We start from the raw sequence: 57,671 nt of genomic DNA, 5'->3' as shown, positions 1-57,671 counted from the left end.
TTGGGAATTGACAAAGTTCTCACAGGACTTGAAAATTTATATTCCGAATATGCCGAAGACCGCTATCGCCCCAGCGTGATGCTGAAGAAAATGGTGAAAGAAGGGAAGAAGAAATTCCATTAGTAACCCCATATTATGGGCATTTAAAGGCTAAGACATACTGGAGAATATATTAAGAAGTCGCTTAACTGCCTCAAAGCAAGAATGCCGAAATGACTAAAGATTATTGACTAATGAAGAAAATAATTTACATACTTATCTATTATTTCCCGAAGGAACTCCTCCTGTTGTTCGGAGCATTATTCATTATTCATTCGTTTTCCTTTTCACAAAACCGGAATATTGATTCTCTCCGGAAAGTGCTTGCTGCCATGCCTCAGGAAGATACTAATAAGGTAAACCTTCTCAACCAGATTTGCTGGAATTACCTGCCTGTGGATATCGGCAAATCAAAAAACTATTGTGAAGAATCAATTCAACTTGCCGAAAAACTCAATTACAAAAAAGGACTTTCGAGAAGTGTGATATTAATGTCAAACATATATTTTAACATGGGCAATTATGAAAAAAGTCTTGAAATGAATCTTCGCGGATTGAAAATCAGAGAAGAGATTGGAGATGAGCACGGAGTGGCGGGCGCTTATGGGAATATCGGTGCTGTTTATGCGATGATGAACCAAATTGATAAAGCCCTTGAATACAATCTCAAATCTCTTGCAAAGTTCAGAGAATTATTTTCCAAAAAGCCGAATGACGATGACAGGTTTGATATTGCACAATGTTTACTTAGCATAGGAGATATTTATAAACCTAAGAAAAAATATAATGAAGCCATCAAATGTTTTCAGGAAGCATTGACTTCTTTTGAAAAACTGGAACACCAGCCGAGTATTGCTGCTTGTCTTTGGGAAATGGGCGATATCTATTATCGTATGAATGATACCAAACAAGCGATTGATTTTAACTTAAAGGCATTGAATATTTATAGTGTAGAGAGCGATAAGCAAGGACTCTCCAATGTATATCTGAACCTTTCAACTATATATATGTCGGCAGGCGAGTATGAAAAAGCAATTGAATATGCGGACAGTAGTTTAGCTGCTGCAAAAGAAATTTCATTTAACGATAATGTTAAGGCAGCTTATGAACTTCTTTCCCGTCTGCATGAAAAGAAAGGAGAATATCAGAAAGCGTATGAATATCATAAATTATATTCCGATACAAAAGACAGTTTGCTCAATGAAGAATCCAGCAAGCAGATCACTGAAATGCAAACCAAGTATGAAACAGAGAAAAAAGAACAGCAGATAACATTGTTGAATAAAGAAGGTGAATTACAGAAATCAGAAGTTAAAAGACAGAAGATAATAATATGGTCAGTGGTCAGTGGTCTGTTGATAGTTGTATTACTTTCTCTGTTCATTATAAAAGAGAGAAGAAAGAGCGAAAAACTTCTTCTGAATATTCTTCCTGCCGAAACCGCGAGAGAACTTAAAGCAAACGGAAAAGCCACAGCAATGCATTACGAAAGCGTCACCGTAATGTTCACTGACTTCAAAGGATTCACAAACATTGCTGAAAAACTTTCTGCAGAAGAGTTAGTCAGTGAGCTGGATTTTCTTTTCAAGAAGTTTGATGAAATAATTTCCAGGTACCCCATCGAGAAAATAAAAACTATCGGAGATGCTTACATGTGCGCTGGAGGATTGCCCACTGCTAATTCAGCCAATGCAATGGATGTTGTGAAAGCAGCGATGGAAATTCAGGAGTGGATGATGAATGGTTATCGGTTATCGGTGAACGGTAATCAGTCAAATACCAGTAACCGATTACCGATTACTGGCAGTTAAGAATCGGCATTCACACCGGTCCCGTTACTGCGGGTGTAGTAGGTGACAAAAAATTCGCTTATGACATTTGGGGGGATACGGTGAACACCGCTTCACGCATGGAATCATCAGGCGAAGCAGGAAAGATTAATATTTCTGAAGCAACCCATAACCTCCTCCTAACCTCCTCCAAAGGAGGAGGAACATCATTAGATTTTATTTATAGAGGAGAAGTTGAGGCAAAGAATAAAGGAAAAATAAAAATGTATTTTGTTGAAAATAAAAATGGTTCTCTCCCCTTTGGGGAGAGTTAGAGAGGGGCTTTCCCCGCCAAGAACAAAGGAGAAATAGAAATGTATTTTGTAGAAAAAATGTGAGCGGCTAATACTTATCCTTTCTGGTCACTACCGCATTGCTTCCCTGAAATTTAAAGCCCCATCCTTCACTTTCAGGAAAAATAATCGGAAGATATCTTTTGTAAAGATTTGTTCGAGCGGTTGCACCTTCATCGGGTTCTCCTTCACGTGCTATGCCCGTAAATTCATATATCATCACTTTTGAATGTTCAGTCATAAATATTCGGATTACCTGCACAAGCGTTGCCATCACTCGGTAAACTTCTCCTTTATTGGTTTCCACATATTCTTCACCTTCATATTCATCGTTGATTACTCCAAAGACAATCGTAGCATGAAGGATGTTGTCTTTTCTTCTTCCGAAACGGACTTCATATTTTACTCCGCTGTCGGTGGTGAAAAAATAAACTCCTGCCGAAGGAATTGCAGGAGAAATAATAGCGAATGATTTTGTCAGACCTTCGTTCATAAAAATCTTCGAAAAACGAATTTATACGAAAGTACGAAAGTAGAAAGAATGGAATCATAGAAGAATGGAAATCCAACATTCCACCTTTTCGTATTTTTCGTAATGTTTCGCGTTTCGAGGATTTCCTACCTTTGACTAAATCTTTAAAACCAAATACTATGAATTGTTCACCAACTATCTGTATTGCCCTTCTGCTGCTGTCACTTTCGGCAGGAATGTGGCTTCTTTACAAAACACAAAAAGAAAACCTCAACACTTTTTTTAAAGTGGTTGCCTGGTTTGTTATTGTTGTATCATTTTGTTCTATGGTCTGCTGTACTATGCGCTGCGTCATGCATTGTGCCATGAAGCAGGAATGCAAGGAAATGGGAATGGGAGAATGTGAAATGGGAATGGGAAAAGGAATGTGCATGATGGGAGGAATGGAGAAACACATGATGATGATGAGAGGAGGCGAATGTGAAATGGGAGGAGGCAAATGCTGCGGCATGTGCAAAGAAGGAAAAGAAGAATGTGAAGAAGGCGAAGGAGAATGCATGGAAGGAAAAGAAGGAAAAATGGACGGTTGCAAGAAAGGAAAAGAGAAATGTGATATGAAGATGATGAAGGATTCTGTTGTTGTGAAGAAATAATTTTCAAGGAACGATAACTTTCAGCGATAGAGGATTAATCTTTATCCTGAGTTCATTGCCCATATTGTATGGCTCTCCGTCAATATGGGCAATTGTTTTTTCCTGGCGGATAGTAACTTCTTTCACTTTAATTATCTCTACAAACTTTGAACGGTGAATGGAATGCGTGAACAGGCGGGCAGCCATCAGCGGGAAATTTCTAAAAGGGAAATCTTTTACCACACATAAATCCAGCAGTCCGTCATCGTTTTCTGCATGAGGAGCAATCACCGCGTTGTTTCCCCACTGTGTTCCGTTGCAGATGTCAATGATGAAAAAGAAGCCCCTCCTATGTCCTCCCCATTGGGGAGGATTTGCAGAACTTATCTCCCCTCCTAATGGGAGGGGTTGGGGGAGGGCATCAATCTCACACATCTGTGATTTATATTTCAAGGAATCGCGCACGGCTATCTTGAGGTAATTTCTGAAGCCGCGCTTTTTGAATTTGGAAAATTCGTGAGCGATGTGCGCGGCAAAACCAATTCCTGCAGCATTAATTACTGTTTCATCATTTACTTTGAAGGTGTCAATGGTTGTAACTTTATGTTGATTGATGACCTGCATGGCTTTCTCCAGGTTCATAGGAATATCTAAATGTCTTGCCGTTCCGTTTCCTGAACCGCAGGGAAGAATAGCAAGCGCTGGTCGGGATTTTAAATCCCGACCGACATCCACTAAACTTCTTCCCACTTCATTCACAGAGCCATCACCGCCTACCGCCACAATGATTTCAAAATTTTCTTCTGCGCCCTGTTTGCTCAGTTCAATAGCATGTTTTGATGCTTTCGTGTAAGCAAGTTCATAATCGAAAATAGTCCTGTTTAGTCTTTCGTCAATCAATCTTTCAACAGTTCTGTGCCTGCCAACACCAGAGATGGGATTAATTATGAAAAGAATTTTTTTCTTCATTTTATTAATACAGATTCAGACGAATAAAAACACAGATGCAAACGGATGCAAACTTATACATCCGTCTGAATCTTTTTTAATCCGTCTGCATCTTCATTCAGTAAGTTTGTTGGCAATCATTGCGTGATGATAGGTCTGTATAATTGCTTTCAGTTTTGCTTCCATTGAAACTTCAAAAGTTTTAAAAACTTTTGAAGTTTGCTCATGAAGGTTATTTTTCAGAAGTGAATCGGTTTTGTAATTGTACAAAGCGATTGTTTTTCTTCCGTCAAACTGCAAAAGATAATCATTCTGAAAAATCTGGTAAACATCATTAATGAAATTTACAGCATAGCCCGTTTGAATTGTATCAAGCGCATTGTTTCCAAATGAAAAAAAGGATGAATTGTAATTCAGGTAATTCAAAATAGTTGGCATGATGTCAATCTGCTGGGTGACTTTGTGATTTATTCCTTTGAAAGAACTGTTGTGTTGGTAAAAGACAATTGGAATTTCAAAACCTCCAGCGCTGTTGCTGTAAACATTATCTTCCGATGGACCTGCATGGTCAGCCGTGATGACAAACAGCGTGCTGTCAAACCATTTTTCTTTTGAAGCGGATTCAAAAAACTTTTTCAGCGAGTAATCAGCGTACTGCACGCTCTTTAAAATCGGAAGTTCACCTCCTGTGAATTGCGTTTGATATTTTTCAGGAATTGTAAACGGATGATGCGAAGTAAGAGAAAACAATGCCGCAAGAAAGGGTTGCTTCATCCGGCTCACATTCTTTTCAGCATATTGCAGGAACGGCTCATCCCAGATTCCCCAATCGCCATCATAATCTTTATCATTGTTGTATTCATATCTGCCATAGTATTTATCAAATCCTGCTGAACCGCAAAAAGCATCAAAGCCCATAGTGCCGTTGGTTCCTCCGTGAAAAAATGCGGACGAATATCCTTTGCTTCTTAATGTGTTTGAAAGAGAGTTGAAGCGATTGCCACAGTAAGTTGAAGTAATAAAGGATTCGTTCATAAGTGCGGGCAGGCTGGCAAGCACAGCCGGAATTCCTTCAATCGATTTTTTCCCATTAGCAAATGCATTGTCAAACACCATGCTTTCATTCATCAAAGAATCGAGAAAAGGAGTGTAACTTTTTTTTCCTCCGAGAGAAGTATATTCTTTGGAAAAACTTTCCATGATGAGGATAAATACATTTGATGATGGTTGATGGCTAATGGTTAATGGTTGATGGATAGGATTAAAATGTTTAAGAAGTTCTTCTTCCGGAAAATATTTCTTATCTTCAAGTTCTTCCAGTCCGTAGCTTTTAATGATAGAGAAAGGAGTATTGATAATGAGCGGAATATTTTTTGCCGAAACATATTCCGATGCGTTGATGGTCATGATGGGGCGCATCTGTAATCCTCCTCTGAAGCCGATAATCATTATCCCGATTAACGCAGAATTCAGAATAATCCAGGAAATCAATCTCGCAATTAGTTGGGAGTTGGGAGTTCGGAGTTGGGAGTTGAATCCAGTATTACTTTCTCCCGAACTCCGAACTCCGAACTTTGTTGTTTTATTATACAGCCATGAAATAAATATAATCAGCGTTGCTGCAATCAATACCACATACCAGAAATCTTTTATGTATTGTGGAAGCAGGGAAGAAATATCAGAGCCAAGCCCAAACAAATCAAAAAAATCTGAGGTAGTCCGCTTGAGTGTGAATTTGTAATATTCAAGGTCAACGCAATCGGCAAGAATGGCGATTCCGTTTACGGTCAGGAAAACAGTTTTTAAAACCAGTTGATACCACTTCTTTTTTGTAAAACCAAATGGAATAATGTGCAGAAGCGTGAACGGAACATTCATCAATACTAAAGCAGAAACATCAAACCTCAATCCGAAAAACAAAATGGATAGAAAATCTCCCACCGATACATCAGAGAAATAATGGTAATTGAAAAGATAGAAAAGTGTTTTGCAGATAGGGTAGGTGAGCAGCGCAATGGAAAGACGAATGAGCAGGAGTTGTATTTCCTTTAGAGTAACCTTCATATCAGGAAATAAAGATACGAACTTGCTGTGCGCTGGATGAAAATAAAAAACCCCCTGTGGTTAGCAGAGGGTTTTTGAAAAAGCATTATAAATAATTAATTAAACCATTCGTAATCATCAGCAGTACCTCCTCCTGTAACATTCACATCTGTAAAATGAAGAGTAAATTTTGTCCCAGTAACAGTGCCAGTTCCTTGGAATGTATGTGTTTCGCTAGCAGAGCCAATACCAGTTGGTGATTGAGAAGGTAATGTAATAGAGCCGCTTGCATCAATGGTAGCAAAAATCCCAGCGTTGTTAGAATAGTTAGCAAACTTGTTAAAATGAATTTTGTTATTAGTTGAATTATCAAATGTAACTGTTTGCGGAAAAGTTGTATTTGGCGGGAGAGCAACAATAGAGTCTTTAACAGTGTAGCTTACTCCGCTTGAAAGATAAGTTCCAGCTAAAGTCATACTAGCTTGATTGTACACAGTAACAGTTCTGGTTGCAGTATTGGAATTTCCAGCTGCGTCTGTGGCAGTATAAGTAATGGTATATACACCGACATAATTGAGATTAGGATTAGTGCTGCTCCAGTCAGAAGATGCAGTGATTGTTCCATCTTCATCGTCTTCTGCAGTAGCGCCAGGGTCAGTAGTTGCTGATTGCAAAGAAACACTCATTGAAGCACTGCCGGTTAATGTAACAACCGGAGGAGTGGTGTCTTCTTTTTTACATCCTGTCATCCAGATAATGCCTGCTGTGAAAAGAACAGCGGCAGCGAGAAATAATTGTTTTTTCATTGTAATTGTTTTTTGGTTTAGGTTATTTTTAAAAAATTCGTTTGCATCTGCGTTCAGCCGACAAAAGTAGAATATTTCCTGAATAGAGAAATAATAAATATTAACATGTGGAGAGGTATAGGGTATAAGGCGAAAAGTCCCAAGTCCAAAATTTCAAATTCCAAGTTACAAGGAACAGCTGATGCTGGCTGCTTGTTGTGACTTAATACTTGGTACTTGTCCGAAGGACTCCTTCGGAGGGACTTGAGACTTGAGGATTTGCTTTTCCTTATACCCCTTACCTTATACCCAACACCTAAATATTTTTTCAAAAACCCTTGCGCATATCAAAATAAATATACTTTTGCATCGGTTAACCAAAAACAAAACAATTAATAGTACTATGAAAAAACTACTCACACTCGTTATTGCTGCTGGAATGTTTACATTCTACGCTTGCGGACCTAGCAAAGCTGAACTTGAAGCAAAAGAAAAAGCCAAGCAGGATTCAATTCACATGGCTGATTCTGTTGCTGCTGCTGAAGCTGCTGCCAAAGCCGCTGCTGAAGCTGCTGCTGCTGCTGAAGCTGAAGCAAAAGCAAAAGCTGCTGCTGATTCAACTCGCGTAGCTGATTCTACAGCTGCTGCCGCTAAGAAAGGTGGAAAGCCAAAGACCATCGAGCAGAAAAAGAAAGAAGAAGCTAAAAAAGCTACAGGAGGTAGAGGCTAATTCATCAGCAAATGAAAAAAGAAAAGGGATGCAAATGCGTCCCTTTTTTATTGCAAAAAACTATGGAATGGCTTAAATAATGACAAATCTGCTCAGCAATAACCCATACCTGCTTACGAATAACCCAAGAACTGGTCTGAATAAACCCTACCTGATTACGAATAAACCTCACCTGCTCAGCAAACAACCTCACCTGCTCAGCAAACAACCTCACCTGCTCAGCAAACAACCTCACCTGCTCAGCAAACAACCTTACCTGCTTAGCAAACAACCTTACCTTAGTGTAAAGCCATGCTTGTTTTGTTATGAGTTATGATGTAAATAAAAAAAGCCACCCGATAAATCGGGAAGCTTTTAGTGAGTTTAAAAAATAAATATTATTTCTTCCCTTTCTTCTCGTAGCGAGTGCGGAACTTATCCACACGCCCTGCAGTGTCAATCAATTTCATTTTGCCGGTGAAGTAGGGGTGAGAAGTATTTGATATCTCAAGTTTCACTAAGGGATAGGTATTTCCGTCTTCCCATTTAATGGTATCTTTTGTTTCAGCGGTGGAGCGGGTAAGGAATGCGTAGTCATTAGAAACATCTTTAAATACTACGAAACGGTAACTGTCGGGGTGAATGCCTTTTTTCATTTTGATTCAGATTACACCGATGTGTTTTTGATTACACCGATTTTGGAGCGCAAAGATAATAGAAACTTCTATATTCAGGAATAAAATTTTTATGCAATTACTCCGTTCCATCTGCCTGTATATCTTTGTCGCGCCATGCTAATATACAGCCCATACTAATGAAACGAATCAAACCGCCATTGCAATCATTCGTATTATTTGTTTCATTAGTATTCATTAGTATATTCGCATTATATTCTTGCAAGAAGGATAAATTGATTACAGACCCAACTGCCAAACTGGAGTTCTCCTCCTCTTCCATATTATATGACACTGTTTTTACAACGGTTGGTTCAGTAACCAAGACATTCATTGTTTACAACAGGAACTCTCAGCCGATAAAGATTTCTTCCATCCGCTTAGGAAGAGGAACTGCGTCCAACTTCAGAATAAATGTGGATGGCACAAAAGGCGTTTCTTTCAGCGATGTGGAGATTGAAGGAAAGGACAGTATGTTTGTTTTTGCCGAAGTAACCGTTGACCCGAACAATGCCAGCAGTCCGCTCATCATCCGCGATTCGGTGGTGTTTGAAACCAACGGCAACATGCAGGATGTTGATTTGGAAGCATGGGGGCAGGATGCTTATTTCTACACGCCCACTATTTTTCCTGCTGATGGTTTCCCTGGTTATTCGGTTATTAATTGCAATGCCGTTTGGACGAATGATAAACCCCATGTTATTTATGCCTATGCATTGATTGCTCCGGGTTGCACGCTTACCATTAAGGATGGAGCGCGGGTTTACATGCATCCTAATGCAGTGTTCTATGTTGATAGCGGTGCTACGCTGATAATAAACGGAAGCATTTCTCAGCCGGTAACCTTTCAGGGCGATAGATTGGAACCACAATATGCCGAAGCCGCTGGGCAGTGGAACTTTATTCAACTTGCTAAAGGAAGTAAAAATAATTCGATTGACTGGGCAATTATAAAGAACGGATATTTTGGAGTTATTTCCGATTCCGTTAATACTTGGTCTAATCCAACTCTAAAAATTTCGAATACGATTATAAAAAATATGAGCGTTGCTGCGCTTTATGGAAGAGGCACTTTTATACACGGTTCGAACTGCGTGTTTGCCAATTGCGGACAGTATGTTGCCGCGCTAACGATAGGAGGGAAGTATAATTTTTATCACTGCACTTTTGCCAATTACTGGAGCGGAGGCACACGGCAACTTCCAACTCTCCTGCTCAGTAACTACTATAAGGATGTAAATGAAATCATACACCCGCGCGCGCTCGACAGCGCTTTCTTTTATAATTGCATTGTGTATGGAGATTTAAGTTCGGGCGATGAACTGAAATTGGATGAAAGCGCCAGCGCAGCTTTCAATTACAAGTTTCATAACTGCCTGCTGAAAACAACTCTCAGCACTTCAGCCAGCCAATATGAAAATGTGATAGTGAATTTAAATCCTTATTTCAATAATGTAGGGAATAATGATTACCGGATAAAAAACCCGCTTGCCTTTCCTGCAGTGATTGATAAAGGCGACCCTGCCATCAGCGCAATCTATCCTGATGACCTGCTCATGCATTCCCGTTTGCCGAATCCACCTGGAGATATTGGCGCGTATGAGTATGAGCCGTAAGTAAAATTCCAAGCCCCAAGTCCCAAATTCCAAGTTTCAAGGAACAGCCGAAAAAAATGCAATGGTTGTTTTCTTGGGCTGTTCCTTGGGACTTGGGGCTTGATGCTTTGGACTTTGGACTTTTATTTCACCCTCGTGTAAGTGTAATTTTCAAACTTCATAATGCCCACGCCTTTGTTTTCATAGCCGCTGTTGAAATCGGACTGAAAGAAACTGAACTCGGTTTGAATTCCTTTGTGTTTTAGTTCAGGAAGTTTGCGCTGCATGGCGCTTCCGTATTTTTTCAATCCGCTCAAGTAAAAACATCCCACATCAAATCCTGAAAAAACATATTGAGTGGGTTCTGTCTTGAATTCATCTCTGTATTTGAGAATGAAATTTTTTGTCTGCGGATGAGTGTAGTCAACAAAATTGTAAGAAGAAACCATGGTATGAAGCGCGTTGAGATAACCATAATCCAAACTTTCCATATCCTGAAAATTACTCAGTCCGAAGACAATGATACTGTCCTTGTTTTCCTGCTCATCAAGAAATAGTTTATTCACCGCTTCAATAACAAAAGGCTGGCTGGTGCTCGGAATCACAATGATGTTCGGTTTGGTTTTACTTATGAAATTTTTCAGCGTGGAAAATGTTACTTCTTTCACCGTGTCGGAATTTGATTTCTGAAGGATGGCGTTTGCAGTTTTCTTGAACGTGTTCAGATAAGGTTTGTCCTTTGGATTTGCGCTGTTAAACACAATGATATTTTGCCCCGCATAGTTGCCCGCCACATATTTTGCCAGCTCATCTGCCTGCGTGGCGTAGGAAGGAGTAACCTTGCTCACGTTCGGATTTCCCATCAGCATATTATTGCCTTGTAATGTTGGAGAAACAATATTAATGTTGTATTCTTTAGCAAACTTCAGCACTGTTTCAAACCGTTTTCCATAGAGCGGACCAATGAGCAAATCCATTTCCTTCAATTCGGGCTTCTTCATCAGTTTAACGAATCCTGTTGAATCAAGATTGGAATCATACACATGAAGGTGCCCTTTGAATCCTGTTTTTTTCAGGGAATCAAACGCCATTTTCATTCCCTCATAAAACTCAATGCCAATTTTTGTTTCCTCCGGAATTTTTTCATCGCCCTGCGCAATTTTCCAAACATCTATATTATTAATCATTGCCAGCGAGAGCGGGAGAAAAAGAGCAACCTGTATGTTCTCATCAACAATTAAACTATCTGAAGTAAGTGAGTCCCGAAGGGACAGAAACCTGGAAGTATCTTTCTTTTGAACGGGAACAGAAATTTCTTTGAAACTTTTCGGGTCAAGTATGGCGGTTCTTTTCTGTGTTGTATCCAGTGGAGTTTTTGTTTGAGCAGAAGTGATTTCCTTTTTTTCAATCTCTTTTTTAATTGCTTCAGTGTTTCCTATGAAAGGGATTTTTAGTTTGTCTCCTGCCTTGAGTCCGTCAATTGCATCCTGATTATTGGAGAGAACAATATCCACGGTTGTTCCGTAAGTTTTTGCAATGGAGTAAAGGGTTTGTCCTTTTTCTACAGAATGTATATAGAATTTTTTCCCTTCTATCGTTTCAATCTTATCTGATTTTTTTATTGTAGGGGACTGAGCCCACCCCAGCCCTCCCAAAGGGAGGGAGAAAATAAGAAGCATTACTCTAACTCCTAACTTCACAGAAGCGAAATTAAAAGTCCTTCCCTTGGGGAAGGATTCCCGTCTGCCGGACGGGCAGGTAGGATGGGCTTCTTCTTTCATTCCCATTCAATTGTTGCGGGCGGTTTTGAACTGATGTCATATACCACACGATTCACTCCTTTCACTTTATTAATTATTTCATTGGAGACTTTTGAGAGAAATTCATACGGCAGATGGCACCAGTCGGCAGTCATTCCATCGGTAGAAGTTACTGCGCGAAGAGCGATAACATTTTCATACGTACGTTCATCGCCCATTACGCCCACCGATTGTATCGGCAAGAAAATTGCTCCAGCCTGCCAAACCTGATTATAAAGTCCTGCGCTTTTCAATTCTTCGATGTAAATATGGTCAACCTCTTGCAAGATTCGTACCTTTTCTTCTGTTATGTCTCCAAGAATTCTTATCCCTAAACCCGGTCCGGGGAACGGATGCCTTCCTAAAATGTTTTCAGTAACACCTAATTTTCTGCCCACTCTTCTCACTTCATCTTTAAAGAGCGAGTTAAGCGGTTCCACCACTTTCATTTTCATTTTCGCTGGAAGCCCGCCCACATTATGATGTGATTTGATGGTGGCAGAAGGACCTTTCACTGAAATGCTTTCTATCACATCCGGGTAAATAGTCCCTTGCCCCAGCCATTTAATCTGGTTCTGAGTTCGGAGTCGGGAGTTCGAAGATTTTTTCCTTTTCACTCCTAACTCCGAACTCATAGCTCCTAACTTCTTCGCTTCTTTATCAAACACTTCGATGAAGGTTTTGCCAATGGCTTTTCGTTTTGCTTCGGGCTCTTTCTTTCCTTTCAAGGCTTTGTAGAAAAACTTTTTCGCATCAACTCCTTTCACGTTCAAGCCCATGTCTTTATACGAATGCAGCACGTTTTTGAATTCATCTTTGCGAAGCAAACCATTATCCACGAAAATGCAAAAGAGGTTTTTCCCTATGGCTTTGTGCAGCAATGTTGCCGCAACGGTTGAATCTACTCCTCCGGAAAGCGCCATCACTACTTTGTCGTTCCCTAATTTGTGCTGGAGTTCAGCAATAGTTGTTTCGATGAAAGAAGAAGGAGTCCACGATTGAGAGCATTTGCAAATATCCACTACAAAGTTTTTCAGAAGAGTTAGTCCTTCGGTGGTGTGATACACTTCAGGATGAAATTGAATGCCAAATGTTTTTTCTCCCTTCAGCCCGTTGGATTCACCCCGTAGGTCGTCTGACCTACGGGGCAAGTTTCCTACGGGCTTAATGTGAAAGCCGGCATACTTAACATCAGAAGTATTCGCGATAATCTCAAAATTATCAGGAGCCGATGCAATTGTATCACTGTGGCTCATCCACACCTGCGAGTTAAGAGAAATGTTTTTGAAAAGAAGCGAATCATTATTCACAAAAGAAAGATTTGCTCTTCCGTATTCTCTATGTTTCGATGGCTGAACTTCTCCGCCACATTGATGTGCGAGCAGTTGTGCACCATAACACACACCAAGCAGAGGAATCTTTCCTCTTATACTGCTCAAATCGGGTTGCGGAGAATTTTTCTGCCGAACCGAAAACGGACTTCCTGAAAGAATCACTCCTTTTAGTTGGGAGTTGGGAGTCAGGAGTTCGGAGAGGGATTTTCCCCCAACTCCATTCTCCAAACTCCGAACTATTGTGTACGGATGAATCTCGCAGTAAACATTCAACTCGCGCACTTTACGGGCAATCAACTGCGTGTATTGCGAACCGAAATCAAGAATAAGAATGGTTTCCTGCATGTTGCGTACAAAGATAGGAATTGTCCGTTGTCTCATTGTTCTATTGCTCTATAGGTCTTTCGCAGGAAAATGGGTTGACCCCGAAGGGGTCATATATTTATAGCAAAAAACGATGTCTATAAACATCCGACACCTTCGGGGTCGTAATCCCACTATCCATTATCCGTTCAACCCGTTGGTCCCGATGCTATCGGAAGATTTCAACGAAATAATAAGGGCATTCGTCAACAAAAAGCTTTTGTTGGTCTAAATCTTAATAAGATATGCAACCTGCCCTCGTTGAATTCAAAAAAAGGAATTCTCCATAAAAAATCATACAAGCAATATGCCCGTCACCAAATCTCTTCAATGCCATGTCGCCAAAAGAGAAAAAAGAATTGGTCGGCTATCTGAAAAAAGAAACTGACCGCCTCGACAGAGCCATCAGCAAAGCGCAGAGCACCGGACGCTTTGGAAGAGTGGCGAATTACGAGCAAATGCGCGATGCCCTTGCAAGCACTCTCAATAAACTTATCACCGAAAATAAAAACCCGCTTCTGATTATAGTTGCGCTCCTGCTGTTGCTTTTTCCACCCGCTGGCGGGCAAATCACAGCGCCCAAACAAAAGCCCGACAAAATACTTTCCGGAAAAACATTCGTCATTGAACCCACCGAAAAGTGGAAGCCAGCCACCGCAGCGCCCTTGATGAATGAACTCAGTTTTATGGATGATCAACTGCATTCCAATTTAATAAATACGCCAGGTAAAAATGACTCTCTTCCTTCAGGATTTTCCTCAGGCAGTTATACACGAATGGTAGATTCTTCTGAAGCGGAAGTGACGATTCTGTTTGCAGCACTCAGTAAAAAAAAGAATGGCGAAACCATATTGTGGCTGGGAAGTGTGACGGGCGATACGATACAAGGAACAGCGCATTGGTCAAAGCGGGGGAAAGCAAACAAGGTATTTTATTTTACAGGAATTAAAAAATACAAGGGCAAAAGCAAAGGAAATGCAGGTAATCGGTAATCAGTAATCAGCAATCGATGATAATAACCGTAACATACAGCGTTGAATTGAACGATGAGGATATCAAAAGGATACAAAAGCGGCTGAACACAAGCCCTTCGCTCACTCCTTTTATTTCGATGAAAGATTATTTGTGGGAGAGGATGAAAGGCGCAGCGATATTGGAATTGGACCGGGATTACGAAGAGAACTTAACCATCAAATGCTCTCAGAAATATTTTCAGATTCATATACGTTAAAAATAATATATATGGCAAACAAACAAGAAGAACTGAAAAACAAATTTTATGAAATGGAAAACAAGTTTCATAAAATGGAAAACATATTTTATGAACTGGAACGGAAAATTCATGAGCCGCAGGCTGGTTTTCAGAGTTCAGACGGAATGTTCATGGCATTAAAAAACCTCTTCACCCGAATGGAAATCATGTTTGAAAATACAGAAACCATGTTTCAGCAGTTTGAGAAAATGAAAAATGAATCAAAAGATATTAAATGAGAAAACTCAGCGCAAAGCAAGAACAGGAAATCATCAAATACTATACACAAGGCGTGAAAAAAACTCTCATCAAACGCTGGTATAAAATTAAAGATGCCCAACTCGCAAGCATTGTGAAAGCAGCGCTGGCAAAGGAAGATAATAAAGAAAATAAAAAATAAAAAAATAAACGCCAACCTTACAGAGGGCAAACTAAAACCAAAACAACAAACCAAAATGAAAAACAAAAATCTAAAAGAACACGGAACACAGAATTCAGCATTCAGAAAAAATACAAAATACAGCGCCCGGCTGTTATTCTGTATTCTGTATTCTGTATTCTGCCTTCTCCCTTCAGGGGGGGGGCTTTCTCTTGCCCAATCTTCTCAGCAAACAACAGAGGCGCAGCAAATCCAAACCCTGCGGGGACAGTTGGATCGCTTGAAAAAAGACAACAAAGAAAACATAGAATACATGGAGCGCGAAATAGATGGCATGAATCTATCCGTTCAGGACCTGAACAAATTACTCGAAACGCATGACATCCGCATCATGACAAACAAACTACTCATGCAAGGCATCATTGAAGGAACGCTGGCGCAAATAAGGGCAAGGGAAGAAGAAACCTACGAGGGCTATTCCCGAACCCGAAAAATTGTTTGGGCTGCCCTGGCTGCCGGAGCTGTTGCCTTTATGTGCTTCATTTTTTTGCTCACGCTGTTCCACCGCAGGAACAGAAAGGAATTTTATCTGTACAACCTATCGCTCACCCACCTTAAAACCGAAATGAATCATTTAGAGCAGGCACAGGAAAAAGATGCCGCCTTGCTGAAAGAGGATCTCAATGAACTCAGGCACGGGCTCGATATTTCAGATGACCGGCATCAGCAAGCCATGCTGCAAACACAGCTCCGCATAGCAAACATAGAAACCACTGCCAAGGCGCTTCATAAAGAAGCCGATGAAAGAGCCTCTTCGCTGGCACATTTTCAGCAGGAGACAGAAGACAGCATTGATAAAACAAAACAATATATGCTGGGCGCTGAAACCATCCTGAAAAAAGAAATGCGCGATATGGAGCATCGGCTTGCCGAATTGATAAAACAATCCATCGTAAAAGAAACTAAAAAATAATGGCTAATCACTCAGTAGTTAGTGGTCAGTGGTCAGTAGTCAGTAGTATTCAAAACAACTATCCACTATCCACTATCCACTGACAAATGCAAAATTGCCTGCGGGAACTGTGGCGGAGAGGAGGATTAAAAATTTGGGAAATCCAATCCGCCTCTTCCCAAGGGTAGAAAACAAAAATAAATTAATATGTATATAGGAAGAAATCACAGCAACCGCTCCACGCACGCGCTCATCGTAGCGTATGTGGCGCTTGCCATTGCGGCTTTCACATTGGTCTATGTTCTTTATTTAGCCAGATGAAAAATGAAAAAAGAAAAAGCGGAGCAGCTTTTAAAATGGCTTTATGAAGAACTGGAGAGAACCTCTGCAGAAATAAAAGGCGCTCGCGAGCGCAAAGCATTCACCAGCGAAGCCCGCAACGAAGGCATGGCAGATGCCCTTCTGCGCATTATCAAAAAATTGAAAGCGATTGAATACATCTAAAGTTATCTGCGAATACGAAGTTTTACGGATGTGCGAATAATATGAAGGATTTTTTTTTCATTCGTGAATTCGTTTTTGATTCGTATTCGTAGATGAAACAAACTGTCGGAAACCTGACTACCGATGGTATAGAACCCTGTTGCATAATCAGGTAATTGCTGAACATAGATGATTTTTATCAATAAATTCATCGAGATTCCTATACACTTCATCTATTCAAACCTTCATTTTGGCGAAAAAGTGAAGTTTTATGATGTTGTTTAAAACTATGCTGATATTTTTACCTTATAATGTAGAAACAATTTTCTGGAATGAACGTAAAAAACTGCAAAACCCTATTGATTGTTTATGCCAAAAGAAAGAAGTTTTCATAATTTTTTTTTTGTGAACAGAAGTGTAACTATTTTATGTTGTGTTCTTCTTTTTTCTTTTCCTAAAAATTCATTACAAGCCGCCACACTCACTTCCATAGCCACCGGCAACTGGAGCAATCCTGCCACATGGAATCTGGGCTACGTGCCCCTCGCCACCGATAATGCAGTGATCAACGGAGCATTTACAGTAACCGTTGACGGAAACTACACCTGCAACAATCTCACGGTAGGCAATGGCGCGACAAACTCCACGCTGCAAATCACCTCTGCCGCCAACAGTTTGACCATCACGGGCGATTTGTTGATTAATGCCGGCAACAACGGAAATACATATACGCTCGATGCAGGACCCGGAACCATAAACGTGAACGGAACATTTTCCACATGGGGAACAAACGGAACCAATAACATTCAGCTTTCTACCGGCACCATCACATTTGCTCCGTTGATAAATCTCAATAATGCAAACAAGTTCATTACATTTACCGGTGCAGGAATAATAAATTTTAATGCCGGTTTCTCCTGCACACGAAGCCAGGCAAATTTTATTACCGTTGCCGGATGCACCGTAAATTTTCTTGGCACTTACACGCAAACAACCAATAACATTACATGGAATGCAACGTCCACCGCTGTGTTTATTGGCGCTGTTACTATTAATAATTCATCAAGATTATATTTAGGTCATGTTATTATTTATGATAATGCCGTGGTAACCACCGCTGGGGCAGGGCAAATGGACATAGTAAGTAATTTGACATTAAACACTAATGCCACATTTACAACTGTAAAAGATATTCCCGGCAATGTGAGCACAGTACGTAGCATAGATAATATAACGCTCAATGCCGGCTCCATTTTTAATTTAAATGCACCCGGAACTTATATTCAGCTTACAGGCAACTGGATAAATAACGGGGGAACTCTGAATGGCGGAACCTATACTGTAAGATTTGAAGGAATAGGAAACAGTATTGGCGGAACATCCACCACCATTTTTCCTGATTTGCAACTAGGGAATACACTCAATGATGTGAATTACACATTAAGCCAAAGCATTACCTGCAATAATTTAATTTTTGATGCTGATAACAGTTCACGAACTCTCACGTATGATGCAACAAATCCTTCTTTGACTGTAACCGGAAATGTTACCATGAACCAGCCCACTGCAAATGCAAAAACCAATTTATGGGATATTGCAGGTGGCAGTTCAACCATTAGTGGTAATTTAATTTATGTTGGCACTGACAATACCGTTGACCGTGTTTGTAAAGTAAATGTAGGCAGCGGAACTCTTTCGCTAAGCGGAAATATAACATGGATGGCAAATGCAGTAGAATCTACCGAAGAAATTTCGCTTAGCGGAGCCGGATTCATCACCTTTGCTAATTCTCTAAATATGCCTCAGCAATCCGGTACATTTAATGTCACTGGAAGTGGCACAGTAAATTTTAATAGCGTTGCTGCCCCTTCTTTTTATTTAAATCAACCCAATGGCGGAGCCCCCGATGCTGTATTTAATACTGCCTTTGGTTCCACCATTAATTTCAAAAATGGTTTTAGAAATGCCAGTGTTCCAGTTATCCTTGCTGATGGAAGCACTGCCGTATTTACTGGAAATGGAACTGTTACACCTACTGCTGCTATAACATTCGGCAATGTGCAGATAAATGCTGGTGTAACTGCAAGTCTTGCAGGAAATATTTCTGTTACCACTAACTGGACAAACCTTGGCGGAACATTTACGCCCGGAACAAACACAGTTACCTTTAACGGAACCGCTGCTCAAACCATCACCAAAGGAGGAGGAGAAACATTTTATAGCCTCACATCAAATGCAACCGGACCCATTACACTTGCGAACAATGTTACTATAACGAATATACTTACAATGACTGCCGGCAATTACAATCTGAATGGTAATACACTTACACTTGGTAATGCTGCTGCATCCACGCTTTCACGAACTGCAGGCATTATGTATGGCGGATTTTTTAAACGATGGTGGCTTGTCGGCACACCGGTTACAAGCGGCAGCGGAAATTATTACGGATTATTTCCTGTCGGAAGTTCTACTGATTACAGACCTGTTGCAATTAACTCAACAGCAAATCCTACCACAGCAGGATATGTTTCTGCCAAACATGTGGATGCAATCACAGTTACAGATATTGCTTATGTAGACAATGAAGGCACTGCTATTCAGCGCAAGCACGATATGTATGATGCAATGAACATCTCAGGGCTTGTAGGCGGAACTTATGGTATAGATGTTTCATTTACCTCCCTATCAACCGTTGGCGTACTCACAGACATGAAACTGATCACTTATACTGGCGGTGCGCCAGGTTCGGTGGGAGTAAGCGCTGCAACTACAGGAACAGTTTCTTCTCCAACAATAAAACGAACAGGTTTAACTGCTGCACAGTTACAAAACGATTGGGTAATAGGGAGTAAAAATAAAGCTGCAACACCATTGCGTCCACCTTATTATTCACGAAGAAACGGAAACTGGAACGATGCAACTCCCGGAAATGCCACATGGTCACGCACTCCTGGTGGAGCAGGACCAAGTTGCGACTGCACTCCAACAGCCGATGCGCTGGTTTTTATTTCTTCTACTCAAACAGTAACGGTAACAGCTGCTGCAAGTTGCGATTATTTAATCATTGAAGATGCCGCCACATTGAACGGAACAGCAAACTTTACAGTGAATATTGATCTTTCAACCAATAATACTGGAAATTTTTCTCCCACTTCCGGAACATGGCTGGTAAGCCGCAATGCAACGCTCGGCAGCACAAGCGCATCGTCAACTTCTTCAAGTCTAATGACTATTACGGGTAACTTGACCATTCCTTCAAGCGCTTCATTGACCTTAGTTTCCGGATTAACCTTGGGCGGCAATTTATCAAATGACGGAACTCTTGCAGGAGGAGCCAGTAACATGGCTTTTAACGGCAGCCTAAAAACTATCAGTGGTCTTGGAACAATAACAGGAAGCGGAATCATAACAGTAACAAACAACAAAACAATTCTTGCCGGCACTAACCTTACTATTGCTCCTGCGCTGGCTCTTGCTGCCGCCACAACCGTTACAAACAACGGCACAATAACTTTGAGCTTATCAACTTCAAATTTAACTGGCGCAAATGCCCTCACTTCTATATGGACGAATGCTGCCAACTCTGTTCTAAATGCAGCAGGTGCTGTTTTAGCCACAGGAGTATTAAATGCATCAGCATCTCCTAATACAGTTAATTACAATAGTGGTGGGGCGCAATCAGTAAAAAGACCTTCAGGTGCGGGAAACCCATATTATAATCTTACTATTTCAAATGCAAGTACAAAAACTCTTACTGTCGGAAGCATTACCGTAACTAATATGCTGACAATTCAGAACGCAGCTATTTTTAACGATGCCGGGTTTGCTGTAACGGGTGTGGCAGGTCTTACGATGAGCGGAACATCAAGCTATGTAATTCTCAATAATACAAATCCTGTTCCTTCTTTATCCGGTGTAGGCGCCTACAACATTACAGGAGGAACTATTGTATTTAGCCGTGGTGGAGGTCAAAGTATCAGGGGATTAAATGTTATTCCTGTGGCTTATTATAATGTTGATTTTTCAGGTTCCGGCACTAAAACTCTTCAGGGAAATATTACAGTTCAAAAAGATTTGACAATATCCGGCACTACTACAGTTCTTGATGTGAATTTAGTGGCTGGAAATAATTATAATATTACTCTTGCAGGTAATTGGTCGGTAACAGCAACAACAAATGGAGACCATTTAAACGAGCGTGCGGCTAATGGAACAGTAATTTTTAACGGAACTAATCAGCAAACTATTAATTGGGGTGCTTTTGACAACACAAGAACTTTTAATAATCTGCTAATAAATAATTCTACTCCTGCGTCAGCAATCCTTATGGCATCTCCAACTACTGTTTCAAAACAATTAGATCTTACAGATGGTCATATTGTTAATGGCTCAAACGTGCTAGCAATGGGCACGGGCGGATCTGTTGCTCTTAGTGCCTCTCCGCAAGACAGCAGTTTTGTGAAAGGGCAAATGGCATATAGTATCAATACTGCTGTAACACGAACATATCCGATAGGAAAAGACAATGATTATCGCAGAGTTGATTTAAATGTGACTCAATCATCTACTGCCACCTATACCATTGAAATGATAAATAGTTCAGCCCAAGCATTAGGATATTCAGCCGGAATATTAGGATGGGTTTCGGATATCCGTTATTTTAATGTAACGCAATCATCTAATACAGGTTTTACAAATGCACAGTTCAGAACTTATTATCAATGTACTGAAAAGAATGATGTAGTGCAGGATTTACCAAATTTAAAAATCGCGCAGGATAACGGGTTGGGAACATGGCAGGATAGAGGAGGTGCTGCTGCTGGCGCTCTTTGCGATGGCGCAAATTATGCAGGTGATATTTTATCTGCAAGTTTCACTCCATTTCATGCAGGTGTCAATAAATTCGCTTTGGCAAATTCTTCCGGTGGATCAAATCCTCTGCCCGTTGACCTGCTTTCATTTGATGCAAATCCAAATGGAAATATTGTGGATGTAACATGGACAACCGCTTCTGAATTAAATAGCGATTTCTTTATGGTTCAGCGCTCAAAAGATGGAACTACTTTTGAAAATATTGAGAAAGTGAATGGCGCAGGTAACAGTTCATCTGAAAAAAATTATTCCACTTCAGATTATGAACCCTACAGCGGTATTTCCTATTACCGTCTGAAACAAGTGGATAATGACGGAAAAACTACTTTCAGCAATATGGTAGCTGTTAAATTTCAAAGCGAAATGGGAATCTCTGTTTATCCCAATCCCACTATCGGTCCGTTTAATGTAAGTGTGCAGGCAAAGGCAGGAGATGAGGTGCTGATTGTTGTAAGAGATTTAAATGGCAGGGAATTTTATTCTAAGATTGTGATATTGCATAATGATAAAGAAGTATTTGCAATTGATCCTTCCGGAAAACTAGCAGCAGGGGTTTATATTGTAGTTGCAACTTCCAATGATACTATCTACGAAAAGAAAATTGTGATTAAGTGACGCTTTGCGTCATTTCGAACGAAGAGAGAAATCTCCTGATTATATTATGAAATTCAATTGGCAGATTCTTCAAAAGTGCTCTCACACCGTCACATCATACTCCCTCAGCGCATTGTTCAGAGAAGTTTTCAAATCAGTGCTTTCTTTTCTTTTTCCGATGATAAGCGCGCACTGCACGTTGTAATCTCCCGCAGGAAATTTTTTCGTGTATGTTCCAGAAATAACTACCGAGCGCGGAGGAACAACTCCTTTGTATTCTTTGGGTGAACTTCCGCTTACATCAATAATTTTTGTGCTCATGGTGAGTACTACATTTGCGCCCAGCACCGCTTCTTTTTCTATACGAACGCCTTCAACCACTATGCATCGTGAGCCGATGAAACATCCGTCCTCAATAATCACTGGCGCTGCCTGAACGGGTTCCAGCACACCGCCAATTCCAACGCCACCGCTGAGGTGAACATTTTTTCCTATCTGCGCGCAGGAACCCACAGTTGCCCATGTGTCCACCATCGTTCCGATGTCAACATAAGCGCCAATGTTCACGTAGGAAGGCATCATGATAACTCCCGAAGCCAGATACGCGCCATAGCGTGCCACCGCATGCGGAACCACGCGCACTCCCAATTTTTCATAATTTGTTTTCAGTTTCATCTTATCATGAAACTCAAGCGGACCGGCATTCATCGTTTCCATTTTCTGAATCGGGAAATAAAGTATCACGGCTTTTTTTATCCACTCGTTTACTATCCATCCATTTGAAGATGGCTCAGCCACACGGATTTTTCCTTTGTCCAGTTGTTCTATCACTTCACGGATTGCATCCTGCGTTTTAACTTCCTTCAGCAGTTCGCGGTTTGTCCATGCCGATTCAATAATTTCTTTCATGGTAAAAAATATTTCAAGCCCACCCTAAAACCCTCCCGAAGGGAGGGAACATCAGTTTGCTTTTCTCGGCAAATATAGTTTATTGTTTTTCTCCCTTCCCTTTGGGAAGGGAAGGGGATGGGCTCTTTATTTTTACTTTTGCATATGCCGAGAATTATTGCTATAGATTTTGGAAATAAGCGGACAGGGCTGGCTGTTACGGATAATTTAAAAATCATAGCAACCCCTTTAACCACCCTTCACCCAAAAGAAGTAATTATTTTTTTGAAAGAGTATTTGAAAAAAGAAGAAGTTGAATGCATTGTAATAGGAAAATCCAATAATCTTGACAACACGGAAAACGAAATTGAAAAAGACATTCAGTCATTTATTGTAGATTTGAAAAATATTTTTCCGGCAATGAAGATTGACCGCATGGATGAACGCTTTACTTCTAAAATGGCACAACGCACGATCATTGAAGCAGGAATAAAAAAAATGGAACGCAGAAATAAATCGCTGGTTGATAAAGTCAGCGCAACAATAATTTTACAAAGCTATCTGGAACAAAAATGATTCTTTCCATTCTGGCATACGGTGACCCTGTTCTTCGCAAAGCAGGAGCGGAAATTGATAAAAATTATCCCGACCTGCAAAAATTAATTGCCGATATGTTTGAAACCATGGCGAATGCAAAAGGCGTTGGGCTTGCCGCACCGCAGGTAGGAAAATCAATCCGCTTGTTTATTGTGGATGGAAGCCTGTTTGCAGAAGAGGATGAGCACCCTGAATTAAAATATTTCAGAAAGATTTTCATCAACGCGAGAATTGTTGAAGAGAAAGGAGAGGAATGGAGCTACAATGAAGGCTGTTTGAGTATTCCGAAAATCCGTGAGAATGTAAACCGCCTTCCTGCCATTCGTATAAAATATTTTGATGAAAATTTTGTTGAACATGAAGATGGGTTTACAGGAATTCCTGCCCGGATCATCCAGCACGAACACGACCATATTGAAGGAAAATTATTTGTTGACAGAATAAAACCGTTGAGAAGAACATTGCTGAAGAGCCGGTTGAATGACATTTCCAGAGGAAATGTTGAAGTAAATTATAAAATGAAGTTTCCATTAAAGAAATAAACACTATGAAAAAATCACTTATCTGCTTTTTGCCGCTCGCGGTTTACTGTTTTTCCTCCTGCTCATCGGGCGATACAGAGAAAAAACAACGACTCATTTCCCAAATAGATTCACTTCAAAAGAAAATGGTGAATCCTCAAAGTTTGGAGCTGGATAAAAACCTTGCTCAGCAGGGAATGGCAGCTTATGAGGATTTTGCTAATAAATATCCTGATGACACGCTCAGCCCTGAATATCTTTTCCGTGTTTCAGATTTGGCAAGAGGAGTAGGGGATAACACAAAAGCCATGGAGAGTTTGAAACAGATTTGTAAGAAATATCCCAACTACAAAAAGATTCCTGAATGTTTGTTTCTTCAGGGATATTACTATCAGGAGTTTTTTAATGATACCGTTTCAGCGAAAGGATTTTATCAGGAACTCATTTCAAAATATCCAAACCATGCTTTTGCCGATGATGCGAAAGCGCTCATGGGCATGTTCGGAAAATCGGAAGCGGACATTATTAAAGGCTTTGAACAAAAAGAAAATTCTCAAGCAAAGAAGTAGCATTAATTTCACCCTTTAGGGTTGTGGCAAAATATTCTTCGCTGCCACCCATGCCGTGCTCCATGCGTTCTGAAAGTTGAAGCCGCCTGTTATTCCATCCACATCAATTACTTCGCCTGCAAAAAATAAACCTGGAACTAATTTGCTTTGCATGGTGGTGAAATCAATTTCCTTCAGGCTGATTCCTCCGCAGGTGACAAACTCTTCCTTGAAAGTTGTTTTTCCCTGAACGCTGTATTCATCGTTTAAAAGAATTTTTATAAGAGAATTGCTCTGTTGCTTGCTCTGATCTGCCCAGCGTGTGGTTGGTTTTATTCCTGCTTTGTTTGTAAAATATTCCCAAAGCCGTTTTGGTAATTCAAACGGGCAATCATTCAGAATAATTTTTGCAGAGTTTCCTTTTTTGTGATCAGTAAATTCTTCACGAAGTTTTTTTTCTGAATAATTCGGTAGCCAGTTAATGAGTGCTGTAAAATCATAATGCAGTTCATTCAGTTGCCTTGCACCCCATGCCGATGCTTTCAGAATGGCAGGACCGCTCATTCCCCAATGCGTAATGAGCAATGCTCCTTGTGTTTCCAGTTTTGTTCCTGCAACGCGTACTCCCGCATGAGGAACAGAAACTCCCATGAGTTTTGTTATGGAATTGCCCGGCATATTGAAAGTGAACAGCGATGGAACAGGTTTAACAATTGAATGCCCAAGTTTCTTTAACCATTCGTAAGCAGACTCTTTTGCATTCCCTCCAGTAGCGATTATTAATTTGTCACAGATAAAACTTCCTCCGCCATTTACATTCAGTGTAAATGTTCCGTCAGCATTCTTATTAATTTCAGTAATGTCAACTCCGAGTTTTATTTTCACTCCTGATTTTTCTGATTCGTTAACGAGACAATTGATAATAGTTTCAGAATTATCTGTTGAGGGGAACATTCTTCCGTCTTTTTCTGTTTTCAGTTTCACACCTCGTTCTTCAAACCATTTGATAGTATCGCTCGTAGTGAACCGGCTGAAAACATTTTGCAATTCTTTGCCTCCACGCGGATAGTTTTTGACAAGCAAACTATTATCAAAACAGGCATGAGTGACATTACATCTTCCTCCACCTGAAACTTTAACTTTAGTAAGAAGTTTATTGGTTTTCTCAAGTAAGGTAACTAAACAATCAGTATAAATCTGTGCGCAATTGATTGCTGAAAAAAACCCTGCAGCGCCTCCGCCAATAATTATGGCATTTGTTTTTGGCATATTGAATTATTATGCCATCTCGGACTCAATTCTCTGTTTCAATTTCTCTGGGCTTATTCCATTCTCAAGAAAACCACCTTTTGCAAAAGAAATTTCTCCGGTTTGTTCGGAGACGATGATTGCGAGCGCATCAGAATTTTCGGTGATGCCTGCGGCAGCGCGATGGCGCATGCCGAGGTTGGATGGAAAATCTTCGCGTTCGGTAATTGGCAGAACGCATCTTGCTGCGCGTATCTTTCCTCCCGAAATTATCACAGCGCCATCATGAAGAGGAGAGTTTTTGTAAAAAATGCTTTCCAGCGTGTTAGCGGAAATTTTTGCATCCATTTGTTCGCCCGTCTTAATGTAAAAGTTCAAATCAGAACCTGTAGCAAGAATGAGGAGCGCACCTGTTCGGGTTTCACTCATTTCTTTGCATGCTTTCACGATTGCCTGCAAGTCGGCAGACAGGATTTTCTTTTTGCTTTTCCACCCGAATAATTTTCTTCCGAAAGAAAACTTTTCAAGAATCTCGGGAGTGCCGATGAGAAGTAAAAATCTTCTGAGTTCGGGCTGAAAGACAATGAGCAGTGCAATGATTCCGACATTAATAAACTGACTGAGCAGTTCGCTGAGCACATCCATCTTGAGCGCCTGCACGATTTTCCACACAAAGTAAATGGCAAGAATGCCGATGAAAATATTCATTGCCACAGTACCTTGCACTAATCTGTACAATTGGTAAAGCAGTATGGCGACAAGGAAAATGTCGAGGAGGTCAATGAAGTCAAAAGAGAGGAAATCCATTTTTAACTAATTACGAATAAATGCATACGAATTTACAAATGAAATGTGAGTGTGAAGAAAAATGTTTTTTATCTATAGCAAGAAGGTTGTCTGCATAATCTTGGCGTAGAACAAACCACTACACAAGCATCTCTCATTTATTACAAGTTAAAACTGCCCGGCAATTACAAGAGGCAACAGAACAGTATTACGCACTAATCATAGTTGCTCCTATTTCACATCACGCTGCCTCTCTGTTTCTTTGTCTTATAAATAAAGACTCAGAAATATGAAAAACATTTTCACCGCCCTTGCGCTCCTCTTCACTGCAGAAATAATTTCAACCGATGCAATGGCAATCACCGATGCACTGAGAATCAGGATTGCAAGAGGAAGTTATTCCGATGAAACCATCATTCGTTTTGTAGATGGCGCAACAGTAGGCTTTGACGGAAGCTATGATGCATGGAAACTTTTTTCTTCAAACGCCTCGGTTCCTAACATTTTCACCAAGGATATTATAAACGATGAGCTTACCATCAACGCGATGCCGAAACTTGCTGCTTCTGTTTCTATGGATGTATTTTTAAAAATAGGAACTGCCGGCACTTATTCCATCACTCCTGAAGAAACCGGTGTGTTTGCCTCAGGCGTTTGCATTCTGATTAAAGATTTATCTACAGGACAGGTTTATGATATGAGAACGTCAGCTACTTATACGGTTTCGCTTCCTGTAATTGCTCAAACTGCTCCTCCAAGATTCAGAGTTTTCTTTTCTCTCCCCGGAACAGTTACGTATGTAAGCGTTGCCAACGGTTCATGGAGCAATCCTGCAACATGGTCTGCCATTTCCTGCAGCGCAACGGCATCAGCAATTCCTGATTCAATAAGCAATGTGGTGATTTCAGCAGGAACCAATGTGACACTCGATGCAAGCACGACCTGTATCAATCTTTCAAACTGCGGAACACTAGTAACAAATGCATCACTGACAGTTAAGGGTGATTGTGCAAATAATGGAACTTTTTCTTCCGGTACGCAGACCGTTACGTTTAAAGGAAATTCTATGCAGAGCATAAGCGGAAGCAGCGCAACAGCATTTAATAATCTCACCATAAATAATTCAACTCCATCTGAAGCACTGCATCTTTATTCTCCAGTAACTGTTAATGGAATTCTCGGATTAAAAGACGGACACATCACCACAACCACTTCCAATATATTATCGTGTGGAGTTGCTGCATCTGTTTCTCTGCTATGCACTCCGCAGGATAGTAGTTTTGTGAAAGGTCCGATGAACTGGAAAGTTAATGTGTCAACAGGTGTTACATTAGTTTTCCCTGTAGGAAAAGATAACTGCTACCGAAGAATTGATCTGACCGTTGACCAGCAGACAACCACTGCAACAACCTATACAGCAGAAATGGTAAACAACTCTGCCAATGCGTTAGGGTACAGTCTGCCGTCAACACTTTCAAATGTTTCACAGGTGCGTTACCATACTATTGCTCAGTCACCTTCAACAGCGATAGACATGGCGCAGGTACGGATTTATTTCGGCTGTGCCGGAATTAATGATAATGTTTCATCGCTTCCTCCCATCAGCGTTGCAAAAGATAACGGCTCAAATACATGGCTTGATTTAAGCGATACCCCTAATGGGTATTCCTGTGGAAGCACGTATTGGGGAAATGACCTTTCTGGAACCTTTACTTCATTTACCGGAACAAAATTCACGTTAGGTAATACTGGCCCGCCTGTTTTTCTTGAAGTGACGCTGATGAATTTTAACGCGAATGCGGCTGGAGAAACTGTTGAAACATCATGGGTAACAGCTTCTGAAAGCAACAGCGATTATTTTACGCTTGAGCGCTCAACGGACGGACAGCGATATGAAGCAATAGGACAAATCCCTGCGGCCGGAAATTCTTCAGAAGAAAGAAATTATAGAGTGAATGATGAAAGTCCTGTTGCAGGCATTTCTTATTACAGGTTAATGGAAACAGACAAAAACGGAAGATCTACTTACAGTCACGTAGTTTCAGTGAATATGGAAAACGAAAATTCAATAAATGTGTATCCAAATCCCGCATCTGACTATTTAATCATTACTCTTTCAAACAGCAAAGAAAAGGAATCTGTTGTTGCCATCAAAGATATTCTCGGAAGAGTATGTTATTCCCAAAAAGTAATTCCTGTATCAGATAATGAAACCATCCGAATAAATCTCGATGAAAAATTTTCCAGCGGGGTTTACATGGTAACTGCTTTAAGCGCAGAGAAAATTTCTGAACAAAAAATCATCATTCATTAAAATAATACCATGAATAAGATTTTCACTGCAATTCAGTTTAAAAATTCAGCAAAAAACTGTAAAACCTGTTAATAAAAAGATAAAACATTGGTCGCGCTAAACATGCCCATGATTATATTTTTTCATTTATTTGCAACATTGTTCATTGGGTTATTTGAAACATAATTTTTTTGAGGTGACCATCCTACAAGAGTAATTAATCTCGCCCCATGGCGTGATTCTTTTACCATCTGAAACCGCTTCAAGTATTTATTAACTTATTTTATTTGTAATCGTTATGATGCAATGAAATAAAATATTTGAAAAAATGGTTTTAAATAAATACATACTATCTTTTGACCCGCATTTTATTTCAAAGTATAGTGCATTTTCTGTTGTAAAAACATAAACAAATAAAACAATAAATTAAAAATAAAATTATGAAAAAACTATTACTCAATTCTGCTTTTTTATTTTTTACTTTCGGAGTGAAAGCACAAACCTGTTCGGATTTATTTATTTCCAAATATGTTTCAATGGGTGCCAACAATAAGTGTTTAGAGCTTTACAACCCTTCACCCAATCCAATCGTAATGAATGGAAAATATTATTTAGCAAGGTATAAAACACCCACTGTTTCGGGAAATACATCCGGACCGGTTCCTTCTTTCCCGAGTTTCAGCGATACGGTTTGGTTGAAAGGTAGAGTACCTGCTTTCGGAACATGGGTTGTTTGCAATCCTGAAACTGTTCCAAGTCCATCAAACAACAATGCTATCTGTGATCCCTTGCTCCGGGCCCATGCCGATCAAGTAGGTAATATTTATGGAACATACGGAAGCGGAGTAGGTGATCCAACTTATTTTAAAGGAAGCGATGCCATAACCCTCGAGAAAAAAGTTGGAAGTACAGTTACCATTGTAGACTTATTCGGAAGGTTTACCGATTACATGGCCTCCAGCACCGGAACACCTTCTGCTTGGTCAACAGTTGCTCCTTATACAGGAGGAACCGGAATGGGAGTTTGGATCACAAAAGGATATATGATGGAACGCAAGCCAACTGTTTTAATGGGAGTAACTGCCAATCCGTCTGCTTTTAATCCGTTGGCTGAATATGATACAATTACAAAGCCCCAAGTATATCAGGATACTATTGATGCATGGAATAAATTAGGAAATCATATTTGTAATTGCCCTGGTGCAGGAGTGAATGAAATTGAAAATCCATCTAATATTTCAATTTACCCGAATCCTGTTGCTGAATTTTTAAATATTATGATCATCTCTAATGATATAATAACCCATGTTGCTGTTTACGATATAGAAGGTAAATTAATAGCTGAGAAAAACGTTTTAAGTAACATTAAAAAAACTGAAATCACAACAGGGATTTTGCCTGCCGGAATTTATGTTGTGAAAATAAATTACCGCAATGGAAAATTAGGCGTTACGCGATTTATTAAAAACTAATTTAGATAAACCGAATTGTTTTTTATGAAGCGCGTAAGGATTTTTTTTTATCTGTTCGTTTTATTTTTTTTATCTAAGAGTGTATTATATGCCCAAGACAGTACACTTGTAGAAATTTCCGGTACAATCAAAGATGATATAACCAGAGAACCATTGATTGGTGCCGTTATTACTTACCTGCAAGGCAAAGGGGCCACTGCGGATATTGATGGAAAATATTCTTTCAAAATCCCATCGGGAGATTATACATTGAATGTATCTTACATTGGCTACGAAGTGCAGGAAAAAAAAATAAAAGTAAGTGAAAAAAAACAAATTATTGATTTCAGGTTATCTGGCAATGTGTCTTTATCAGAAGTAGAGATAGTGGCAGACATTGCTAAGATCAGGGAAACACCAGTGGCTGTCTCTACTATTTACGCTCAGCAGATTTCACAGGAGATTGGTGCATCTGATCTGCCGTTAATTTTAAATTCTACGCCCGGAGTGTATGCTACACAGCAGGGTGGCGGAGCGGGAGATGCCCGTGTGAATATCAGGGGCTTCGATCAACGATATGTGGCAGTGCTTGTTGATGGTGTCCCAGTTAATGACATGGAAAACGGGCAGGTTTACTGGAGCAATTGGTCGGGATTATCTGAAGTTACAAAACAAATGCAGGTGCAGAGAGGATTAGGAGCATCCCGCCTAGCGCTTCCTTCAGTAGGAGGAACAATGAACATCATCACATCCAGCATTGATGAAAAAAGATTTTTCGTAGTGAAGAATGATTTAGGAACAAACAATTATGGGCGATTTTCTCTCGGCTATAATTCCGGAATACTGAAAGATAAATTTGGAATCACGCTCGCAGGAAGTTATACAACCGGAAATGGATGGGCTGACCAAACATTTGAAAAGGTGTGGTCTTATTTTGGAAAATTCAGATGGAGAATAAATACAAAGAGTTCATTAATTCTTGGAGTGAATGGAGCCCCGCAATCGCACGGGCAAAGATCAACTCAAATAAATATGGCCTATTATGATAGAAACTTTGCTGTTCAGCAAGGAGTAAATGCCGATTCTATTTATTCATCTGCCACAAACAGCTATACTGATTCCAGCATAGGAGACAGAGGGTTGCATTATAATCCAAACTGGGGCTATGTGAATGGAAAGGCGGTGAACATCAAGGTAAATTATTTTCATAAGCCGCTTTTTAACTTATCCTGCTTTTTGCAAATAAATGATAAGTTGAATTTTTCAAATGTGCTGTATGTATCCATCGGAAGAGGAGGAGGAACAGGAATGTTTAATCCACCATCTTATAATAAGGACTATGACGGACAATTACTATTGCAGAACACGTATGATGTAAACTCAACTGCCATTCCTAACGGATTAATTCCGGGATTGAGACCTACGTCTTCTTTTATTTATTCTTCGGTAAACAATCATAACTGGGCTGGAACACTGTCAACTATTAAATGGAAAATTAAAAACACATTTGATTTTACCGGTGGATTGGATGCGAGATATTACAATGGAATTCATTATCAAACCCCCTATGATTTGCTTGGAGCAGACTACACACAACAACCATTGGGCAAAGACAAAAACTTAGCTCCGATCACAAAAGACCCTGATTCCTATGTAAAAAAGGTTGGAGATAAAATAAATTATAACTATCAAAGCAAAGTAACATGGCTCGGGGCATTTACACAATTGGAATATAAAGCAGAAAAATTTTCCGCCTTCGCTACGTTCACCGGCAGCCAGTCCTCTATGCAAAATATAAATTATTTCGGAAGAAAGGATGTGGTACTTAGTAAAAACAATATTGCACACAACGCTATCAGTTATGGCGATACTTTATATTATGACGGAAAAAATTATGGCGCGACAACCAACCCTTATGGAATTCCTAATGCAAACGGGATCACGCATAATACGGACGGCACCATTACATTTAAAGACAATATCACGAAGCAATACGTCACGTTGAATCCCGATTATAAAACGTACAATATCAATTCTTCTGAAGCAAGAATAAATACAACAGAAATAAAATACTACTATGGATACACATTGAAAAGCGGTATAAATTACAAGTTGAATGCTCAGCAAAATATTTTTACAAATATCGGGTACATGAATTTAGCGCCTAAATACAATAATGTTTTTGACAGAAGCGGCACTGAACTGAAAAATATAAGAAACCAACTGATTGAATCAGCAGAGATCGGTTATGGATTCAGAAATAAATATTTTGCTTCTAACATCAATGGCTATTTAACGTCATGGTTGAACAAGCCACTTGATTTTGCACTGACATATACTGATCCGCAAACAGGCAACTTATATTACTATAACATACCGGGTATTGATGCTTCGTTGATGGGTATAGAATTAGATTTTACCGTAAATATAAATCGCTTCATAAAAGTAAGCAGTTTTGGAATGTTGTCTGACTGGAGATGGGCATCAGGCAGCACCGCCTATATATTTACAGACGATGGTTCCCTGCTGGATTCTGTAGTATTTGATGCAACAAAAGTTCATATTGGAAATTCTCCGCAAAGGCAGATAGGCGGAAATATTCGGTTTGAACCGGTGCAGGGATTTTACATCAAGCCGCAAATTGTTTTCTTCGGTAATATGTATGCACAGTTTGATCCATCCAATTTAAAAGTTTCAGGAGCAAAGGATTACAGGAAATATGATTCATGGAAGATGCCGGAATATTATTTGCTCGATTTGTTTTTTGGTTATTCAATTAAAAAAACAAACAGTACAGAAGTTAGCATTACCTGTGCTATTAATAATGTAATGAACTCAGTTTATCTCACGGATGCCTCATTTGCTCCTGCCACCACACCTAACCAATACAGCGCAACGAACATGCAGGGATACATGGGACTTGGGCGAAGAATGACAATGGGAATAAAAATAATTTTTTAATAATAATTCAAATAAATTTCAGAATGAAAAAACAATTTCTTCTTGCATGTGCAATTCAAGCAATCGCAGTGCAAATTTTCGCGCAAACAATTTCTCAGGTCAGAAGTTCTGCCCTGAACACCACCGTAACAATAAGAGGCGTGGTCACAAACGGCTCTGAGTTAGGAAGTCTGCGCTATGTGCAGGATGCCACGGCAGGAATTTCTATGTACGGTTCTAACCTATCCTCTGTGAACAGGGGCGATTCAGTAGTAGCTACCGGCACACTTACCAGTTATAATAATCTTCTGGAGATAACACCCGTGACTTCTTTTTCTGTTCTTGCAACCGGAAGACCATTGCCCACTCCATTTGTCATTACCCCCAGCCAAATGATCGAAACATACGAAGCGGAATTGGTTAAGTTTAATAATTGCACATTTCCAAGCGGAGGAAATAATTTTGCGAGTAACACGAATTATAATTTCATCAGTTCAACGCAAACAGGAGTGCTTCGCATCAGTTCAACCAGCCCATTGGTTGGAACAATTATTCCTAATCAAAATGTGAATTTAGTAGGAGTGGCATCGCAGTTCTGTTCCTCACCGAACCCGGGATGCACTACAGGATACCAATTAATTTTAAGAGACCAGAACGATATTGTAAATACATCCACGATATGGATGACTTCTCAGCCCATTCCTACTAATATTATCACAACAGGTTTGACAGTTAACTGGGCAACTAACATCGCAGGAACTTATTACATAAAATATGGAAAGACTCCAAATCTTGAATTAGGCATTGTGAATGGTGCAGGAACTTCTGCAACTCCAGGAGTAAATATTACTGGCGCAACACCCGCCACAATTTATTACGCGCAGGTTTTTTCTGTGAATGGCAGCGATACAGCAAAATCATCTGTGAAAGTTTTTTGTACACAATCGCTTTCAACCGGCACTATTAAATCCTATTTTGTAAGAACAGTGGATACTACTGTTTCGAGCGGAACAAACGCCATTCAAAATACAGCGCTGGCAGATACACTTGCACAATACATCAATCGTGCGAAAAATACTATGGATATTGCGATTTATAACTGGGATAATTCTTCGGGAGGAACTCTCATTACCAATGCGGTGAATGCAGCTTATGTCCGCGGTGTGAAAATCAGGATTGTGTTTGACGGCTCAACAGCTCAATCAGGATTACAAACGCTTAACGCAGCAATAAAAAATGTGGCAAGCCCTCAGGGAGCAAGCTATACCATCATGCATAATAAATTTGTCATCATTGATGCCAACAGCAGCCCGAACGATGCAATTGTGTGGACGGGCTCCATGAACTGGACTTCCCAGCAGATGACAACCGATGCAAACAATGTGATAATCTTTCAGGATCAGAGTTTAGCCAGAGGATATAAACTGGAGTTTGATGAAATGTGGGGAGATAGCAGTGTTACTTCAAATCCTAATTCTGCAAATGCAAAGTTTGGTCAATTTAAAACGGATAACACTCCACATGAATATGAAGTAGGGGGGAAGCGTGTTGAATCTTATTTCAGCCCATCTGACGGAACAACCACGCATATTCTTTCCACCATCAGCACTGCCAATACTGATATGTATTTTTGGAGAATTGCTTATTACCCGTTCCGATATTGCAAATAAAATTGCTTCGCAGATAACAAACAACTCATTAACGGCTCAAGGAATACTGAATGACACTTCGGCAGCAAGCACTCCCTATTTCATTATGAAAGGTGTAATGAACTCTAATCTGGTTATCAGCAAGTATAGCTGGTTGTTTCATCATAAATATCTGATCATTGATCAGTCAAACACGGGTTCCGATCCATTGATTCTTACGGGTTCTCATAACTGGTCGAACAGCGGAGAAAGTAAAAATGATGAGAATACTGTTGTCGTTCATGACGCAACAACAGCCAATCTCTTTTATCAGGAATTTCATCAGCGCTGGCTGGATGAAGTGAACGGTGCGGGCATTAATGAAATAATAAATCAACAGGGCAATGCATTTATTTTTCCCAACCCTGCGAACAATGCATTTGCAGTTATGGTGGATGATAATACCTATGCGAAAGCAACGGTTTCAATTATTAACGTGTTGGGAAAACAAGTTGCTTCCTTTACAAACCTGAATAATAATAACGGATTAATAAATGTTTCTGATTTTAATTTAGCAGACGGCTTGTATCTGATCAAAGTTTCAATTAAAGAAAAGATATTTACTTCACGGGTTTTAATAAATAAATAATGAATGAAGGAAAGTTGTTTGTAATTGAAAGCGAAAAAGAGTGTTAGATTTTTTTCACATTCACGGCCTGATCTCCTCGTTTTGAAGCGCTCAGTTCAAATGTTACTTCGTCTCCTGTTTTGATGGGAGAAAGAATATCTTTAATGTGCACATAGTATTCCTTTCCGTCTTCAGGACAGGAAATGAATCCGAATTTTTTCTCGTTGTTAAAAAACTTTACTGCTCCTTTTTTCATGAATAAAATCAAACTTGAATATTAAGGTACGATTTTTTCAAAAACAGGATGATGGGTTTACTTAGGAAGTGTAATAGGATATGCACCCCCTTTCTCTGATGAAAGTTAAAATTTCAGATGCTTTACTGTTTGTCCTTTATTGATGAGTTCGTTCAACGCATCAATGCCGATACGGAGATGAGAGGATGAAAAATTTTGAGTGACCGTTTTATCGCTCTCTTCAGTTTTCACTCCTTCGGGTATCATGGGCTGGTCAGAAACAAGCAGCAAGGCGCCAACCGGAATTTTATTTGCGAAGCCGGTGATGAAAATGGTGGCTGTTTCCATATCTATTCCCATGCAGCGGATCTTTTTAAGATATGTTTTGAAATCGGCATCATGCTCCCACACCCTTCGGTTAGTAGAATAAATGGTTCCGGTCCAGTAGTCGCGCTCGTGATTTCTTATCGTAGTAGAAACTGCTTTCTGCAAACTAAAAGCAGGAAGTGCAGGAACTTCAGGCGGGAAATAATCATTTGAAGTTCCTTCCCCGCGAATAGCGGCAATAGGAAGGATGAGATCGCCCAGTTGGTTTTTCTTTTTTAATCCACCGCATTTACCGAGAAAAAGGCATGCCTTCGGTTCAATAGCTCCGAGCAGATCCACTACGGTTGCCGCATTGGCGCTTCCCATGCCAAAATTAATAATGGTGATTCCGTTTGCTGTAGCATTGGGCATGGGTTTGTTCACTCCCATCACTTTTACTTTATTCCATTTGGCAAAGAGTTCTACATAATGGCTGAAGTTCACAAGCAGAATATATTCTCCGAATTCATTAAGCTTTATACCCGTGTATCGAGGGAGCCAGTTTTCTACTATGTCTTTTTTGCTTTTCATGCCGGAATATATGTGCTGGTTATGCTTTGCTGTTTTTTACTTTCCGATTTAGAATGGAGGTAAAGATATAAACACTTTGATTCATCGCAAGATGCTTGCTTCATAAATTTAAAAAGTAACTGAAGAAAAAATTATTGCTTAATGATTTTTAAGTAAGAAATATTTTTCCCTTCTGTAATTATTTTGAGAAGGTAAATTCCGTTTGCTTCGCTCAGGTTTACGGTTTCTCCCGAAGATATTCCTGCGGAACTGTTCTTGTTTACGCTTTGTTCATGTATAATTTGTCCTAAAGAATTATAAATACGTATTTGAACTGGAAACTGTAACCCGTAGACCGTAAACTCCCCATTATTTGGATTCGGAAAAACAACTATGTTGTTTTCATTTGAATCTGAATTGTTCAACGCAATGCTATTTGAATATTCAAATTTTCCATCAAAATCAGTTTGCTTAAGGCGATAATAAAAAGTGGTTTCAGATTGAAGGTTTAACGTTTCAAGTTGACTATCAATAAAAGTATAATTTCTGATAGTTGAAAAATTTCCTGCGCCTTTTACTGTTCCGATTTCATCAAAAGTAATAGCGTCTAAACTTCTTTCAATGGTGAAGTAATCGTTGTTGATTTCTGAGGCAGTGCTCCAATAGAGATACGCTTTTTCATCTTTCAGGTATCCGTTAAACCTCAAAAGTTCAATAGGCAGAGATACGGCTGGTCCACAGCCAGTCACTCCCATAGTAACATACGTATAGCTTCCTGAGTAGTCATCGGCTCCAATATCCGCAGCACCGGATCGGGTAACACCATCAAAGTCAGTGGTAGTGCTCACAGCGGTTCCTGCATCTATTGCAGGGCTTCCGCTTTGAATATGTAAATCAGGAACACCGGAAGTGGTACTGTAAAAGAGAGGATCAGCGCTTATACTTTGTGCATCCTGACTAACTCCGGGTTGCCAGTTTGCGAGTGCAACATAATCAACTGCAGTTGCGTTGCCGAATTTATAACCCGTACCGTTTCCCCAACCATCGTTGTAATTGCTTGCAACTGTACTTGTGTTATCAAGAAAAAATGAATAATGGATTTTTGTGCCTGTGCTGTTCGACCTGCAGTTAACAAAGATATTATCCCGAATATCTTCCGTATTTTTTGGACTTATATTAGTATTGTTCCGTCTGAAAGCGTAGGTATTATTGGTTGTACCTGTAACGCCTGTTCCTCCAATGTAAACGCTGTTGTAATAATAATTCATGTAAGTGGTATTAACTCCACTGGTATAGCCCGAAGTATTATCAAGGATTCCGGTGATTTCTGCTCCTGAGGTGATGGATGAACCATCAACACGATAACCCAAAGCAATCATGTTGTTGCTGAATATGGAGGTGACAGCCGATGTCCAGCTAGAACCTACAGCGCCAATCCCAATAATCCTGGCATTGCTGCTTCCATTGGCTGCATCAAATCCATAAATCAGGTTTGCATTATACGTGTGCAGTTGTCCGGGTTCTCCTATTGCTGTGTATATACCGTAAAATTTATTTGCACTTGCACCTGTATAATTACTTTTAAGATTATAAATAGTATTGTTTGAAATATTCTGGGTAGTTCCGCTGTAGATACTATTGTTTGCAATCCCCACAACATTTCCATCATGCGCAATATATAACTGGCTGACACTGGTGGCTGTTGTTGCTGTCAGGTTGTAAATAGTATTTCCTGTGATAGTATTAGAACCGCAATCTGAATACATTCCGGTAACAGTAGCGGCAGTATTTACTGCATTCGTTGCCGTAATATTTGCCAGCGTATTATTAGTAAGAGAAATAGTTCCGCAACTATTATCAACCCATATTCCAACCGTTTTCCATTGCCCTGCGTTTTGAATGCTGTTGCAGGTAGCTGCACTTCCGATTAAATTGTTTGTAATGGAATAACTGGCTGAAGCGCTGCAGTCGGCAAGATGAATTGCGCCAAAAGAAGTTCCACCTGTAGCCGTTAAACTGATATTCTGAATAGTGTTGCCTGAAATAGTGGTAGCTCCTGCCCAAACATAAATACCTTCAAATGTCTGAATCGTATTTCCCGCACCGCCAACAGCACTGGTCCATGTGGCACCTGCACAAAGAGGAGCGCCACCTCCGATATAATTATTTGAAATAGTATTTCCGCCTGAACCTAAACCGGGAATAAAATTTATTACTGTATAGCGATACAACTGTTGTTCTGCGCAATCCAGATAAAAACTGTTTCCTGTTATAGTCCAGTTATCACCATAATCTGTATTAAGTCCGGTTCCGGTTACCGTAACTCCACAAGCTTCAGCAGTCAGCCCGGGAGTAAAACTGTGAATATTGTTGTTTAAGATGCTGATATAATTATTCGGATTAGCAGTTTGCCCATAGGCATATATCGCATTTATATGAGTAGTTGCACCGCTGGTGTATTTTGTTACATCACAATTCTGAATAGTAAGGTTATTATTTCCGGCAGACCAGATGGGATAGCTGCTTATATAAATAGTTCCGCTGGTGCTGGTGGAGTTCTGACTCTCTGTGCGAACATATTGCAAAACATCATAGGTTGCACCGTTTGAAAACTGAATTGCCGGTCCAACTACTGAAGCTGTCCGTGTATTTCTGATAATCCAGCTAACGGTAGTTCCGGCACCTCCTGCTCTTCCGTCAAATGTCACATAGTCAGCACCATTAAAGTTAATTAATGGAAAACCAGAGCCAGGGTCACCGGAAGTAGTAAGTGTTCCTGCTCCTGTAACAGGACGGAAGGTTGCTGTTGCAGAGGATATTCCTGCATATAAAATATTGATTGGATATCTTTCTCCTGCACCTGCGTAAGTTGTCTCTAATTCAAATATCACATTACAGCTAACGGGTCTGATGTTTAATGAATTCACTGCTTCGGTTATCGTTAGAAAATTTCCGGTCGGACCCACACTGTATGTTCCGCACAAAGCCGTTGCATTCTTAGTTCCTAAAACAAAATAACCAAGTGTGACAGGAACTGCAAGTGTTGAAGTTACTGTGGGCGCAGCGGTGTTTCCTCCCAAAGAAAAATATTGTCCGGCAAGTGTGCTTGAAGTAGCAACAGCAGTAGTTGCATCCGGCACAGGCGAAGCATCTGTCAAACTTATGGTTCCCGGGTTTGCAAGACTTGTAGGATTTGAAATGATGGTGGCGCTCCAGTAATTATCCGTATTGATGGCAGTTAAGCTTGGGTCAAAAGTGCCACCGCTGTTTGCATCAAATGCCTCCGCCCTTATAACCACTGTGCTCGCGGAACTTGTGGTGGAAAGTCCGTTAAATGTAACTTTCTGGCAAGCGGTTTTCCCTATAGGAAAGAGAATAGTTGCTGCGCTCAGGTTGGCAGCCATTGTGCGTTGCAAAGCGCCATTTACATAAGATGCCGTGCCACCGGTATTCGTAACAGAGGCAGCGGCTCCGTTGGTTACTGAAATTAAATTTCCACCGCTGTTGATTACACCGTTAGTAAGATTCAGTGTTCCTGCTGCGCCAATGGTCAGCGCTTGGGTTATTCCTACCGTACCGGCACTTGCTCTGTTCATTGTAAATGAAGTAAGCGTTGGAGCGGCAGTAAACCGAAGTGTTCCGTAATCTCCCCCGCTGCCGCCAATGGTTATCGCTCCGCTTGCTGTTATGTTTCCTGTTCCGGTGGATGCCATGGTTCCGTTTAAAGTAAGCGCGTTAGCTCCGACTGCAAAAACTCCGGCTGTCAATGTAAAAACTCCGGCAATGGTTGGACTTCCGACATTAAGAGTAAGAGTGCCAGCAGAATTAACAGTAACATTTCCAAAAGTCTGCGTCATGTTGTTAATGGTAGAAGTACCTGCATTAAAATTTGCTGTTGAATTAACATTATAGGTGGCAGTGGGTACCGATACTTGTATCGTTGTTATATGATTGTAATTTGAACCGCTGGCAAATGAAAGTGTTGCTGTTGAACTAACAACAGGAATACCACCACCCGTTTGGTAGTTATTTACTATAGTTCCTCCACTGCCAACTGTAACCAGAGTAGTTCCGATGCTTGATGTATTAAATAAACCTTTCGTGTTTAATTGTAATGTGCCGTCTATTTGTCCTCTCTGGCTTGCGGTAGTAAGAAAATTCAGAGTCAAAGTTGTGCCGGCTGACGTAAGTTGAAGAGTAGAACTTACATCTATTACAAGATTATTAATTAAGGTGGGTCCATTGATAGATAATGTTAAAGCACCTACCGCTCCTGTCAATGTAATATTACTACTGCTTGTTACGGTTAATGACCTGATGGTTTCCGTAGGAACAGCAGTTACATTTAAGGTGGTACCGCTGTTAAATAAAATGACATCATTTGCTGCAGGTGCAGCTCTTGCAGGCGACCAGTTAGTTGAAACCGCCCAGCTTGCGCCCGAAACGCCAGTCCATGTGTAAGTGGTTTGAGAAAACGCCTCGCCAGTAAAAATGAAAAAGAGAGAGAGAAAGATTTTAGTAATGAAACTTGAAAAAAAAGCAAACCTGTTCTCAGAAGAGAACCATGGAGAACACGCGTTTGAACAAGGATAGAAACGAAACATAATAACTGTATTTATTATTACTACACTTTCGTTTCATGGGGTATTATACAAATGTAAAAATAAATTATGACTTTATGAGCATGTTTCTTTTTTGTTTTTCAACTGAGTGAAACCAATAGAAAGAAGTTGAGGATATATAAAATTTTCCGATGATAAATCCTTAATGTAACTTCGCCTTCTCCTTCAACATTTCCGCAAACGGGCAGTTTTGAATTTTGCTGTCAAGCCAGGTTACATAATCAAAATACTCAAATGCATTTTTCTCGTAGGGTTCTTTGGCGAGTGGGGTTATTTTGTTTTTAAGCTTCTGAAATGCCAGTATTAATTCTTTTTTCCCAGAACTTGTTTCAGGATTAACTTTTGGAAGTTCGTTTCGGAGAAAATGAAGGAGGAGGGTTTCAAATTTATAAAGTTGTTCTTTTTTCTTCAGGAAGCGGTAAACAGATTGTATCAGATAAGGAAGAAGGTCTGTTTTGCCTGCTTCGTAGTTAACAAGGAGATAAAAAATGCGGAGATAGCTTTGAATGTTCGGGTAGTTGTTTAACGATACTTCATTGCGGATGCAATTAAGCCAGAAAGTGCATTTATGGTATTGCTGCCTGATAAAAAATGTAGTTGCTAAGTTTGAATACAAGATGGATTTTTGTATGTCATTCAAATACCCATGGTGATCGGTTATCTTTTTTGTAATATCAGAAATAACATCTGTCTTGCCTGGGGATTGACCAATCGTATTAAAATAGTAAAGTGTAAGATGGCTGTTAAAGTAAAACAACTTATTCCTGAGCATGTCATTTTTTGTGAATGCCGATAATTCTTTCAGTTCATTCAAATAAACACGGGCTTCGCGGTATCGCCTTGAATTCATGGCAGCGCCAATAACATTGCCGTAATAAGCAATGTATTGCGAAAGATTAGCAGGAATTATTTTGGGATTCAATTTAAAAAGGTCAATTACCTTTTTTGAATACGAATAGTAGTTATCTGCATTACCCTGTACATCTGCCCACAAAGCGTGGGTAATCAGAAAACGAAGCCGTGCCTCAAACGAACAGGCAGAGGATTCGTTTTTCATTTCACTGAGATTCATTATTTTTTTCATTTCGCCAAGATGTTCTTTCCCGCGCACCTTACCGATAGCGGCATAAAGCATATACATTTTGAAATTTATATCCCTGTATTGCTCTGCGTTTTGCAGCAATAAAAAATCTTTTGACTTTTCTGAAATAATATTTTTTACCTGGTTCATATCATTATTGGCTACAGCCAGCTTCATTTCCCACATGGCCGCTATTTCGGGTGCTGCCCAGAGCAGTTCATTTTCTTTTGCAGTTTGCTTGGCTTTTTTCAGCGCTTTATGCGCTTGATCATATAAACTTTTTTCAATAAGAATTTCTGCATTGTGCCGCATGTCCATAATTTCGGAATGAATGCTGTAATGATAAGAGCGCAGCGCTTTCAACACCTGGTTGTAGAGATAATTTTTTGCGACCGGTAATTGCTTTATGAAAAGTTCATTGTGAAAACGTTTTTTTAATTTTTCTTCATCGTATTTTTGTTGTTTTGAAATCGCTTCAAACAATTGCATATAAATATTCTTTTCACCGCGCACATGCAGCGAGGAATATTTTCTGAAATATCCTTTTTCATGACTGTTCATGGAATGAATAAGGTCAAAAAGGTCTTCAGATGTCTTCATGCGATTTATAAGAATAAATTAGAATTACGAAGGTAGAATACTTTTTCATTTCGGAGAAACATATATTGGAAATACCATTTGACCGTTCTTTACAAAAAGAGATATTCCAGTTTATCGCTTCTGCGAATAATAAGAATAATGCAATCTTCAATTCCGTTTTGGATGAAAAGAGATTATCTTTGATAAAAAATATTTTTCTTAGCATGCTTCGTCCTGTAACGATAGTTTATTTATTTTTTCTGACAGAAACTATTCCTCTATGTGTTTTAAGTCAGACATTTTCCAATACTGCTTCACAAGGAGTCGGTTCATGGAATGGAACTCTCACCAAAACAATTGCAGTAGCAGCGCTTTCCAATCCGCTTAGCACGCCAAGTAATGTTTTGAGGCAGGTGAATATTGATTTGGGCGATGGAACAAATACCCGCGCATTAACTTCTTACATCATAACCTTACAATCCCCTACAGGAACAACCATCACCATCAAATCAAATACCGGCACCATTAGTTCTATTGTGCGGTTTAATATAAAATACAGAGACCATTCTGTTTTGAGATTTCCACAAGATTATGGTTCTACCAAAGAGCCGTATGATGTTGGCTACTACCGAACAAACACCGCAAACGATTTTTCAACTTACAACGGAGAAAATCCAAACGGAACATGGACGATTACAATTACAGAAACAAGCGCTTCCACAGGAATTGCCTACAACAAAGTTGATTTGATATTCGGAGCAGCATTTTCTTATAATGATATTTCCGCCTCTACCGCAAATGATAATTGTTCGGGTGTACAGTGTTTAGAAACCGGAACCATCCTTATCGGCACCAATAACGGATACGCTGATCCTGGTCCTGCCACTGACCCTTCAACCACTTCTGCTTTCTGGTCGCCATCTTGTGCATGGAACGGGGCGAAGAATAATTCTGCATGGTTCAATTTCAAAGCATCCGGAACCACTGCTCAGTTCACAATTTCAGGAGTAAACAACAGTTTGCAGATTCTTGCATTTACCAATTCAGGAACCTGTGCTGCTCCAACTTACGCGCTTGTTACAGGAGGATGTCCTGCTGATGCAGCAACAAACGACACCTACACTTCTCCCCAATATGCCAATGGCTGTACTTGTAATATGCAATTGAATATGTCTTCATTAACTGCAGGAAACATTTATTATGTTATAGTAGATGGCACGGGTGGCGCCATCTCTAGCTTTTACATTGAAATGGAATCAGGCGCAGCCAATTGTTCTTGGCTTCCAGTTGAACTTTTTTCATTTACTTCTTCTTGCAGTTCAGGAGTTGCAAAATGTAATTGGTCAACTGCAAGTGAAATAAATAATAATTATTTCAGCATTGAACGCAGCTTGAACGGGGAAGAATGGAATTTAATCGGAGTGGTACAAGGCGCAGGCAACTCTTCCACCATTCGCCATTATGAATTTGTAGATGAATCTCAATACTCAATACTCAATACCCAATACTATAGATTAAAACAAACCGACTTTAACGGAGAATACAAATACTACGGACCCATTTCCGTAACGTGTGAACTAAATGATGAATGGAATTTAATTTTACAAAACACACCAGCGCAAGATGAATTGCTCGGAACTTTTTTTTCTATCGAAGATGAAAAACTTCAGGTAAATATTTATGATTTGCTGGGAAGATTGATTGTCAATAACGGGTTTCCGGTCAACAAAGGAAGCACTATGTTGAAACTTGATATAAACAACATTGAAAGTGGCATTTATTTTGTCAAAGTGTTTGACAATAAAAGGCGACTCACAATAAAGTTTGTGAAGCTTTAACGAATAGTTCGTTATCTTTAAAACTTAATAAAAAATAATATGTGCGGAATTGTTGGAGTATTTGATTTAAAGATTGACGATAAAGAGTTGAGAGCCCAGGTTCTTGAAATGTCAAAAAAAATTCGTCATCGGGGACCGGATTGGTCTGGAATATTTTGCGGAGAAAAAGCGATATTAGCACACGAACGGCTTGCCATTGTAGATCCGCAATCCGGAGGGCAGCCATTATACAGCAAAGACAAAAAAATGATTCTTGCGGTTAATGGTGAAATATACAATCACCAGGAACTAAGAAAAGAATTAATTGATTACGAATTTTTAACTCATTCCGATTGCGAAGTGATATTAGCGCTTTATAAAAAAAAGGGAATTGATTTTATCGAAGAGCTGAATGGCATTTTCGCTTTTGCATTATACGACAAAGAAAAAGATACATATCTTATTGCCCGAGACCATATGGGAATTATTCCATTATATATGGGCTGGGATAAGCTCGGAAATTTTTATGTTGCATCTGAGTTAAAAGCGTTAGAAGGTGTTTGTAACAAAATTCAGGAGTTTCTTCCCGGACATTATCTATACAGCCAGGAAGGACAAGAACTAAAACCTTGGTACAAACGTGATTGGACAGAATATGAAAATGTAAAAGACAATGCATCCGATACTGCCGCATTGAAAAAAAGTTTGGAAGATGCTGTTCACAGGCAGTTAATGTCCGATGTGCCTTACGGAGTGCTTCTTTCAGGAGGATTGGATTCCTCCATCATATCCGCAATAACAAAAAAATACGCGGCAAACCGCATTGAGTCAGGCGATAAACAACAAGCATGGTATCCACAGTTGCATTCATTCGCAGTAGGTTTAGTTGGTTCGCCTGATTTGGCAGCAGCAAAAAAAGTGGCGGCACATATTGGTTCCGTGCATCATGAAATTAATTTCACCGTGCAGGAAGGGTTAGATGCCATTCGCGATGTAATTTATCATTTAGAAACGTATGATGTAACCACTATTCGGGCATCAACTCCCATGTATTTATTAGCCAGAGTAATTAAATCAATGGGAATAAAAATGGTATTGTCTGGAGAGGGGGCTGATGAAATTTTTGGCGGCTATTTGTATTTTCACAAAGCGCCAAATCCACAGGCGTTTCACGAAGAAACCATTCGCAAACTGAGCAAACTGCATTTATACGACTGCTTGCGCGCTAATAAATCTCTTGCCGCCTGGGGCATTGAAGGGCGTGTTCCGTTTTTAGATAAAGAATTCATGGATGTTGCCATGCGGTTAAATCCCAAAGATAAAATGGCAGGCAATGGAAAAATAGAAAAATGGATTCTGCGAAAAACATTTGAAGATTATTTGCCCCAAAGCATTGCGTGGCGCCAGAAGGAACAATTTTCGGACGGTGTGGGTTACAGCTGGATTGATACGCTTAAAATAGTGGCAAACGAAGAGGTCAGTGATGAGCAGTTGGCAAATTCAAAATTCCGTTTTCCCATACATCCGCCCATGTCCAAAGAAGAATACCGTTACCGTTCCATTTTCAGCGAACTGTTTCCGTCCGATTCAGCAGCATCGTGTGTTCCTTCCGTGAAATCTGTTGCTTGCAGCACTCCCGAAGCATTAGCTTGGGATGCATCATTTCAAAATGCAAATGATCCTTCAGGAAGAGCAGTTTCCGCTGTACACAACGATGGATATAAATAAGGTATTTTTAAATTTCAACATTCGCTTTTCCCTTCACCACCTCCGCAAACGGGCGGTTTTTTATTTTGCTGTCAATCCATGAAAGAAAATCAAAATCGTTGGTTTGCATTTCGGTTTTATAGGATTCAAGGTTTCTTTTCAATTCCATAAATGTTTTCACTTTTTCACGCCCGTATGCAGAAGCATTTTTCTGTGCTGTGATTTTATTGTTATTGAATGAATGAGTTGTGTTGCTGAAAAATGATAGTAATATTTTTTCTACTTTATTATCCTCTTTGTGTTTATCAAAATACCGGATTGCCGATTTGCATAAACTCGGAAGTATGTCGTCATTGCCGAGTTCATAATGCACGATGATGTTTAATATTTTACATTCATTGATAATATCCAGACGGACTCCGGTTTCCTTTATGTTCAGAATTTCGTTCAGCATTTGCAGCGCCTTGTGATAATCATTCAGGTAGAAATAGATCAGAAAAAGATTTTTATGGAATACTAAAAATAATTGTGTGTCGTATTGTTTTTTTATGTCTGATAAGAATTCTTCGCTTACGGATAATGCTTCTTTAATGTTGAAAGACTGTAAATGATAATGAATATAGTTGTTGTTTATCTGCATGAACAATCTGGACAAACTGTTGGATTTTAGTTTAGCAGGATGTGATTTGAAAAAATCTTTGGTTGTAGTATAACGATGAATGAGCTCTTTGCCTTTTCCTAATCTTTCCATTATCATCAAAAGGCGCCTGACTACTGTAATGTAAAATTCTGTTTTGCTTTTCAGCAAAGCAGGATTCTGCTCCATCAGGCGAACAACATTCTTATAAAGCTGATAACTTTTTTTCCAGTTGTTCAACATGAAATTCACACCGCCTGAAATATCATAAAACAGCAGTGTGGCAGGAAAAGAAAGGGCTTTGTTTTTATTTTTCAGCAGCGGGTCTTTTAATAATTTTTTTAACACCAAACGTTTTTCTTCCGATACAGGCAATTGAGTTAATGCAGCGCTGCTTACTTGTATATTCAATTTGCCGTAGTCAATCAGGTTTTTCAGTAGTTCTGTGTTCACAGATTCTTTACCATATAACGTAGTCGGATAATCGCGCATTTCCGAAAGATTGGCTTCCGCAAGCGTTATATCGCGTTTCAGCATTAATACTATCCCCATAGAGTCATAACAATAATTTTCAGCGGCAAGTTTTTCCGCTTTTGCCAATATTTTTTTTGCCGTTCTGAACAATCGTTTGCTTGACATCAATTCAATCCGGTGTATATAACTTCTCAAAACCGCGTTCACAGAATCTGCAGAATGATACTGTTCAAGAAATTTAAGAATAGCTTCACTCAGGCGACTTTTGATGTGTTTTAAATTTTTTATCCGTGATTTATCTTTTAATTTTGATTTCACTTTTTCTTCATCATAATAACCTTCTTGTGAATTGATGATATCAAAAAGATTCAGATAACCGTAGTTTGCATTACCATGTTTTGAAAAGATTTTAAAATGAGTTTTCTCTCTGGAATCAAGAGATTTAATTAACCTGAACAGGTCATCTGAAGATGTCTTCATATAAAAATAGTATCTCTGAAAAAGTTTTAAAAAACAATACTAAATTTTGACAAATGTAATGAAGTAACAGATATCCTGATGGAGTTGACAATAAAATATGTTCTTATCGAGGGCGACTTTTGAATCATTTTAATTTGCCATCGCCACTTTCATTCTATAAATTTGCTCATGAATTCCGTAACAATCCGCCAGTCAAATAAAATATAAAAAATCAATACGCATGAAAAAAGCAGCAGCATGTTTTATCATGGCTTGTATCATCAACTGTTATTCTTACAGTTGTTTTTGCCAATGCAACAATTCTGATTTTGAATCCGGAACCTTTAACGGATGGAACAGAACGAAGGGCTGCGCTCCCAACGTGATTAACCAGCCAAATACGAATTATATCTGCAATGAAGCCATAGGTTGCTGTCCGAATTCATACACTGCACCCAATTCTAATTTAGTTTCCGGTTTTCAAACTAATCCTGTGCGCTTTGCACTTGTATCTGGTGCAGGCAGCGATCCCTGTATATCTGCCATTCCTGTTGTGGCACCGGGTGGCGGAAATTATTCTGTTCGTCTTGGGAATCTGGATAACGGAAACATCTTTAGCGGAGAGAAGAACGCAAACGGTGAGGCAGAACAAATATCAAATACGTTCTCGGTTACCTCTTCAAATGCATTGTTTACATTTATGTATGCTGTGATTATTGAAGACCCTCAGCATACCATTGCTGACCAGCCCTATTTTGAAGCGGCAATTTTTGGCCCGGGTGGGCTTACTGATACCGTTCCGTGTTCATATTATTATGTAGTGGCAGGGCAGGGGACAAGTGTTGGGTTTTCGCAGGCAGCCCTCCCTTGCAATCAATCTCTGACCTCTCCATACTACAAGAACTGGACAAATGTTTCGGTGGATCTTTCTCCCTACATTGGACAAAGCGTAACTGTTCGCTTTACAGTTGCTGATTGCGCACAGGGCGCTCATTTTTGTTACGCGTATATTGATTGCATGTGCGCTCCTGCAACTCCGGTTGCTCCTGTAACAGTGAATACCTGCCAGGGAACATCAACGACTTTGACAGCTGCTTCAGGGTATGTTTCCTATTTCTGGATGCCAACCGGACAAACCACTCAAAGCATTTCCACTTCAGTTGCCGGAAGCAACACAGTTACTATGACCTTAGCTGGCGGATGCACTTCTCAGGAAATTTTTAATGTAACCGTTGATTCAATTCCTCAGGCATCCTTCACAATAAACGGTGGTGGCTGCGCAAGTTCTACCGTTACATTTACAAACACATCCACTTCTTCTTCAGGCAATAATATAACAAACTGGTATTGGAATTTTGGAGATGGAAATACTTCCACTCTTCAGAATCCACCACCGCACACCTATTCTCAGGGTTCTTATACGGTAACGCTAATAGTAACCACATCAGGTGGATGTATGGATACTTTAAAACTTCCGGTAAATGGTTTCAATAATCCTATAGCAAATTTTTCTGATTCGCTGAAAGGATGCGCTCCTGTTTGCGCTTCGTTCAATGATTTGTCTAATGCTGTGAGCGGAACAATTGTTTCATGGCAATGGGGTTTTCAGGGCGGCACGCCTTCCTCCTCAATAGCCCAGAATCCGTATGTCTGTTACAATACTCCCGGTGATTACAATGTTTATTTAATCATTACAACAAATCTTGGCTGCAAAGATACCTTGTCCGTCAACCAATATGTTCATGTCTATTCCACACCCAATGCAGATTTTTGTGTTTCGCCTGCTACAGCAAGCATAGACAATCCTGTTTTCTCATTCTGTAATTTATGGTCTTCTGATGTATCGCAATGGTTTTGGAATTTTGGCGATGGTTCTCCGCTCGACAGTTTATCACTCACTCCCGTTCATTCTTATTCTTCAACCGTAACAGGCAATGAAGATTACTCATACAACGTATGTATAAATGTTGAAAACCAGTATGGATGTTGGGATACCGCATGCCGCAGGATAGAAATTCTGCCGGAGTTTACTTTTTATATTCCCAATAGTTTTACTCCCAACGGTGATTGGAATAATGAATTCTTCTTTGGAAAAGGAAGAGGGATTAAAGATTACAACATCTGGTTATTTGACCGATGGGGAAATATGATTTGGGATTGTCATTATTCCGGGAACAATACGCAATGGGATTCAAGTCCTGCTGATGGAATGCCTTCCGCCTGCAAGTGGGATGGAAAAGTGGCAAAAGGCAAAGCTGATTTGAACGGACATAGCGGAGAACTCGCACAGGAAGATGTGTACGTATGGAAAGTCAATCTTACAGATATTTCAAATAAGCAGCACAATTACGTAGGGCATGTGAGTGCGGTGAAATAAAAATCATATCAGGAACTGTGATGCACTGAGCAGAAACGGAGGATAAAAAGTAATAAACACCATTTCGCTTTAATGCAGAAAATCTTTAACATTGTACAATCTTTTCTTCCGGTTTAATTTTCTCAAAACAAAATTCAAAACAAAATGAAAAAACAAATCATCATTCTCATAGCAGGAATTCTTTTTGCGCCTGCACTCCTGAAAGTCCTTCCCTTCGGGAAGGATTTTGGATGGGCTTCTTGTTCTGCCCAGAACATCGGCATCAACACCGATGGCTCTTCTGCTGAAACAGGAGTGATGCTTCATGTAAAAGGAACTAATCTCATTACCGCTCCAGCGTTGCAAAATATTTTTCAGGTTACTTCTTATGATGCAAGCGCTGCTGCGCTTAAACTGCGATTGGGGTTGTACGGTAATGCTACTGCAACTTCCCGTTACGGACTCATTGATGTTTGGGATGCAACTGCGGGCGCTTATCGTTCTCTTTGTTTGCAGCCATCGGGTGGAAATGTCGGCATCGGAACAACAAGCCCAAGTGCTATTACCTTATTGCATGTTTTAGCCACCACCGAAAAAAATATAATAAACGAGCGGGTCACAAATCTGCAAGCCGACCTCGGTGGAATTATTATTAACCGCAGGGCAAGAGGAACTATTGGCGCTCTCACTACCATCCTTAACGGTGACGAACTTGGCAAATACATGTTTTCAGGTTATGATGGTTCGAATTATATTATTACAGCACAGATAGACGCAGTAGCAAACGGAACCATTGCAGCAGGTTCAATTCCTACAGACATTACATTCTCAACCGGGACTGCGGATATGGCATATGTAGAAAGAATGCGCATTACCTCTTCAGGTAATGTAGGCATTCGCACTATTCCAATTTATCCTCTTGATGTTTTGGCGACTGTTACATCGGCAAGCTGGAATGCGCGGTTAGGAAGATTTTTCGGTACATTGAATGGTTCCGGAGATGGAGCAGGAGGGCTGGAATCGCAGCCAACTTTTTCTCCTTCCGCAAGTGTTGGAGTTGTGTATGGAATTGCAGGAGTAGCCAACGCTAATCCGGGAGCAGGAATAAATATTGCCAATGTAAATTGCGGACATTTCAGATTTGATTCTCAGGCAGGAAGCGCTGGAACTGTTACCAATGCCAGCGGAGTGATGGTTGCTCTTCCAGGATTGTCTGGAATAAAACCTTCCAACATTTATGGACTGAACGTGCAAAATCTGGGAGCTGCCGGAATCACAAATTCATACGGATTATTTATTCAGACACAATCTGGCGCCACAAATAATTATGCAGGAATATTCCAGGGAGGCAATGTGGGTATCGGCACCATAACACCGGCAGCATCATTAGAAGTGGATGGTTCATCTGGCTCCACCGTAAAAATTGTTGATGGCAATCAGGCGGTAAACAAAGTGCTTACTTCCGATGCCACCGGACAAGGAAGCTGGCAATCACTCAGCAGCATTGGTGGCAGTTGTTTTCCCAATTGGCAATTATACCTTACATCCGGAACAAGCGGAATGTTAGGAGCAGGAGCTCCAACTACTTTTACCGTACCCGCAGGTGTTACTTTAATTAAAATAGCTGTTTGGGGAGGTGGCGCTTATGGTACAACTTCTGGCGCTAATACCGGTGGCGCGGGAGGAGGAGGAGGAGGATATGCGGAAGGAACTTATGTGGTGGTTCCTGCAACTGTTTACCAGATAACAGTAGGCACAGGAGGTATTAATGCTACAAGCACTGCTGCCACAGGTTCTTGTTTTTCTACCGGAGCTGCCTGCACTGGAACGATACTAATACAAGCTACAGGCGGAAACCTCCTCACAGGAGGAATGGGCAGCGGAGGTTATTTGAACACCACCCTCGGTTCTGGAGGAACAGCCGGGCTTGCTACTGCTACTGCTGCAAGTTATAACGGAGGAAATGGAAGTGGAGGCGGAGGTGCAGGGGGCAGCGGGAGAATGACAGTTGCTGGACCTTCATATTATGGAGGTGGTGGTGGCGGTGGAGGCATTGGCGGTGGCGATGGAGGGCAAGGAGGAATTATTACTGTCTATAACGCTCTTGCAAATACAGGCGCTGGCGGTGGCGGTGCAGGTGGCGGTTCATGGAACGGTGCCAATGGCGCAGACGGAAAAATAATTGTGACATGGTAAAGTAAATTATCATGAGAATTATTTCTCTTTCCGGATTTATTTTTCTTCTTTTCATTTCATGTATTGTACATTCTCAAAACTGGCAGACAAAACCTTTTGAGCAAAAAGTATTTATTGAAAACAAAGGTCAGTTTGATGGAATGAACAATCTGAAGAACAGCCACATTAAATATGCTGTTGTGAATGAAGGAGTAGCGATATATTTTACGAATACAGGATTGACTTACCGCCATGATGAATATGAAAAACAGAATGAAGGAGAAGAAGAAGCTGCGAAATTGATTTCTCACTTCGTTCAGATGGAGTGGGAGGGAGCCAATCCGGATGCGGAAATTATTTCTGAAGATGCCGCGTCCTGTTATTTCACTTATCCAACTATCAAAGCATCTGCCGTAAAGAAAATTATTTATAAAAATATTTATCCGAATATTGATGTAGAATATTTTTTCCCTGAAGGTAAAACTGGAATAAAATATTCCCTCATACTACATTCCGGAGCAAATGCCTCTCTTATTAAGATGAAGTATTCCGATGTAAAAGGATTGGCAACGGATATAGATGGAAATGTCAGGATTGAAACTTCTTTCGGAAATTTTATTGACCACGCACCAGAAGCTTTTTATGAAAACAATCATCAAACTGTCTCTGCTGCGTTTTCTATTAGTAATAATGTTGTTTCCTTCTCCTTCCCGAATGGGGAAGGTCGTGATGGGGCTTCAATTATCATTGACCCATGGACTACCAACCCCAGTTTTCCCGGATATAATTCCGCTTATGATATTGATTATGATTATGCAGGTAACGTGTATGTGTATGGTGGGCAGGGTTCCCCTTCCAATCCTTTACAGGAAATAAAATTCAACAGCGCGGGTGCTATTCAATGGGTTTACAGCGCAACACCTATGTGGCTCTATGGTGATTTTGCAGTGGATGCAAACAGCGGAAGCAGTTACATTGGAGAAGGATATAATTTTAATCTTAATAACAATGTGCCTGCCCAGATGATAAAAGTAAATTCAGTGGGTTCGCAAATTATTTTATATCCGGGCAATCCAAATATGAAAGAGATTTGGCGGATTGCTTATAACAGTTGCACAAAGCAGGGAGTAATTGGCGGTTCAGGATGGAATACTTCTTATGAAGCCGCGATTTTAGATACAACTCTTACCAGCATGAACCCGGTAAATGTTCTGTCTCCTGCGGGATTGGATGATGTAGATAATCTTGCACTCGATAATTCCGGAAATTGTTTCATGGGTTTTTCGAAGAGCGGTTCCATGGCAAATAACACGTTGGTTAAAACTTCGGCAAGCGCATTATTTCCTGTTACTTACAATGTGCCGAGTAATTTTCAGATGAATGAAATCAGCGGAATAAATTATGTGAACGGAACTACAGGAACAAATGGAATGAACGGCATTGCTGTTAACGGAAATTATTTATACACCTATAACAGTTCCAAAATAAAAAGGTATAACAAAAATACAGGAGCGCCTATTGACAGCGCGGTGATAACACCACCTGTTTATTGCTGCTTTCCTTCGTATGACCGCCTTGTAATTTCATGGGGAGGAATTGCAGTGGATGAATGCGATAATATTTTCATCGGCTCTCACGATACTATTTTTCAGATCGACACTAACTATAATAAAATTACTTTCATTCCTGCAAACGGAGATGTGTACGATTTAAAATTAGGTCCCGGAAATTTGCTTTATGCCTGCGGAAAAAATTTCGTTTCATCTTTTCCAAGCGGTGTAAGCTGCAACTCATTGAACGTATCTGTTTCCGCCAGCGGATCCTGTGCTGCAAGTTCTGCCACTGTTACAGTAACTGGAGGAAGCGCACCTTATACTTATTCGTGGAGTCCGGGCGGACAAACTACGGCAATAGCCACAGGTTTATCTTCGGGTACTTACACGGTTACTGTCAGTGATGCTTCTTCTGTCTGCATTTCTGGTGGAAATGTTCAAACCGCAACCGTCACTATAACATCCGGTGCGCTTACTGTGAGCGTAACATCAACTCCTGCTGCTTGTCTTAGCAGCAATGGAACAGCTACTGTTACTCCAACAGGAGGAACATCGCCTTATACGTATTCATGGTCGCCATCCGGTGGAACAAATGCAATTGCAACAGGACTTAGTGCAGGTGCATACACTGTGACTGTAACTGATGCAAGCGGATGTTCGGGAACATCAACAGTAACAATTAATTCATCTGGCGGACCAATTATTTCACTTTCTAATCAGACAAACATTTTATGTAATGGCGGAAATAACGGAAGTGCATCTGTCACTGCCAGCGGAGGAACATCACCTTATATTTTTTCATGGTCACCATCCGGAGGAACAACTTCTGCTGCAACAGGATTAAGCGCGGGAAATTATACTGCCACTGTTACTGATGCAAATGGATGTACAAACACTCAAACAGTTATTATTACACAGCCCACGGCTTTAACTTCCAATATAACATCAACAACCACTGCGTGTGCGGGCAATAATGGAAGTGCAACAGTATTTGCGGGTGGAGGAATATCGCCTTATACGTATGCATGGTCTCCGTCTGGAGGAAACAGTTCAACTGCAACAGGGCTTGGCGCAGGAAATTATACTGCTGCAATCACCGATGCAAACGGATGTACAAATACAGCAACTGTAACCGTAACTTCCACAGGAGGTCCCACTGCTAATGTAAGTGTAAACGTAACTATCACATCAGGAAGTTCAACAACGCTTACAGCAACCGGAGGCGGAACTTACACTTGGAGCAACGGAGCAAACAGTTCAGCAATTACTGTTAATCCTGCTGTAACAACTATATATTGCGTTACGGTTACCGATGCAAACAATTGTTCAGATACGGCTTGCGTTACGGTTACAGTGATGGTTGAACCGCTTAACTGCGGCTATGCCGATGACCAGTTGTTTGTACCCGATGCATTTTCTCCCAATGGCGATACCAAGAATGATAGGATGGAAGTTTATTATCCGAATTCAGGATGCATAAAAGAATTCATGCTCATCATTTACAACCGCTGGGGAGAAAAAGTGTTTGAAGCCGACAACATCACTGTTCTTTGGGATGGAACATACAAAGGCAAGCAGATGAACACAGCCGTGTTTGTGTATTACATGAAAGTAACTTTCATCACAGGCAATGAAACGGTGAGGAAGGGAAATGTGAGCTTGATTAGATAAAAGTTTCTGATTCTAGTAAACCCTTCAAGCACGAAAACATATTTCATCCGAATGCATTTTCAAAAAATTCGGGATAAGTGTTCGTACTGTTTACAGTCCAGTTACTAGATTTTGCAGACAGATTTGTGAATAAAAAAAATAATTTGCATCACAATAATATATATATTTATTCGCTCATTTTTAATGAAATACAAATCACACAATACTATTTTCCCATGAAGAATAAATTTTTACTCCTTCTCGCAGTACTCTTCACAAATTTTCTTTCCGCACAAACAATTACTGTCGTTTCTCCCAATGGCGCAGAAAACTGGACAAGTTGTTCTGTTCGTACAATTACATGGACGCAATCCGGTACATCGGGTTTTTTCAATGTAGAATATTCCACCAACAACGGAACGTCATGGTCTTCGCTTGCTACAAACTACAGCGGCTTATCGTTTTCATGGACTCTTTCAAACCTCAATACTTCACAGGCATTGGTTAGAGTGTATGATTACAATAACAACCTTATCACTGACCAAAGCAATGCAGTTTTTACTATTACCCCAGCATTGACTGTAACAGCGCCTAATGGGGGAGAAAGTTGGCAGGTAGGAGCAGGAACTAAAAACATCACATGGGATGGATTCGGAACAAGTAATTCTTTTCTTCTTGAATATTCTATTAATGGTGGAAGTACATACACAACCATTACAAGCGCCACGTTCACACCGGTGGGCAATGCCTATACTTATGTATGGACGATTCCAAATAATCCGTCTGTTTCTTGTCTGGTTCGGATTACCGATAACGGTTCACCATCTTGTAAAACAGATGCGAGCGATAATCTTTTTACAATTGCGCCTCCAACTCCCATCATCACTGTTACAGCGCCTAATGGCGGAAACACGCTTTACATCGCACAAAACTTCAACATCACATGGACATCGGCTTATCTGAGTGGAAGTTTTGTAAAAATTGAATACTCTTCTGACAATGGATCCACTTGGACAACAGTTATCAATTCTACAAACAACAGCGGCTCCTATTTATGGACGAATATTCCGAATGCACCAAGCAGCGTATGTTTAGTGAAAATTTCTGATGCAGGGTTTCCTGCTACCTATGATGTGAGCAATGCAGTATTTACTATTGCGATTGGAACTATCACAGTCACTTCTCCCAATGGCGCAGAAAACTGGACGGGTTGTTCTGTGCGTTCAATTACCTGGTCGCAGACAGGCACATCCGGTTTTTTCAATGTAGAATATTCCACCAACAACGGAGTATCATGGTCTTCGCTTGCCACCAATTACAGCGGATCTTCCTTTTCATGGACAGTGCCAAACATCAGCACTACTCAGGCATTGGTAAGAGTAACTGATTACAATAACAATGCTATTACAGATAACAGCAATGCTGTCTTTACGATTACTTCCGCTGTGATTGTAACGGCTCCCAATGGAGGAGAAACCTGGCAGGGCGGAACAACTCATCTGATTACATGGACACAGGGTACGGTTGCTTCCAATTGGTGGACGATACGATATTCGCTTGATGCGGGAACCACATGGACAAACATTATAAATAATGTTAATATTACTACTGGGCAATACAACTGGCTTGTTCCTAATACTCCTTCCACGCAATGCCTCATACAAGTTTATGATTATAATAATTCATCGTGTGTAACAGATAAGAGTGATAATTTATTTACCATAACTCTTGCCACGCCCGTCATCACGGTAACGACACCCAACGGTGGCAACACGTTTTATGTAGCGGGCAATTACAGCATCAACTGGACGTACCAGTATGTAGTAGGAAGTTTTGTAACGATAGAATATTCCATCAACAACGGAGCAACGT

At 40.2% G+C, this 57,671-nt stretch carries 42 protein-coding genes and 2 pseudogenes (1 of these 44 running past the window's edge); 28 read left to right on the top strand and 16 right to left on the bottom strand.

What is annotated here, in order from left to right; genetic code table 11:
* From HY841_05040 to HY841_05030, 3 genes and pseudogenes are all read left to right on the top strand, one after another.
* A protein-coding gene (locus tag HY841_05040; GenBank protein MBI4930107.1) for a 3-hydroxybutyryl-CoA dehydrogenase crosses the window boundary here: on the top strand, window positions 1-123 show its 3' portion. It extends 1,089 nt beyond the left edge of the window; 123 of the gene's 1,212 nt are visible here — the last part of the coding sequence; the start codon falls outside the window, past its left edge; it ends in the stop codon at window positions 121-123.
* A gap of 110 nt (window positions 124-233) precedes the next feature.
* A pseudogene (locus HY841_05035) lies at window positions 234-1,208 on the top strand (tetratricopeptide repeat protein).
* Between the two features lie 60 nt (window positions 1,209-1,268).
* Window positions 1,269-2,143, top strand: a pseudogene (locus tag HY841_05030) (adenylate/guanylate cyclase domain-containing protein).
* Window positions 2,144-2,210: 67 nt separating this feature from the next.
* On the opposite strand, the gene HY841_05025 reads toward HY841_05030, so the two are convergent.
* Window positions 2,211-2,654: a hypothetical protein gene (locus HY841_05025; GenBank protein MBI4930106.1), complete on the bottom strand. Its 444-nt coding sequence runs from the start codon at window positions 2,652-2,654 to the stop codon at window positions 2,211-2,213.
* Between the two features lie 158 nt (window positions 2,655-2,812).
* Here HY841_05025 and HY841_05020 point away from each other — a divergent pair, with 158 nt between their 5' ends.
* Entirely contained in the window at window positions 2,813-3,286 is a 474-nt protein-coding gene (locus HY841_05020; protein MBI4930105.1) for a hypothetical protein, read from the top strand.
* A gap of 3 nt (window positions 3,287-3,289) precedes the next feature.
* Here the strand turns inward: HY841_05020 and HY841_05015 are convergent, their stop codons facing one another.
* The 3 genes from HY841_05015 to HY841_05005 form a co-directional block, all read right to left on the bottom strand.
* The gene (locus HY841_05015) at window positions 3,290-4,234 is read right to left on the bottom strand and encodes a YegS/Rv2252/BmrU family lipid kinase (protein ID MBI4930104.1); all 945 of its coding nucleotides are present in this window, start codon (window positions 4,232-4,234) and stop codon (window positions 3,290-3,292) included.
* Window positions 4,235-4,327: 93 nt separating this feature from the next.
* Window positions 4,328-6,277 carry a sulfatase-like hydrolase/transferase gene (locus tag HY841_05010; protein ID MBI4930103.1) on the bottom strand — a complete coding sequence of 650 codons (1,950 nt, stop codon included), beginning with the start codon at window positions 6,275-6,277 and terminating at the stop codon, window positions 4,328-4,330.
* 95 nt (window positions 6,278-6,372) lie between these two features.
* Complete coding sequence (locus HY841_05005) at window positions 6,373-7,062, bottom strand: DUF5011 domain-containing protein (GenBank protein MBI4930102.1); 690 nt, start codon at window positions 7,060-7,062, stop codon at window positions 6,373-6,375.
* 382 nt (window positions 7,063-7,444) lie between these two features.
* Between HY841_05005 and HY841_05000 the strand changes: the two genes are divergently transcribed.
* Both HY841_05000 and HY841_04995 read left to right on the top strand, forming a co-directional pair.
* A complete protein-coding gene (locus HY841_05000; protein ID MBI4930101.1) occupies window positions 7,445-7,771 on the top strand; it encodes a hypothetical protein in 327 nt (108 codons plus the stop codon).
* 79 nt (window positions 7,772-7,850) lie between these two features.
* Window positions 7,851-8,087, top strand: a complete 237-nt coding sequence (locus HY841_04995) for a hypothetical protein (protein ID MBI4930100.1) — start codon at window positions 7,851-7,853, stop codon at window positions 8,085-8,087.
* Between the two features lie 61 nt (window positions 8,088-8,148).
* Here the strand turns inward: HY841_04995 and HY841_04990 are convergent, their stop codons facing one another.
* Window positions 8,149-8,406: a type B 50S ribosomal protein L31 gene (locus HY841_04990; protein ID MBI4930099.1), complete on the bottom strand. Its 258-nt coding sequence runs from the start codon at window positions 8,404-8,406 to the stop codon at window positions 8,149-8,151.
* 158 nt (window positions 8,407-8,564) lie between these two features.
* Here HY841_04990 and HY841_04985 point away from each other — a divergent pair, with 158 nt between their 5' ends.
* Complete coding sequence (locus tag HY841_04985) at window positions 8,565-10,040, top strand: hypothetical protein (GenBank protein MBI4930098.1); 1,476 nt, start codon at window positions 8,565-8,567, stop codon at window positions 10,038-10,040.
* Window positions 10,041-10,162: 122 nt separating this feature from the next.
* Here the strand turns inward: HY841_04985 and HY841_04980 are convergent, their stop codons facing one another.
* Together HY841_04980 and guaA are read right to left on the bottom strand one after the other, a co-directional pair.
* On the bottom strand, window positions 10,163-11,800 hold the full coding sequence (locus tag HY841_04980; protein ID MBI4930097.1) for an ABC transporter substrate-binding protein: 1,638 nt from the start codon (window positions 11,798-11,800) through the stop codon (window positions 10,163-10,165).
* The gene (gene guaA / locus HY841_04975) at window positions 11,797-13,497 is read right to left on the bottom strand and encodes a glutamine-hydrolyzing GMP synthase (GenBank protein ID MBI4930096.1); all 1,701 of its coding nucleotides are present in this window, start codon (window positions 13,495-13,497) and stop codon (window positions 11,797-11,799) included. Before guaA ends, HY841_04980 begins: the two co-directional genes overlap by 4 nt.
* Window positions 13,498-13,850: 353 nt before the next feature.
* On the opposite strand from guaA, the gene HY841_04970 reads away from it, so the two are divergent.
* From HY841_04970 to HY841_04945, 6 genes are all read left to right on the top strand, one after another.
* On the top strand, window positions 13,851-14,507 hold the full coding sequence (locus HY841_04970) for a hypothetical protein (GenBank protein MBI4930095.1): 657 nt from the start codon (window positions 13,851-13,853) through the stop codon (window positions 14,505-14,507).
* Window positions 14,508-14,524: 17 nt separating this feature from the next.
* Window positions 14,525-14,746, top strand: coding sequence for a hypothetical protein (locus HY841_04965; protein MBI4930094.1), 222 nt, complete (start codon window positions 14,525-14,527; stop codon window positions 14,744-14,746).
* An 11-nt stretch (window positions 14,747-14,757) separates the two neighbouring features.
* The gene (locus tag HY841_04960) at window positions 14,758-15,006 is read left to right on the top strand and encodes a hypothetical protein (protein MBI4930093.1); all 249 of its coding nucleotides are present in this window, start codon (window positions 14,758-14,760) and stop codon (window positions 15,004-15,006) included.
* On the top strand, window positions 15,003-15,167 hold the full coding sequence (locus tag HY841_04955) for a hypothetical protein (protein MBI4930092.1): 165 nt from the start codon (window positions 15,003-15,005) through the stop codon (window positions 15,165-15,167). Before HY841_04960 ends, HY841_04955 begins: the two co-directional genes overlap by 4 nt.
* A 55-nt stretch (window positions 15,168-15,222) precedes the next feature.
* Complete coding sequence (locus HY841_04950) at window positions 15,223-16,119, top strand: hypothetical protein (protein MBI4930091.1); 897 nt, start codon at window positions 15,223-15,225, stop codon at window positions 16,117-16,119.
* 303 nt (window positions 16,120-16,422) lie between these two features.
* Entirely contained in the window at window positions 16,423-16,602 is a 180-nt protein-coding gene (locus HY841_04945) for a hypothetical protein (protein MBI4930090.1), read from the top strand.
* A 2-nt stretch (window positions 16,603-16,604) separates the two neighbouring features.
* Here the strand turns inward: HY841_04945 and HY841_04940 are convergent, their stop codons facing one another.
* Window positions 16,605-16,814: a hypothetical protein gene (locus HY841_04940; protein MBI4930089.1), complete on the bottom strand. Its 210-nt coding sequence runs from the start codon at window positions 16,812-16,814 to the stop codon at window positions 16,605-16,607.
* A gap of 136 nt (window positions 16,815-16,950) precedes the next feature.
* Here HY841_04940 and HY841_04935 point away from each other — a divergent pair, with 136 nt between their 5' ends.
* Window positions 16,951-22,071, top strand: a complete 5,121-nt coding sequence (locus tag HY841_04935) for a T9SS type A sorting domain-containing protein (protein ID MBI4930088.1) — start codon at window positions 16,951-16,953, stop codon at window positions 22,069-22,071.
* 81 nt (window positions 22,072-22,152) lie between these two features.
* Here HY841_04935 and HY841_04930 read toward each other — a convergent pair whose 3' ends face one another.
* A complete protein-coding gene (locus tag HY841_04930; GenBank protein ID MBI4930087.1) occupies window positions 22,153-22,959 on the bottom strand; it encodes a 2,3,4,5-tetrahydropyridine-2,6-dicarboxylate N-succinyltransferase in 807 nt (268 codons plus the stop codon).
* Between the two features lie 144 nt (window positions 22,960-23,103).
* Between HY841_04930 and ruvX the strand changes: the two genes are divergently transcribed.
* The 3 genes from ruvX to HY841_04915 are packed head-to-tail and all read left to right on the top strand — an operon-like array spanning window position 23,104 to window position 24,625.
* Window positions 23,104-23,514 carry a Holliday junction resolvase RuvX gene (gene ruvX, locus HY841_04925; GenBank protein ID MBI4930086.1) on the top strand — a complete coding sequence of 137 codons (411 nt, stop codon included), beginning with the start codon at window positions 23,104-23,106 and terminating at the stop codon, window positions 23,512-23,514.
* Window positions 23,511-24,077, top strand: coding sequence for a peptide deformylase (locus HY841_04920; GenBank protein MBI4930085.1), 567 nt, complete (start codon window positions 23,511-23,513; stop codon window positions 24,075-24,077). Before ruvX ends, HY841_04920 begins: the two co-directional genes overlap by 4 nt.
* Before the next feature lie 5 nt (window positions 24,078-24,082).
* Window positions 24,083-24,625 carry a tetratricopeptide repeat protein gene (locus HY841_04915; GenBank protein MBI4930084.1) on the top strand — a complete coding sequence of 181 codons (543 nt, stop codon included), beginning with the start codon at window positions 24,083-24,085 and terminating at the stop codon, window positions 24,623-24,625.
* A gap of 15 nt (window positions 24,626-24,640) precedes the next feature.
* Here HY841_04915 and HY841_04910 read toward each other — a convergent pair whose 3' ends face one another.
* A complete protein-coding gene (locus tag HY841_04910; protein MBI4930083.1) occupies window positions 24,641-25,873 on the bottom strand; it encodes an NAD(P)/FAD-dependent oxidoreductase in 1,233 nt (410 codons plus the stop codon).
* Between the two features lie 9 nt (window positions 25,874-25,882).
* On the bottom strand, window positions 25,883-26,659 hold the full coding sequence (locus HY841_04905) for a TIGR00159 family protein (GenBank protein ID MBI4930082.1): 777 nt from the start codon (window positions 26,657-26,659) through the stop codon (window positions 25,883-25,885).
* A gap of 268 nt (window positions 26,660-26,927) precedes the next feature.
* On the opposite strand from HY841_04905, the gene HY841_04900 reads away from it, so the two are divergent.
* From HY841_04900 to HY841_04880, 5 genes are all read left to right on the top strand, one after another.
* Complete coding sequence (locus HY841_04900) at window positions 26,928-28,952, top strand: T9SS type A sorting domain-containing protein (protein ID MBI4930081.1); 2,025 nt, start codon at window positions 26,928-26,930, stop codon at window positions 28,950-28,952.
* 419 nt (window positions 28,953-29,371) lie between these two features.
* Window positions 29,372-30,403: a T9SS type A sorting domain-containing protein gene (locus HY841_04895; GenBank protein ID MBI4930080.1), complete on the top strand. Its 1,032-nt coding sequence runs from the start codon at window positions 29,372-29,374 to the stop codon at window positions 30,401-30,403.
* A 24-nt stretch (window positions 30,404-30,427) separates the two neighbouring features.
* Entirely contained in the window at window positions 30,428-33,343 is a 2,916-nt protein-coding gene (locus HY841_04890) for a TonB-dependent receptor (protein MBI4930079.1), read from the top strand.
* A 23-nt stretch (window positions 33,344-33,366) separates the two neighbouring features.
* Complete coding sequence (locus HY841_04885) at window positions 33,367-34,992, top strand: hypothetical protein (protein MBI4930078.1); 1,626 nt, start codon at window positions 33,367-33,369, stop codon at window positions 34,990-34,992.
* Entirely contained in the window at window positions 34,961-35,599 is a 639-nt protein-coding gene (locus HY841_04880) for a T9SS type A sorting domain-containing protein (GenBank protein ID MBI4930077.1), read from the top strand. The genes HY841_04885 and HY841_04880 overlap by 32 nt, the downstream gene beginning before the upstream one ends.
* A gap of 43 nt (window positions 35,600-35,642) precedes the next feature.
* Here the strand turns inward: HY841_04880 and HY841_04875 are convergent, their stop codons facing one another.
* The 4 genes from HY841_04875 to HY841_04860 all read right to left on the bottom strand — a co-directional run bounded on the left by HY841_04875 (window position 35,643) and on the right by HY841_04860 (window position 42,992).
* Window positions 35,643-35,834: a cold shock domain-containing protein gene (locus HY841_04875; protein MBI4930076.1), complete on the bottom strand. Its 192-nt coding sequence runs from the start codon at window positions 35,832-35,834 to the stop codon at window positions 35,643-35,645.
* A gap of 105 nt (window positions 35,835-35,939) precedes the next feature.
* Window positions 35,940-36,710 carry an AMP nucleosidase gene (locus HY841_04870; GenBank protein MBI4930075.1) on the bottom strand — a complete coding sequence of 257 codons (771 nt, stop codon included), beginning with the start codon at window positions 36,708-36,710 and terminating at the stop codon, window positions 35,940-35,942.
* Window positions 36,711-36,841: 131 nt separating this feature from the next.
* Entirely contained in the window at window positions 36,842-41,293 is a 4,452-nt protein-coding gene (locus tag HY841_04865; GenBank protein ID MBI4930074.1) for a T9SS type A sorting domain-containing protein, read from the bottom strand.
* Between the two features lie 160 nt (window positions 41,294-41,453).
* Window positions 41,454-42,992 (bottom strand): hypothetical protein, encoded by a 1,539-nt coding sequence (locus HY841_04860; GenBank protein ID MBI4930073.1) that lies wholly within the window; start codon window positions 42,990-42,992, stop codon window positions 41,454-41,456.
* 203 nt (window positions 42,993-43,195) lie between these two features.
* On the opposite strand from HY841_04860, the gene HY841_04855 reads away from it, so the two are divergent.
* Together HY841_04855 and asnB are read left to right on the top strand one after the other, a co-directional pair.
* Window positions 43,196-44,809, top strand: coding sequence for a T9SS type A sorting domain-containing protein (locus HY841_04855; GenBank protein ID MBI4930072.1), 1,614 nt, complete (start codon window positions 43,196-43,198; stop codon window positions 44,807-44,809).
* Between the two features lie 39 nt (window positions 44,810-44,848).
* On the top strand, window positions 44,849-46,516 hold the full coding sequence (gene asnB / locus HY841_04850; protein MBI4930071.1) for an asparagine synthase B: 1,668 nt from the start codon (window positions 44,849-44,851) through the stop codon (window positions 46,514-46,516).
* A 7-nt stretch (window positions 46,517-46,523) separates the two neighbouring features.
* On the opposite strand, the gene HY841_04845 is transcribed toward asnB, so the two are convergent.
* Window positions 46,524-48,086 carry a hypothetical protein gene (locus HY841_04845; GenBank protein MBI4930070.1) on the bottom strand — a complete coding sequence of 521 codons (1,563 nt, stop codon included), beginning with the start codon at window positions 48,084-48,086 and terminating at the stop codon, window positions 46,524-46,526.
* A gap of 220 nt (window positions 48,087-48,306) precedes the next feature.
* Between HY841_04845 and HY841_04840 the strand changes: the two genes are divergently transcribed.
* From HY841_04840 to HY841_04825, 4 genes are all read left to right on the top strand, one after another.
* Window positions 48,307-50,442: a PKD domain-containing protein gene (locus tag HY841_04840; GenBank protein ID MBI4930069.1), complete on the top strand. Its 2,136-nt coding sequence runs from the start codon at window positions 48,307-48,309 to the stop codon at window positions 50,440-50,442.
* Window positions 50,443-50,586: 144 nt separating this feature from the next.
* The gene (locus HY841_04835) at window positions 50,587-52,617 is read left to right on the top strand and encodes a hypothetical protein (GenBank protein MBI4930068.1); all 2,031 of its coding nucleotides are present in this window, start codon (window positions 50,587-50,589) and stop codon (window positions 52,615-52,617) included.
* A gap of 11 nt (window positions 52,618-52,628) precedes the next feature.
* Window positions 52,629-55,820: a gliding motility-associated C-terminal domain-containing protein gene (locus HY841_04830; protein ID MBI4930067.1), complete on the top strand. Its 3,192-nt coding sequence runs from the start codon at window positions 52,629-52,631 to the stop codon at window positions 55,818-55,820.
* A 215-nt stretch (window positions 55,821-56,035) separates the two neighbouring features.
* Window positions 56,036-57,671 (top strand): hypothetical protein (locus HY841_04825; GenBank protein ID MBI4930066.1); only part of this gene is annotated, 1,636 nt, incomplete at its 3' end.

The organism is Bacteroidota bacterium (genome assembly GCA_016213405.1).
Taxonomy (GTDB): Bacteria; Bacteroidota; Bacteroidia; order Palsa-948; family Palsa-948; genus Palsa-948.
The sequence above is the reverse complement of the archived record's forward strand: the minus strand, read 5'-3'. Positions and strand labels throughout refer to the sequence as shown.

Excerpts from the sequence above, each read along its gene's own strand:
- HY841_05025 (MBI4930106.1), bottom strand. The coding sequence starts at position 2,654 with ATGAACGAAGGTCTGACAAAATCATTCGCTATTATTTCTCCTGCAATT.
- HY841_05020 (MBI4930105.1), top strand. The coding sequence starts at position 2,813 with ATGAATTGTTCACCAACTATCTGTATTGCCCTTCTGCTGCTGTCACTT.
- HY841_05015 (MBI4930104.1), bottom strand. The coding sequence starts at position 4,234 with ATGAAGAAAAAAATTCTTTTCATAATTAATCCCATCTCTGGTGTTGGC.
- HY841_05010 (MBI4930103.1), bottom strand. The coding sequence starts at position 6,277 with ATGAAGGTTACTCTAAAGGAAATACAACTCCTGCTCATTCGTCTTTCC.
- HY841_05005 (MBI4930102.1), bottom strand. The coding sequence starts at position 7,062 with ATGAAAAAACAATTATTTCTCGCTGCCGCTGTTCTTTTCACAGCAGGC.
- HY841_05000 (MBI4930101.1), top strand. The coding sequence starts at position 7,445 with ATGAAAAAACTACTCACACTCGTTATTGCTGCTGGAATGTTTACATTC.
- HY841_04995 (MBI4930100.1), top strand. The coding sequence starts at position 7,851 with ATGACAAATCTGCTCAGCAATAACCCATACCTGCTTACGAATAACCCA.
- HY841_04990 (MBI4930099.1), bottom strand. The coding sequence starts at position 8,406 with ATGAAAAAAGGCATTCACCCCGACAGTTACCGTTTCGTAGTATTTAAA.
- HY841_04985 (MBI4930098.1), top strand. The coding sequence starts at position 8,565 with ATGAAACGAATCAAACCGCCATTGCAATCATTCGTATTATTTGTTTCA.
- HY841_04980 (MBI4930097.1), bottom strand. The coding sequence starts at position 11,800 with ATGAAAGAAGAAGCCCATCCTACCTGCCCGTCCGGCAGACGGGAATCC.
- guaA (MBI4930096.1), bottom strand. The coding sequence starts at position 13,497 with ATGCAGGAAACCATTCTTATTCTTGATTTCGGTTCGCAATACACGCAG.
- HY841_04970 (MBI4930095.1), top strand. The coding sequence starts at position 13,851 with ATGTCGCCAAAAGAGAAAAAAGAATTGGTCGGCTATCTGAAAAAAGAA.
- HY841_04965 (MBI4930094.1), top strand. The coding sequence starts at position 14,525 with ATGATAATAACCGTAACATACAGCGTTGAATTGAACGATGAGGATATC.
- HY841_04960 (MBI4930093.1), top strand. The coding sequence starts at position 14,758 with ATGGCAAACAAACAAGAAGAACTGAAAAACAAATTTTATGAAATGGAA.
- HY841_04955 (MBI4930092.1), top strand. The coding sequence starts at position 15,003 with ATGAGAAAACTCAGCGCAAAGCAAGAACAGGAAATCATCAAATACTAT.
- HY841_04950 (MBI4930091.1), top strand. The coding sequence starts at position 15,223 with ATGAAAAACAAAAATCTAAAAGAACACGGAACACAGAATTCAGCATTC.
- HY841_04945 (MBI4930090.1), top strand. The coding sequence starts at position 16,423 with ATGAAAAAAGAAAAAGCGGAGCAGCTTTTAAAATGGCTTTATGAAGAA.
- HY841_04940 (MBI4930089.1), bottom strand. The coding sequence starts at position 16,814 with ATGAAGTGTATAGGAATCTCGATGAATTTATTGATAAAAATCATCTAT.
- HY841_04935 (MBI4930088.1), top strand. The coding sequence starts at position 16,951 with ATGCCAAAAGAAAGAAGTTTTCATAATTTTTTTTTTGTGAACAGAAGT.
- HY841_04930 (MBI4930087.1), bottom strand. The coding sequence starts at position 22,959 with ATGAAAGAAATTATTGAATCGGCATGGACAAACCGCGAACTGCTGAAG.
- ruvX (MBI4930086.1), top strand. The coding sequence starts at position 23,104 with ATGCCGAGAATTATTGCTATAGATTTTGGAAATAAGCGGACAGGGCTG.
- HY841_04920 (MBI4930085.1), top strand. The coding sequence starts at position 23,511 with ATGATTCTTTCCATTCTGGCATACGGTGACCCTGTTCTTCGCAAAGCA.
- HY841_04915 (MBI4930084.1), top strand. The coding sequence starts at position 24,083 with ATGAAAAAATCACTTATCTGCTTTTTGCCGCTCGCGGTTTACTGTTTT.
- HY841_04910 (MBI4930083.1), bottom strand. The coding sequence starts at position 25,873 with ATGCCAAAAACAAATGCCATAATTATTGGCGGAGGCGCTGCAGGGTTT.
- HY841_04905 (MBI4930082.1), bottom strand. The coding sequence starts at position 26,659 with ATGGATTTCCTCTCTTTTGACTTCATTGACCTCCTCGACATTTTCCTT.
- HY841_04900 (MBI4930081.1), top strand. The coding sequence starts at position 26,928 with ATGAAAAACATTTTCACCGCCCTTGCGCTCCTCTTCACTGCAGAAATA.
- HY841_04895 (MBI4930080.1), top strand. The coding sequence starts at position 29,372 with ATGAAAAAACTATTACTCAATTCTGCTTTTTTATTTTTTACTTTCGGA.
- HY841_04890 (MBI4930079.1), top strand. The coding sequence starts at position 30,428 with ATGAAGCGCGTAAGGATTTTTTTTTATCTGTTCGTTTTATTTTTTTTA.
- HY841_04885 (MBI4930078.1), top strand. The coding sequence starts at position 33,367 with ATGAAAAAACAATTTCTTCTTGCATGTGCAATTCAAGCAATCGCAGTG.
- HY841_04875 (MBI4930076.1), bottom strand. The coding sequence starts at position 35,834 with ATGAAAAAAGGAGCAGTAAAGTTTTTTAACAACGAGAAAAAATTCGGA.
- HY841_04870 (MBI4930075.1), bottom strand. The coding sequence starts at position 36,710 with ATGAAAAGCAAAAAAGACATAGTAGAAAACTGGCTCCCTCGATACACG.
- HY841_04865 (MBI4930074.1), bottom strand. The coding sequence starts at position 41,293 with ATGTTTCGTTTCTATCCTTGTTCAAACGCGTGTTCTCCATGGTTCTCT.
- HY841_04860 (MBI4930073.1), bottom strand. The coding sequence starts at position 42,992 with ATGAAGACATCTGAAGACCTTTTTGACCTTATTCATTCCATGAACAGT.
- HY841_04855 (MBI4930072.1), top strand. The coding sequence starts at position 43,196 with ATGCTTCGTCCTGTAACGATAGTTTATTTATTTTTTCTGACAGAAACT.
- asnB (MBI4930071.1), top strand. The coding sequence starts at position 44,849 with ATGTGCGGAATTGTTGGAGTATTTGATTTAAAGATTGACGATAAAGAG.
- HY841_04845 (MBI4930070.1), bottom strand. The coding sequence starts at position 48,086 with ATGAAGACATCTTCAGATGACCTGTTCAGGTTAATTAAATCTCTTGAT.
- HY841_04840 (MBI4930069.1), top strand. The coding sequence starts at position 48,307 with ATGAAAAAAGCAGCAGCATGTTTTATCATGGCTTGTATCATCAACTGT.
- HY841_04835 (MBI4930068.1), top strand. The coding sequence starts at position 50,587 with ATGAAAAAACAAATCATCATTCTCATAGCAGGAATTCTTTTTGCGCCT.
- HY841_04830 (MBI4930067.1), top strand. The coding sequence starts at position 52,629 with ATGAGAATTATTTCTCTTTCCGGATTTATTTTTCTTCTTTTCATTTCA.